Annotated in this window: 46 protein-coding genes (2 of these 46 running past the window's edge); 22 read left to right on the plus strand and 24 right to left on the minus strand. The window is 69.1% G+C overall.

Annotated features, from left to right (window positions below; translation table 11 throughout):
* On the minus strand, positions 1-205 hold the 5' portion of the coding sequence (gene dinB / locus ABIC63_RS11390) for a DNA polymerase IV (RefSeq protein WP_354319983.1). 995 nt of this gene lie to the left of the window's left edge; 205 of the gene's 1,200 nt are visible here — the first part of the coding sequence; the start codon lies at positions 203-205; the stop codon falls past the left edge of the window.
* A gap of 207 nt (positions 206-412) precedes the next feature.
* Entirely contained in the window at positions 413-1,297 is an 885-nt protein-coding gene (locus ABIC63_RS11395; protein ID WP_294368975.1) for a LysR substrate-binding domain-containing protein, read from the minus strand.
* 160 nt (positions 1,298-1,457) lie between these two features.
* Here ABIC63_RS11395 and ABIC63_RS11400 point away from each other — a divergent pair, with 160 nt between their 5' ends.
* From ABIC63_RS11400 to ABIC63_RS11425, 6 genes are all read left to right on the plus strand, one after another.
* Positions 1,458-2,207 (plus strand): SDR family NAD(P)-dependent oxidoreductase, encoded by a 750-nt coding sequence (locus tag ABIC63_RS11400; RefSeq protein ID WP_354319837.1) that lies wholly within the window; start codon positions 1,458-1,460, stop codon positions 2,205-2,207.
* Positions 2,208-2,253: 46 nt separating this feature from the next.
* A complete protein-coding gene (locus ABIC63_RS11405) occupies positions 2,254-3,285 on the plus strand; it encodes a TRAP transporter substrate-binding protein (protein WP_294368968.1) in 1,032 nt (343 codons plus the stop codon).
* A 5-nt stretch (positions 3,286-3,290) separates the two neighbouring features.
* The gene (locus ABIC63_RS11410; RefSeq protein ID WP_502935866.1) at positions 3,291-5,147 is read left to right on the plus strand and encodes a TRAP transporter large permease; all 1,857 of its coding nucleotides are present in this window, start codon (positions 3,291-3,293) and stop codon (positions 5,145-5,147) included.
* Between the two features lie 37 nt (positions 5,148-5,184).
* A complete protein-coding gene (locus ABIC63_RS11415; protein WP_354319839.1) occupies positions 5,185-6,042 on the plus strand; it encodes a transketolase in 858 nt (285 codons plus the stop codon).
* Complete coding sequence (locus tag ABIC63_RS11420) at positions 6,039-7,049, plus strand: transketolase family protein (RefSeq protein ID WP_354319840.1); 1,011 nt, start codon at positions 6,039-6,041, stop codon at positions 7,047-7,049. The genes ABIC63_RS11415 and ABIC63_RS11420 overlap by 4 nt, the downstream gene beginning before the upstream one ends.
* Before the next feature lie 221 nt (positions 7,050-7,270).
* Positions 7,271-8,005, plus strand: coding sequence for an SDR family NAD(P)-dependent oxidoreductase (locus ABIC63_RS11425; RefSeq protein WP_354319841.1), 735 nt, complete (start codon positions 7,271-7,273; stop codon positions 8,003-8,005).
* Here ABIC63_RS11425 and ABIC63_RS11430 read toward each other — a convergent pair.
* Positions 7,987-8,934 (minus strand): LysR family transcriptional regulator, encoded by a 948-nt coding sequence (locus ABIC63_RS11430; protein WP_294368956.1) that lies wholly within the window; start codon positions 8,932-8,934, stop codon positions 7,987-7,989. The two genes, ABIC63_RS11425 and ABIC63_RS11430, sit on opposite strands and share 19 nt — an antisense overlap.
* 105 nt (positions 8,935-9,039) lie before the next feature.
* On the opposite strand from ABIC63_RS11430, the gene ABIC63_RS11435 reads away from it, so the two are divergent.
* From ABIC63_RS11435 to ABIC63_RS11445, 3 genes are read left to right on the plus strand one after another with little or no spacing between them, the layout of a single operon-like run.
* The gene (locus tag ABIC63_RS11435; RefSeq protein ID WP_354319842.1) at positions 9,040-9,645 is read left to right on the plus strand and encodes an FMN-dependent NADH-azoreductase; all 606 of its coding nucleotides are present in this window, start codon (positions 9,040-9,042) and stop codon (positions 9,643-9,645) included.
* 50 nt (positions 9,646-9,695) lie between these two features.
* The gene (locus tag ABIC63_RS11440; protein ID WP_294368952.1) at positions 9,696-10,574 is read left to right on the plus strand and encodes a pirin family protein; all 879 of its coding nucleotides are present in this window, start codon (positions 9,696-9,698) and stop codon (positions 10,572-10,574) included.
* Between the two features lie 12 nt (positions 10,575-10,586).
* Positions 10,587-10,886, plus strand: coding sequence for a 4Fe-4S dicluster domain-containing protein (locus ABIC63_RS11445; protein WP_294368948.1), 300 nt, complete (start codon positions 10,587-10,589; stop codon positions 10,884-10,886).
* Positions 10,887-10,956: 70 nt separating this feature from the next.
* On the opposite strand, the gene ABIC63_RS11450 is transcribed toward ABIC63_RS11445, so the two are convergent.
* Positions 10,957-11,961, minus strand: coding sequence for a helix-turn-helix domain-containing protein (locus ABIC63_RS11450; protein WP_294368946.1), 1,005 nt, complete (start codon positions 11,959-11,961; stop codon positions 10,957-10,959).
* 280 nt (positions 11,962-12,241) lie between these two features.
* Between ABIC63_RS11450 and ABIC63_RS11455 the strand changes: the two genes are divergently transcribed.
* Positions 12,242-15,529, plus strand: a complete 3,288-nt coding sequence (locus tag ABIC63_RS11455) for an autotransporter domain-containing protein (RefSeq protein ID WP_354319843.1) — start codon at positions 12,242-12,244, stop codon at positions 15,527-15,529.
* Positions 15,530-15,570: 41 nt separating this feature from the next.
* Here the strand turns inward: ABIC63_RS11455 and ABIC63_RS11460 are convergent, their stop codons facing one another.
* Genes ABIC63_RS11460 through ABIC63_RS11470 form a run of 3 tightly spaced genes read right to left on the minus strand, consistent with a single transcriptional unit; the run spans position 15,571 to position 21,388 of the window.
* Positions 15,571-17,028: an efflux transporter outer membrane subunit gene (locus tag ABIC63_RS11460; protein WP_354319844.1), complete on the minus strand. Its 1,458-nt coding sequence runs from the start codon at positions 17,026-17,028 to the stop codon at positions 15,571-15,573.
* Position 17,029: 1 nt separating this feature from the next.
* On the minus strand, positions 17,030-20,191 hold the full coding sequence (locus ABIC63_RS11465; protein ID WP_354319845.1) for an efflux RND transporter permease subunit: 3,162 nt from the start codon (positions 20,189-20,191) through the stop codon (positions 17,030-17,032).
* 15 nt (positions 20,192-20,206) lie between these two features.
* Positions 20,207-21,388: an efflux RND transporter periplasmic adaptor subunit gene (locus ABIC63_RS11470; RefSeq protein ID WP_354319846.1), complete on the minus strand. Its 1,182-nt coding sequence runs from the start codon at positions 21,386-21,388 to the stop codon at positions 20,207-20,209.
* 175 nt (positions 21,389-21,563) lie between these two features.
* Between ABIC63_RS11470 and ABIC63_RS11475 the strand changes: the two genes are divergently transcribed.
* Positions 21,564-22,244 carry a TetR/AcrR family transcriptional regulator gene (locus tag ABIC63_RS11475; RefSeq protein ID WP_294368931.1) on the plus strand — a complete coding sequence of 227 codons (681 nt, stop codon included), beginning with the start codon at positions 21,564-21,566 and terminating at the stop codon, positions 22,242-22,244.
* A gap of 30 nt (positions 22,245-22,274) precedes the next feature.
* Here the strand turns inward: ABIC63_RS11475 and ABIC63_RS11480 are convergent, their stop codons facing one another.
* Complete coding sequence (locus tag ABIC63_RS11480) at positions 22,275-23,348, minus strand: Bug family tripartite tricarboxylate transporter substrate binding protein (protein ID WP_354319847.1); 1,074 nt, start codon at positions 23,346-23,348, stop codon at positions 22,275-22,277.
* The gene (locus ABIC63_RS11485; RefSeq protein WP_354319848.1) at positions 23,345-24,319 is read right to left on the minus strand and encodes a LysR substrate-binding domain-containing protein; all 975 of its coding nucleotides are present in this window, start codon (positions 24,317-24,319) and stop codon (positions 23,345-23,347) included. Before ABIC63_RS11485 ends, ABIC63_RS11480 begins: the two co-directional genes overlap by 4 nt.
* Positions 24,320-24,443: 124 nt before the next feature.
* On the opposite strand from ABIC63_RS11485, the gene ABIC63_RS11490 reads away from it, so the two are divergent.
* From ABIC63_RS11490 to ABIC63_RS11500, 3 genes are read left to right on the plus strand one after another with little or no spacing between them, the layout of a single operon-like run.
* Positions 24,444-27,188 carry a tannase/feruloyl esterase family alpha/beta hydrolase gene (locus tag ABIC63_RS11490; protein WP_354319849.1) on the plus strand — a complete coding sequence of 915 codons (2,745 nt, stop codon included), beginning with the start codon at positions 24,444-24,446 and terminating at the stop codon, positions 27,186-27,188.
* Positions 27,188-28,582 carry an alpha/beta hydrolase family protein gene (locus tag ABIC63_RS11495; RefSeq protein ID WP_354319850.1) on the plus strand — a complete coding sequence of 465 codons (1,395 nt, stop codon included), beginning with the start codon at positions 27,188-27,190 and terminating at the stop codon, positions 28,580-28,582. Before ABIC63_RS11490 ends, ABIC63_RS11495 begins: the two co-directional genes overlap by 1 nt.
* A gap of 57 nt (positions 28,583-28,639) precedes the next feature.
* Positions 28,640-29,623: a tripartite tricarboxylate transporter substrate-binding protein gene (locus ABIC63_RS11500; RefSeq protein WP_354319851.1), complete on the plus strand. Its 984-nt coding sequence runs from the start codon at positions 28,640-28,642 to the stop codon at positions 29,621-29,623.
* Between the two features lie 90 nt (positions 29,624-29,713).
* Here ABIC63_RS11500 and ABIC63_RS11505 read toward each other — a convergent pair whose 3' ends face one another.
* Positions 29,714-31,054 (minus strand): MFS family transporter, encoded by a 1,341-nt coding sequence (locus tag ABIC63_RS11505; RefSeq protein ID WP_354319852.1) that lies wholly within the window; start codon positions 31,052-31,054, stop codon positions 29,714-29,716.
* A gap of 362 nt (positions 31,055-31,416) precedes the next feature.
* Here ABIC63_RS11505 and ABIC63_RS11510 point away from each other — a divergent pair, with 362 nt between their 5' ends.
* The 3 genes from ABIC63_RS11510 to ABIC63_RS11520 all read left to right on the plus strand — a co-directional run bounded on the left by ABIC63_RS11510 (position 31,417) and on the right by ABIC63_RS11520 (position 36,546).
* Positions 31,417-33,141 carry an ABC transporter permease gene (locus tag ABIC63_RS11510; RefSeq protein WP_354319853.1) on the plus strand — a complete coding sequence of 575 codons (1,725 nt, stop codon included), beginning with the start codon at positions 31,417-31,419 and terminating at the stop codon, positions 33,139-33,141.
* A 142-nt stretch (positions 33,142-33,283) separates the two neighbouring features.
* Positions 33,284-34,600 (plus strand): ABC transporter ATP-binding protein, encoded by a 1,317-nt coding sequence (locus ABIC63_RS11515; RefSeq protein WP_114803460.1) that lies wholly within the window; start codon positions 33,284-33,286, stop codon positions 34,598-34,600.
* 272 nt (positions 34,601-34,872) lie between these two features.
* Complete coding sequence (locus ABIC63_RS11520; RefSeq protein WP_354319854.1) at positions 34,873-36,546, plus strand: Ig-like domain-containing domain; 1,674 nt, start codon at positions 34,873-34,875, stop codon at positions 36,544-36,546.
* A 7-nt stretch (positions 36,547-36,553) separates the two neighbouring features.
* Here ABIC63_RS11520 and ABIC63_RS11525 read toward each other — a convergent pair whose 3' ends face one another.
* Entirely contained in the window at positions 36,554-37,372 is an 819-nt protein-coding gene (locus ABIC63_RS11525) for an SIR2 family NAD-dependent protein deacylase (protein ID WP_354319855.1), read from the minus strand.
* A gap of 16 nt (positions 37,373-37,388) precedes the next feature.
* Between ABIC63_RS11525 and ABIC63_RS11530 the strand changes: the two genes are divergently transcribed.
* Positions 37,389-37,922 carry a DinB family protein gene (locus tag ABIC63_RS11530; RefSeq protein WP_354319856.1) on the plus strand — a complete coding sequence of 178 codons (534 nt, stop codon included), beginning with the start codon at positions 37,389-37,391 and terminating at the stop codon, positions 37,920-37,922.
* Between the two features lie 55 nt (positions 37,923-37,977).
* Here the strand turns inward: ABIC63_RS11530 and ABIC63_RS11535 are convergent, their stop codons facing one another.
* The 5 genes from ABIC63_RS11535 to ABIC63_RS11555 form a co-directional block, all read right to left on the minus strand.
* A complete protein-coding gene (locus tag ABIC63_RS11535) occupies positions 37,978-39,390 on the minus strand; it encodes a serine hydrolase domain-containing protein (protein ID WP_354319857.1) in 1,413 nt (470 codons plus the stop codon).
* A 365-nt stretch (positions 39,391-39,755) separates the two neighbouring features.
* Positions 39,756-40,127, minus strand: coding sequence for a hypothetical protein (locus tag ABIC63_RS11540; protein WP_354319858.1), 372 nt, complete (start codon positions 40,125-40,127; stop codon positions 39,756-39,758).
* Positions 40,128-40,158: 31 nt separating this feature from the next.
* Entirely contained in the window at positions 40,159-40,572 is a 414-nt protein-coding gene (locus ABIC63_RS11545; protein ID WP_354319859.1) for a hypothetical protein, read from the minus strand.
* A gap of 276 nt (positions 40,573-40,848) precedes the next feature.
* Positions 40,849-43,992, minus strand: a complete 3,144-nt coding sequence (locus ABIC63_RS11550) for an efflux RND transporter permease subunit (RefSeq protein ID WP_354319860.1) — start codon at positions 43,990-43,992, stop codon at positions 40,849-40,851.
* Positions 43,989-45,302 (minus strand): efflux RND transporter periplasmic adaptor subunit, encoded by a 1,314-nt coding sequence (locus ABIC63_RS11555; protein ID WP_354319861.1) that lies wholly within the window; start codon positions 45,300-45,302, stop codon positions 43,989-43,991. Before ABIC63_RS11555 ends, ABIC63_RS11550 begins: the two co-directional genes overlap by 4 nt.
* Positions 45,303-45,511: 209 nt before the next feature.
* Here ABIC63_RS11555 and ABIC63_RS11560 point away from each other — a divergent pair, with 209 nt between their 5' ends.
* A complete protein-coding gene (locus tag ABIC63_RS11560; protein WP_294368897.1) occupies positions 45,512-46,621 on the plus strand; it encodes a PA0069 family radical SAM protein in 1,110 nt (369 codons plus the stop codon).
* Between the two features lie 24 nt (positions 46,622-46,645).
* On the opposite strand, the gene ABIC63_RS11565 is transcribed toward ABIC63_RS11560, so the two are convergent.
* Both ABIC63_RS11565 and ABIC63_RS11570 read right to left on the minus strand, forming a co-directional pair.
* Positions 46,646-47,095, minus strand: a complete 450-nt coding sequence (locus tag ABIC63_RS11565; RefSeq protein ID WP_354319862.1) for a TfoX/Sxy family protein — start codon at positions 47,093-47,095, stop codon at positions 46,646-46,648.
* The gene (locus ABIC63_RS11570) at positions 47,092-47,682 is read right to left on the minus strand and encodes a DM13 domain-containing protein (RefSeq protein WP_294368891.1); all 591 of its coding nucleotides are present in this window, start codon (positions 47,680-47,682) and stop codon (positions 47,092-47,094) included. Before ABIC63_RS11570 ends, ABIC63_RS11565 begins: the two co-directional genes overlap by 4 nt.
* 194 nt (positions 47,683-47,876) lie before the next feature.
* Here ABIC63_RS11570 and ABIC63_RS11575 point away from each other — a divergent pair, with 194 nt between their 5' ends.
* Both ABIC63_RS11575 and aroQ read left to right on the plus strand, forming a co-directional pair.
* Entirely contained in the window at positions 47,877-48,278 is a 402-nt protein-coding gene (locus ABIC63_RS11575) for a PaaI family thioesterase (protein WP_294368888.1), read from the plus strand.
* Between the two features lie 111 nt (positions 48,279-48,389).
* Positions 48,390-48,839 (plus strand): type II 3-dehydroquinate dehydratase, encoded by a 450-nt coding sequence (gene aroQ / locus ABIC63_RS11580; protein ID WP_294368886.1) that lies wholly within the window; start codon positions 48,390-48,392, stop codon positions 48,837-48,839.
* A 49-nt stretch (positions 48,840-48,888) separates the two neighbouring features.
* Here aroQ and ABIC63_RS11585 read toward each other — a convergent pair whose 3' ends face one another.
* The 5 genes from ABIC63_RS11585 to ABIC63_RS11605 all read right to left on the minus strand — a co-directional run bounded on the left by ABIC63_RS11585 (position 48,889) and on the right by ABIC63_RS11605 (position 56,516).
* The gene (locus ABIC63_RS11585; RefSeq protein WP_294368883.1) at positions 48,889-50,163 is read right to left on the minus strand and encodes a multidrug effflux MFS transporter; all 1,275 of its coding nucleotides are present in this window, start codon (positions 50,161-50,163) and stop codon (positions 48,889-48,891) included.
* Positions 50,164-50,304: 141 nt separating this feature from the next.
* The gene (rpoD, locus tag ABIC63_RS11590; protein ID WP_294368881.1) at positions 50,305-52,707 is read right to left on the minus strand and encodes an RNA polymerase sigma factor RpoD; all 2,403 of its coding nucleotides are present in this window, start codon (positions 52,705-52,707) and stop codon (positions 50,305-50,307) included.
* Positions 52,708-53,050: 343 nt separating this feature from the next.
* Positions 53,051-54,964, minus strand: coding sequence for a DNA primase (dnaG, locus tag ABIC63_RS11595; RefSeq protein ID WP_354319863.1), 1,914 nt, complete (start codon positions 54,962-54,964; stop codon positions 53,051-53,053).
* Positions 54,965-55,064: 100 nt separating this feature from the next.
* The gene (locus ABIC63_RS11600) at positions 55,065-55,823 is read right to left on the minus strand and encodes a 3-hydroxyacyl-CoA dehydrogenase (RefSeq protein ID WP_234192601.1); all 759 of its coding nucleotides are present in this window, start codon (positions 55,821-55,823) and stop codon (positions 55,065-55,067) included.
* Positions 55,824-55,958: 135 nt separating this feature from the next.
* Positions 55,959-56,516, minus strand: coding sequence for a phasin family protein (locus tag ABIC63_RS11605; protein ID WP_017760046.1), 558 nt, complete (start codon positions 56,514-56,516; stop codon positions 55,959-55,961).
* Positions 56,517-56,678: 162 nt separating this feature from the next.
* Here ABIC63_RS11605 and ABIC63_RS11610 point away from each other — a divergent pair, with 162 nt between their 5' ends.
* Complete coding sequence (locus ABIC63_RS11610) at positions 56,679-57,116, plus strand: acyl-CoA thioesterase (RefSeq protein ID WP_354319864.1); 438 nt, start codon at positions 56,679-56,681, stop codon at positions 57,114-57,116.
* Positions 57,117-57,223: 107 nt separating this feature from the next.
* Here the strand turns inward: ABIC63_RS11610 and ABIC63_RS11615 are convergent, their stop codons facing one another.
* Positions 57,224-57,287 carry the 3' end of a hypothetical protein gene (locus ABIC63_RS11615; protein WP_294368873.1) on the minus strand. Its footprint extends 347 nt past the window's final position, so only the last 64 of its 411 coding nucleotides appear in the window; its start codon lies beyond the right edge, outside the window; it ends in the stop codon at positions 57,224-57,226.

Genomic DNA, 57,287 nt, shown 5'->3' on the forward strand with positions numbered 1-57,287 from the left:
GATAGGTGGCGGTGGTGATGACGCCCCGGCCCACGTAGTCGGCCAGGCGCGGAAAGGCGGCGATGGGAATGCGGTCCAGCGGCGTGTCGGGCGGCAGGCCGCCGATGACCTCTTCCAGCCGCCGCCGACCGCCGCCCACCACCACCGGCAGGCCCTTGAGCTGCGGATAGCGCAGCAGCTCGACGGAGGCGAAGAAGGCGTCCATGTCGAGGTGGGCGATGCGGCGGATGGGGGCGGAACTCACCCTTGGATTGTCCGCAAGGCGGGGCGCCTTCGCCGACCGAGGCGAGCTCAACCCCCAGGGTCCGAAGGCGGCCAGGCTTCGCCGCACCGTCGGCCGCCTTCTTCGGGCTGCATCGGAGGCCGCGGGGCCGCTCGGGCGGCCGGCTGCATCGAGGGCGGCTTGCCCGCCTCAGGCGCGTGCCGCCTCGCCGTGGATCCAGGAGAGGAAGGCCTCGACGGCCGGCCGGTTGGCGTGCCGTGCGGGATAGACCAGGAAATGGGCCTTGACCTTGATCGCCATGTCGAGCCCGAAGATGGGCTTGAGACGGCCCTCGGCCAGATGGCCGGCGGCATTGGTGGCGCTTTCCAGGGCCACGCCCAGGCCCTGCGTGGCCGCGTCGAGCGACATCTGCGCACGGTCGAAGCGCAGCGCGAAACGGTCGGGCGGACGCTGGTCCGAGAAGGCCTGGAGCCAGTCGGACCACTGCACCACGCTCACGTTGCTCTGGATCAGCGGCACCTCCAGCAACTGCGCGACGCGTCGCAGCCGGTGCTCGCGGATGAAGGCCGGGCTGGCCAGGGGCACGATCCGCTCCTCGAACAGGGGCTCGACCACCAGGTCGCCCCATTGCGGCACGCCGTAGCGCAGGTCGATGTCCGCCTGGCCGAGCGCAAAGTCGCTGTGCGTGTGGGCGGCCGACAGGTTCAGCGAGATGTCCGGATGGGCCTGCGCGAATCCCCGCAGCCGGGGCATCAGCCAGAGGCTGGCGATGCTGGGTGCCGAGTGCACGTACAGGCTGTTGTCCATGCCCTGGCGAAGGTCGTCGGTCGCCGTGGCGATGGCGGTGAGCGCGCCGCCCACGCGTTCGATGTAGCGCCCCCCGGCCTCGCTCAGGCGCACGCCATGTGCACTGCGCTCGAACAGTCGTACGCCCAGGTCGGCCTCCAGGCGTGCCACCTGGTGGCTGATGGCCGACGGCGTGAGATGCAGTTCGGCGGCGGCCAGCGCAAAGCTGCGGCGGCGGGCGACTGCTTCGAAGGCCAGCAGGCTGGCGACGGCAGGCAGGGCGGCCATAGGGTTCCCCCGGTCATTGGATGAATGAGTGTCATCTTAGCCTGAGGAAATATCGTTTGCCTTCATCTTTGGGCAGCGGGAACATGCGCGCCATCCCAACCCCAGGCCGTCTTCACGGCCCCCACGGGCCCGCGGGCCCACCTCGAAGGAGACGAGAAACATGCTGCTCAAGGACAAGGTCGCGCTCATCACCGGTGGTGCCGGCATCAATGGACTGGGCTTTGCCACCGCGCGCGAAATGGCCGCCCAGGGCGCCCGCGTCGTCATCATGGACCTGGCGCGCGCCGAGCCCGGGTCCGCCGCGGCCCGGCTGGGTGGCGCCCATGTCGGCGTGGTCGGCGACGTGACCGACAAGGCGGACTGCGGGGCCGCTGCCGCCGCCGCGCTGCAGGCCTTCGGCCGCATCGACATCCTCGTCAACAACGCCGGCATCACCCAGCCGGTCAAGACGCTGGACATCACGGGTGCCGACTACGACCGCATCCTGGACGTGAGCCTGCGCGGCACGATGTATATGTCCCAGGCCGTGCTGCCGGCCATGCGCCAGCAGAGGAGCGGCTCCATCGTGTGCATCTCCTCCGTGTCGGCTCAGCGCGGCGGCGGCATCTTCGGCGGGCCTCACTACTCGGCCGCCAAGGCCGGCGTGCTCGGCCTGGCCCGCGCCATGGCGCGCGAGTTCGGCATCGAGGGCATCCGCGTCAACTGCATCACCCCGGGCCTCATCGAGACCGACATCACCCAGGGCAAGCTCAGCCCCGAGCGGAAGAAGGAGATCGAGGACACGATTCCGCTCGCGCGCCTGGGCCGTGCGATGGACGTGGCCGGCGCCTGCGTCTTCCTCGGCAGCGATCTGTCGGCCTATTGCACTGGCATCACGCTCGACGTCAACGGCGGCATGCTCATTCACTGAGCCCGCCGGCTTCGCGTCACATCTTTCCAAAACCCAGGAGACATCCATGACAACGTCTAACAAAGGATTTCCTCGAATCGCCCGCCGGCGATTGCTCGGCGCCTCGGCAGCGCTGCCGCTGTTCTCCATCGCGAGTCGGCCGGCCCATGCGGCCGAGTTCAACTACAAGTTCGCGACAGGCCAGGACCCGTCGCATCCGGTCAACAAGCGCGCCCAGGAGGCGATCGATCGCATCCGCAACGCGACGGGTGGACGCCTGGACATCAAGCTGTTCCCGGCCAACCAGCTGGGCTCCGACACCGACCTGCTGTCGCAGGTGCGCTCCGGCGGCGTCGAGTTCTTCAATCAGGCCAGCGTGGTGCTGTCCACCCTGGTGCCCGCCGCGGGTATCGTCAATACCGGCTTCGCCTTCCACAGCTACGACGAGGTCTGGAAGGCGATGGACGGCCCGCTGGGCACCTATGTCCGCGCGCAGATCGAGAAGGTCGGTCTGCTGACCATGTCCCGCGCCTGGGACAACGGCTTCCGCAACGTGACGACCTCCACCCGGCCCGTGAAGGCGCCCGAGGACCTCAAGGGCATGAAGCTGCGCGTGCCGGCGGCGCCCATGCTGTCCTCGCTTTTCACCGCCCTGGGTGCCAGCCCGACGCCGATCAACTTCAACGAGGTCTATTCGGCCTTGCAGACGAAGCTGGTGGAAGGCCAGGAGAACCCGCTGGCCATCATCGCGACGGCGCGTCTGTACGAAGTGCAGAAGTACTGCAGCATGACCGGCCACGTCTGGGATGCCTACTGGATCCTCGGCAACCGCCGTGCCATGGAGCGCCTGCCCAAGGACATTCAGGAAGTCGTGCGCCGCGAACTCGACAAGGCCGCGCTGGACGAGCGCGCCGATATCGCTGCGCTCAACGGCTCGCTGCGCGATGAGCTGGCGGGCAAGGGCGTGCAGGTCATCGAGCCGGACAAGAACGCATTCAAGGCCGCGCTGGCCAAAGGCACCTTCTACAAGGATCTGCGCGCCAAGTTCGGCGATGAAGCCTGGAAGCTGCTGGACGGCAGCGTCGGGGGACTGGGATGAGCGCGATGCTGCTGGACGTCACGCCCGTTCGGGTGTCGGAGGGCGGATGGCTGGCACGTGCGGACGCCTGGCTCGGCCACCTGGTCGAGGCGCCGGCCGCCGTGCTCGTGGTGGCGGAGGTGCTGGTCCTGCTGGCGGGTGTGATCTCGCGCTTCGTCTTCGACAGCCCCATTCCGTGGACCGACGAGCTCGCGTCGATCCTTTTCCTCTGGCTGGCCAACCTCGGGGCCGCCGTGGCACTGCGGCGCGGCACGCACATGCGCACCACTGCACTCGTCTCGCGCTGGAGCGAACGGGCCCAGGCCCGCGCCGAGGTGCTGGCCATCGCGCTGCCCTGCCTGTGGCTGCTGATGCTCATCGTGCCGATGGCCGAATACGCCCAGGACGAATGGGTGGTGCAGACGCCGGCGCTGTCCTGGCCCAACACCGTGCGTGCCGCGGCGGTGCCGGTGGGCTGCGTCTTCATGATCGGCATGTGCGTGCTGCGGCTGGCGCGCCGAAGTCTGGCGGACGTGCTGGCCGTCTCGGCCGCCATCGCTGCGATGGCCGTCGCGCTGTGGCTGGGGGCCGACTGGCTGCAGTCCATCGGCAACTGGAACCTGGTGATCTTCTTCGCCGTGCTGCTCGGCGGCGGGGTGCTGTTGGGCGTGCCCATTGCGTTCTGCTTCGGCATGGCCACGGTGGCCTTCCTGCTGACCGTCACGTCGACGCCGCTGTCGGTGGTGGCCGGACGCATCGACGAGGGCATGAGTTCGCTCATCCTGCTGGCGGTGCCGCTGTTCATCCTGCTGGGGCACCTGGTCGAGATGACGGGCATGGCCAAGGCGATGGTGGACTTTCTCGCCTCGCTGCTGGGGCATGTGCGCGGGGGTCTCAGCTACGTGCTGCTGGGCGCCATGCTGCTGGTGTCGGGCATCTCGGGTGCCAAGACGGCCGACATGGCCGCCGTTGCACCGGTGCTGCTGCCCGAGATGAAGAAGCGCGGCAACCACGAAGGCGAGCTGATCTCGCTGCTGGCTGCCTCCGGCGCGATGGCCGAGACCATCCCGCCTTCGCTGGTGTTGATCACCATCGGCTCGGTAGCCGGCGTTTCGATCAGCGCGCTGTTCACGGGCGGCATCCTGCCCGGCGTGGTGCTCGCCGTGCTGCTGGCCCTGCTGGCGCGCCTGCGCAGCGCCGAGATTGCCCACGGTCTCCAGCGGGCGCCCATCGGCGTGGTTGGCCGCACGCTGCTGGTGGCGCTGCCAGCGCTGCTGCTGCCCGTGCTCATTCGCACGGCAGTCGTGGAGGGCGTGGCGACGGCCACCGAGGTGTCGACCATCGGCATCGCCTATGCGGTGGTGGCCGGCCTTCTGATCTACCGCCGCTTCGACTGGCGTCGGCTCTATCCGATGCTGGTCGATACCGCCGCGCTGTCAGGCGCCATCCTGTTCATCATCGGCACGGCCACGGGCATGTCCTGGGCGCTCACGCAGTCCGGCTTCTCGCATGGCCTGGCGGCCATGATGAGCAGCGTGCCGGGCGGCAAGTACGGCTTCCTGCTGGTTTCTATCGCGGCCTTCGTGGTGCTCGGCAGCGTGCTGGAGGGCATTCCGGCCATGGTGCTGTTCGCCCCGCTGCTGTTTCCGGTGGCCAAGGCCATCGGCGTGCACGAGGTGCACTACGCCATGGTGATCATCCTGGCCATGGGCATCGGCCTTTTCGCCCCGCCTTTTGGCCTGGGCTACTACGCGGCCTGCACCATCGGCCGCGTGAACCCCGATGTGGCCGTGCGCCGCATCTGGCCCTACCTGGGGGCTCTGCTTGCCGGTCTGCTGATCGTCGCCTTTGTGCCCTGGTTTTCCATCGGGCTGCTGGGCTGATTGCCCGCAGCCGTCCTTTTCATCCTTGAGAACTCTCATGTCTGACCTGACGAACAACTTGCGCGAGCGGGCCTACCGCATCCGCCGCTACGCCCTGCGCATGGGCGAGGTGCAGGGCCAGGGCTACATCGGCCAGGCCCTGGGCTGGGCCGATGTGCTGGCCGTGGCCTACTGCCATGCCATGAAGCAGCGCCCCGGCGAGCCCGAGTGGGAGGGCCGCGACCGCTTCCTGCTCTCGCATGGCCACTACGCCATCGCCCACTACGCCGCCCTCATCGAGGCCGGCGTCATCGACGAGGCCGAACTCGAGACCTACGGCAGCGACGACAGCCGCCTGCCCATGTCCGGCATGGCCACGTACACGCCCGGCATGGAGATCTCCGGCGGCTCGCTCGGCCAGGGCTTGGTCATCGGCGTGGGCATGGCCCTGGGCCTGAAGCACAAGCGCAACCCCGCCTTCGTCTACAACAGCATGAGCGACGGCGAACTCGACGAGGGCTCCACCTGGGAGGCCGCCATGGCCGCCGCCCACCACCGCCTGGACAACCTCATCTGCCTGGTCGACATCAACAACCAGCAGGCGGATGGCCCCTCCAGCAAGGTGCTGGGCTTCGAGCCCCTGGCCGACAAGTGGGCTGCTTTCGGTTGGCATGTGCAGCGCGTCAACGGCAACGACCTGCCCGCCGTGCTCGCCGCCTTCGACGCCGCGCGGGACTTGGCCGAAGCCAAGCCGCGCGTCATCCTCTTCGACACCCTCATGGGCAAGGGCGTGCCCTTCCTGGAGCAGCGCGAGAAGAACCACTTCATCCGCGTCGATCCCCCCGAATGGCAACAGGCGCTGGCCATCCTGGACGCCGGCCGTCCCACCCCCGCCACCCAAGGAGCCGCAGCATGAGCCAGGCCGTCGCAGAAAAGAAGCCCCGGCTGACCACGTCGGCCATGATCGCCTCCATCGCCTCGGAGGGGCAGCGCACCAAGGCGGCGCCCTTCGGCAAGGCGCTGGTCGAGTACGCCGCCAGCCGACCCGAGGTGTTGGGCCTGACGGCCGATCTGGCCAAGTACACCGACCTGCATCTGTTCGCCCAGGCCTACCCGGAGCGCTTCTTCCAGATGGGCATGGCCGAGCAGCTGCTGATGGGTGCGGCCGGCGGCATGGCCAAGGAGGGCTGCGTGCCCTTCGCCACCACCTATGCGGTGTTCGGCACGCGCCGGGCCTACGACTTCATCCATCAGGTAATCGCCGAGGAGAACCTGAACGTCAAGATCTGCTGCGCGCTGCCGGGCCTGACCACCGGCTACGGCCCGAGCCACCAGGCCACCGAGGACCTGGCGATGATGCGCGGCGTGCCCGGGCTGACCATCGTGGATCCGTGCGATGCGCTGGACATCGAGCAGGCGGTGCCGCAGATCGCCGAGCATCCGGGCCCGGTGTACATGCGGCTGCTGCGCGGGCAGGTGCCGCTGGTGCTCGACGAGATCGAGGGCTACCGCTTCGAGTTGGGCAAGGCCAGGATGCTGCGCGAGGGGGCTGACGTGCTGGTGATCTCCAGCGGCATCATGACCATGCGCGCCCTGGAAGTGGCGGTCGATCTGCAGCGCGACAACGTGGGGGTGGCGGTGTTGCACAGCCCGACGATCAAGCCGCTGGACGAGGCGAGCATCGTGGCGGCGGTGGGCGCGAAGCCGCGGCTGGTGGTGGTGGCCGAGAACCACTCGGTGGTGGGCGGGCTGGGCGAGGCGGTGGCCTCGGCGCTGCTGCGCCACCGGGTGCAGCCGGCGGGCTTCCAGCTGGCGGGGTTGCCCGATGCCTTCCTGGACGCCGGTGCGCTGCCCACGCTGCACGACCGCTACGGCATCAGCCGCGAGGCCCTGGGCGCGCGCATCAAGGGCTGGCTCGGCTGAGCTTCCTGCGCCGCCGCGCGGCCTGGTGCCGCGTGCGATTGCGCGGTCGACAGGGGCCGTCCGGGGCACTGGACGGCCCCTTCCATCTTCCAGGCCGATGGTCGCCATCGAAAGATATGGGCTGCCGCAGCGCCCGCCTTCTTCCTACATTCTTGCCGCCGCCCCGCCCGCGAAAGGCGTTGCCTGTCGCCAGCGGGGCCGGCTGACCAAAGGCAAACACCATGAATGAATCGAAGCAATGCGTGGCCATCCTGGGTGCAGGACCCGGCCTCGGCCAGGCGCTGGCCCGCGAATACGGAATAAGAGGCCATGCCGTCGCGCTCGTCGCACGCCGGATCGAGCCGCTGCAGGCGCTCTGTGCGGATCTCGCCCAGGAAGGCATCGAGGCGGCCGCGTTTTCGGCGGACTTCCGCCCCTCGGCTGACAACATGCAGCGCCTGTTCGCGGCGATCCGCGGACGCTTCGGCGAGGTCCATGCGCTGTACTACGGCCCCAACGCGCCCGAGGCCTTCACCGCCGCGGCCACGCTGACCGTGGCCGACGTGCAGGACAAGATGGACCTGTTCCTCTACGGGCTGATGGATGCCGTGGCCCAGGTGCTGCCGGACATGCGCCGACGGCAGGCGGGCAGCATCCTGGTGGGCCTGGGCGGCTCGGCCATCCACGGCATGCCGTACATGAGCGGGCCCGGTCCCGCGCTGGCCGCGGCGCGCAACTACCTGCACTCGCTGCATGGCGAAATGGCGCGCGAAGGCATCCATGTCGGCATGCTGGTGCTTTCTGCCGTGATCCGCCAGAGTGGCTGGCATACCGCCATGGCGTCGGGTGCCGTCCGCTTCGACCTGCCGCCGGGTTTCTCGATTCCCGAGATCGAACCCCACGAACTCGCCGCGCGGTTGCTGGCCTTCGCCGACGCACGGCAGGCGGCCGAACTGATCTACCCGCCCATGCCCTGAGGAGTGGCTCCGGGCGCTGCCGGGTCCGCATCCACCGCCTTGGCGCTGCGCTTGAATTCGTCCAGCAGCCAGCGGCCCGCCGGGCCCGGCGGCGAGTCGGTGCGGTAGAAGGCGGCCAGCGACATGCTGACGTTGGCGCGCGATTCCTCGAACTCCAGCGCGACCAGACGCCCGGCCTGCAGGTCCGCCTGGATCACCGGCAGCGGCATGCCGCCCCAGCCCAGGCCGGCCTTCAGGAAGGCATGCTTGGCGCCAAGGTCCGAGGTGCGCCAGGTCAGGGGCGAGATGACGCCTGCATCCACCTGGTTCGGGAGGCGCGAGCGGTCGCTCAGCACCAGTTGCACATGTTCCTGGAGCAGCCGCGTAGGCAGTGGCTGTGGGTGCTGCGCCAGCGGATGCGAGGGGGCAGCCACCATCAGGTAGGGCACGGCCATCAGGTGCTCGCTCGTCAACTCCGGATGCGGCGACAGCAGTGGCGCGCGGATGCCGAAGGAACTGCGCCCCTCGATCACCGGTTCGATCACGGCGCCCATGCCTTCCACCGAGATGGTCAGCGGCGTGCGCGGGAACTGCCGGTGGAATGCGGCCACGGCCCGGGTCAGCACTTCGGTGGGCAGAAAGACATGCGCCACGATGTTCAGCGCCGGCTCCAGCCCGGCCTCCATCTCCTTGGCCCGAGCCTTGAGTCGGTCCATGTCGCTGGCCACCAGCCGTGCATCCACCAGCAGCGCGCGCCCGGCGAGCGTCAGGGTGGGGCGGCGGTGCGTGCGGTCGAAGAGCCGGACGTTCAATTGGCCCTCCAGGTTGGCCAGGGTCTGGCTGACCACCGACTGGGCGCGTCCCAACTGACGGCCGGCGGCCGAGAAGCTGCCGGTGTCGGCCGCCGCAATGAAGGTGCGCAGTTGGTCAAGGGTGACGGCGTCCAACATATCGTTCGATGCGATGGTATTTATCGAAAAATATAGTCTACACAGATCAATCGGCGTTTCTTATCGTCCAGCTCATCCTCAACTCCCACCAGCTTGGACCCCGACATGAATCTGCTGCACATCGACTCCAGCATCCTTGGCGACCACTCGGTCAGTCGTGAGCTTTCCGCCAAGGTCGTGGCGCATCTCAAGGCCGCCAACCAGGACATCCAGGTCACGCGTCTGGATCTGGGCGAGACGCCTTTGGCCCACCTGGGCAAGGCCCACATCGCTGCCCAGCACGGCGGCCCGGTCTCCGCCGAGCTGCAGGCCGACCTGGCCGCTGGCACGCGCGCGCTCGACACCTTCCTCGACGCCGACCTCGTGGTCATCGGCGTGCCCATGTACAACCTGGGCATCCCCTCGCAGCTGAAGGCCTGGTTCGACCGCATCTGCGTGGCGGGCAAGACCTTCCAGTACAGCGACAAGGGTCCCGCCGGCCTCTGTGGCGGCAAGAAGGTGATCATTGCCTCGGCCCGCGGCGGCATCTTCAGCGAAGGCACGCCGATGGCGTCGTTCGATCACCAGGAAACCTACCTGCGCACGATCTTTGGCTTCCTGGGCGTGCAGGACATCCGCTTTGTCCGCGCCGAAGGCGTGGCCATGGGCGAAGCGTTCAAGAGCCAGGCGTTCGACAGCGCCGGACAGGACATCGCGCGGCTGGCAGCCTGAGCGCGCGACCGCCGCCCGAGACCCCCCTTACTTGCCCCAAGGACGTGTCCATGACCACGGAAATCCTGTTCCTGGGGGAGGGCCGCCGCATGGCCTCCCCAGGTTTCTCGGTGCAGAGCTTCGTCTTGCACGAACGCGGACTCGCTTCGTCGCCGATCCTGAACTTCGACGACTTCCGTGTCGGTGAGCGCGCCTTCGGTCCGCATCCGCACGCGGGCTTCTCGGCGGTGACCTACCTGTTCGAGGACTCCGAGGGCGCGGCGCGCTCCCGGGACTCGCTGGGCAACGACATCGTGGTCGGACCGGGCGGCATCGTCTGGACCCAGGCAGGCCGCGGCGTGATGCACCACGAGCTGCCGGCCGATCCGGCCCGGTCGCTGCATGGCGCGCAGATCTTCGTGAACCTGAGCGCCGCCCGCAAGACCATCGTGCCGTCCGTGATGTGGCTCGACGGCAAGGACGTGCCCAGGTGGCAGAACGGCCGGGGCGACCAGATCCGGGTGGTGGTCGGCCGCTACGGCGAGGTGGCCTCCGCGCTAGTGCCTGCCGAGCCGTTCACGCTGCTCGACGTGGCGCTTCGCAAGGGCGTGGACATTCCGCTGATGGCCGGGCAGTTCGGCCTGTTCTATGCGCAGTCGGGCGAGGTAGGCCTGCGTGCCGACGGCGGCGATGCCGTCGTCGAACTGCAGGCGGGCGAGGCTGCGGCCGTGCGTGGCGGCGGCATCGTGCAGCTGCAGGGCCGTCCCGGTGGTCGGGTGCTGGTGCTGGCCGCCAAGGAGATCCACGAGCCGGTTGTGGCCCGCGGCCCCTTCATCATGAACAACGCCGATCAGATCGTTGCCGCGGTCCGGCGCTTCGAGGCGGGCGAGATGGGCCGGCTCGCCTCGCCCGTGCCGCTCCAGGCGGATGTCCCACCATTGATTCTTTGAGGAGAAGCCGTCATGCCACGCCAGAAAGAAGCCGCCGATTGCAAGGCCAGTCCCGGGACGATCGTGCCGGTCGTCGATGCCCGCCGATGCGAAGGCAAGGGCGACTGCGTCACCGTGTGCCCCTTCGACGTGTTCGAGGTCGGGCGCCTGCCGGACGACGTGTTTGCCCAGATGCCGGCGCTCATCAAGTTCAAGCTCTGGGCGCATGGGCGGCGCACCGCGTTCACGCCCAATGCCGACGCCTGCCAGGCCTGTGGGGCCTGCGTGGCCGCCTGCCCGGAAAAGGCCATCACGCTCAAGCGCGCAGCCTAGGGATGCGCTTCACGAAGCGATCGACAACCTTCGCAGATGCCCAAAGTGTCCGCATTCGCGAGGAGCATCCCTAGGACTGGCCGGACTGGCCCCGGCCCCGCGCCCGGCAATCGCCTGGCGAGCAATCGAAATGCGCCTTGAAGCGGGTTGAGAAGTTGCAGGCGTGCCTGTAGCCGACGGCCGTGGCAATGCTGGAGATCGACATGTCGGTGTCGACGAGAAGGCGGTGGGCCTCGTCCATGCGTTGCCCGTGCATGAACGCGGTGACGGACATGCCGTACATCTGCTTGAAGCCGTAGAAAAGCTTGGTCCGATTGATGCCCACGCGCCGGCTGAGCCTGGGGATGTCGGGTGCAGCGGCGATGGATCGGGTCAGTATTTCCCTGGCCGACCGGATGGCGGCGCGATCGCGTTCGCTCATGCGGCCAGGACGCTGCTGTGGGGCACTGACCAGATCGCCCAGGGCGAGAATGAGCATCTCCTGGGCCTTGATGGCGACGAATGCGGATCGCAACTCCCAGGGGAGCCGTCGAGCGATCAATTCGCTGGCCGTCTGTCGCAATTCGGGCCCATACCGGACGGGATGATGGTGTGCGCCCGGTGTGTGCGCCGCCTCCTCCCATCGAAGCTGATCCGGCAGCTGAACACCGAACTGAGCGGGGAGCCATTCCGGCCGAACGGCAATGCTGATGAAGCTCTGGCGCTTCTGTGCCGCGATGCACTCCTGCATCACCTGATCCGGGCGTGCGATCAACACACCAGCGGGGCTGTCCGCGATGTCACCGAACGGATCATCTCGCAGCCAGGTCTGAACGGACAGCTCGCTTCCGAAATGAAAGCGGATGAACCCGTCGTCGGCGATCTCATAACGCCTGCCCGTTCCGAATGTGCAGTGGGAGACGACGACGCGCATGTCGGGCGTGTGCAGGTATTCGAGGGTGCCCTGGCCTGCGTCGGCCCCCAGATCCAGCGTGCCGAACTCGGCATTGCGCCGGCGATCCACGACTACGCCGGTTTCGTTCAGACCGAGCACCTCGGCCAACTGCGAGAAGCGTCCCCAGGTGAAGCGGGCCATGTTGCCTGGTCTCGCGTTTCCTGCCGCGTGACCTGGGGCCGTGGCCCCCGCCTTGCGTTGCGATGTGGGAGGCGCTGTCAGTGGTTCCGTCATAAATGTCAAAGACAAAGTTTTCCCTGCGGACGCAAAAGAAAGTGCTTCCGCGGCGTGCGTATTCTGCGGGCCACTCATCTTCGGACGTGTGGTTTCGGACAGCCGCAACAAGACAGCACAGCCGGGCTTCCATCCCGAGTCCACGCCACGCTTCCGGACTCTTCAGCATCGAGAACAGGAAGCGGGCATGTCGAACAGGATCATCGTCAAGAGGTCGAATTTCCAGCGCGGCGGTCGCCCGCCATTTCAGGCATCGGCCAGTTGCATTGCATTGGCTGTCTGGGGTGCGCTGCTGGGGCAGGCCGCGCATGCGGACAGCGTCTACTGGAATGGTCCCGCCAGCGGCAATTGGTTTCTCGACAGCAACTGGGTGTGGGACAACCATCACCCCGGGTCCGCCGATTCGGCGCGTATCGATTCGGCTGGCCCGCAGATCCAGTCCGGTGAAACGGGGACGGTCGACGCGCTCCTGATCGGCATTGTCAACACCGGCAACCTGAACGTCGCTGGCACCTTGAACTCCGGGTCCGTCACGCTGGGCTACAACGCCGGTGCTTCGGGGTCGATCCGGGTCTCCGGCGGAAGCTGGACGAACACCGGCGCACTTTTCATCGGCGAAGGCGGAACCGGCCTCGTGAACATCACGGCGGCAGGAACCGTGACCAGCGCGTCGGCGCAAGTCGGCCATGCCAGCGGCAGTTCGGGCACCGTCGTCGTCGATGGCCCCGGATCCCGCTGGCAACTGGGTTCGGGCAATCTGGACATCGGCGTCGGCGGCACCGGGTCGCTGTCGATCCTCAACGGTGGTTCGGTGACATCGGGCAATACGACGATCGGCACCGACGCCACCGGCACTGGCCAGGCGCTGGTTTCCGGAGCCGGCAGCAGTTGGGCCAGCACAGGCAACCTCTATGTCGGCAATGCCGGACAGGGCACGCTCACGATCAAGGATGGCGGCAGCGTCAGCGCCGTCGGCGGCTATGTGGCGACATTGGACGGATCCAATTCGCGTCTCGAAGTCACGGGCGCGGGATCTGCGCTGGCTCTGTCCGGCTCGTTCATCGCCGGCTATGAAGCGGGCTCGACCGCCACCGTCGATCTCGGCGAGGGCGGCCGTATCCGGGCGCTGCAGGGGACGCTGGGCGACCTGGCCGGCTCCACTGGATCGATGAGCGTTTCCGGAGCAGGCTCGGACTGGTCGGCGGTCGTCGACGACAGCATCGCCTATTCCGGCTACATGAATGTCGGTCGACTCGGCCGCGGCACCCTCAGCGTGACCGACGGCGGCTCCGTGACCGGCTATCGGCTTTACATCGGCAACGAAGCCGGATCCGAGGGCAAGGTGACGCTCAGCGGCAGCGGCTCGCAGATCCGGATGGACAGCAATCTCTACGTCGGGGCAGAAGGCAAGGGCGAACTGACGCTGTCCGACGGCGCGCAGATCCATGCCGCGGCGGTGAAGGTGGGCTACCTGGCGGGTTCGACGGGCGTGCTCAACATCGGCGCGGCCGCGGGCGAGGCCGCTGCGGCCGCCGGCACCATCGACGCCGCCCAGATCGTGCTCGGTGACGGCGACAGCCGGCTGGTGCTGAATCACACCACGGCCGGCTACGTCCTTGCGCCGGACATCGTCGGCAATGGGCAGGTGATCGTGTCGAGCGGCGAGAACACCTTCACCGGCAACAACACCTACGCCGGCGGCACCACCCTCTCGGGTGGAACGCTGACCGGGACGGCGACCAGCTTCGGCACCGGGGCCATCGTCGACAACGCCGCGCTGGTGCTCGACCAGGCGGCGAATGCGACCTTCGGCAATGTCATCTCCGGCAACGGCACGCTGACGAAGACAGGGGCCGGCACATTGGACCTGACCAGCGACTCGTCCTCCTTCAGCGGTGCGACGATCATTGCCGCCGGCGAGCTCAAGGTGAACGGGTCGATCGCGGCTTCGGCCGTGCAGGTGCAGCCGGGTGCCCGGCTCTCGGGTTCCGGCACCGTGGGGAGCCTGACAGCGCTTTCCGGCTCGACCATCGCCCCGGGCAACAGCCCTGGAACCCTCTCGGTTGCAGGCAACTACCACCAGGCCGGCGGCGCGACGTACGACGCCGAGGTGATCCCCGGCAGCGCGACGTCCGACCGCATCGCGATCAACGGCACGGCTGCAATCGACAACGGGGCGATCCTCAACGTGCGGAAATACGGGTCGTCCGGCGCCTACGCGCTCGATGATCGATACACGGTGCTGACCGCCAACGGCGGGGTGACCGGCACCTACACGCTGACCGGCGACACGGCGATTTCCGCCTTCTACGCACTGGCGGCCGACTATGACGCCAATCACGTCTATCTCGAAGCGAAGCAGACCCGCACCTTCGCAAGCGCCGCTGCGACTGCAAACCAGGCAGCAACCGCGGCGGGTCTGCAGAGCCTGCCGACGCACGGCGCCCTTCGAGCGGCCATCGGGAATCTCCAGACCGACGCGGAAGCGCGCGTGGCCTTCGATCAGCTTTCTGGCGATCTTTATTCGACCATCAAGGGCGCGATGATCGAGGACAGCCGACTGGTGCGGCTCGCGGCCATCGAGCGTTTGTCCTCGGCTTTCGGCGGCGTCGCCCCACAGGCGGGACCGACCGCCGCCACCGGGGGCGCCAACGGGCTCACCGTGTGGGCGAACAGCCATGGCAGCTGGGGTCATGCCGACGGCAATGGCAATGCGGCATCGCTCACCCATGACACCAGTGGCTTCGTCATCGGCGGGGATGTACGCATCCTGGATGGCGCCCGCTTCGGTCTGCTGGCGGGTTACAGCCGCGCCACCTACGACACGGACGGTCGCAATGCCACCGGCTCATCCGACAACTACACCCTGGGCAGCTACGGCGGCACGCAGCTCGGCGCGCTCGGCATCCGCGTCGGGACCACGTACACCTGGAGCGACGTCAGCACCCAGCGGAACGTTGCCTTCACCGGCTTCGCCGATCGGCTCTCGGGCGCGTACCACGCCGGTGTCTTGCAGGCCTTTGGCGATGTGGGCTATCGCATCGATGTCGGTTCGGCCCAGGTGGAGCCCTTCGCCGGCCTTGCCTATATGAGGGTACATAGCGAAGGTTTTACCGAAAGGGGCGGACTTTCCGCGCTGACGGCGAGCAGCGGCCATGATGATGTGACCTACTCGGCCCTGGGCCTGCGTGGCGCGAACGACTTCACCCTCGGCAATCGCACGCTGACGGTCAGCGGCTCGGTCGCGTGGCGGCATGCGTGGGGCGATACCGACCTGGGAAGCACGTTGAACTTCGCGGGTTCCAACGCATTCGGCATCTCCGGCCTGCCGATCGTCAAGGATGCTGCAGTGATCGAGGCGGGACTGTCCACGAAGGTCCAGACAAATGTCTCGCTCCGCCTCGCCTACACCGGTCAGCTTGCCAGCCGCGCCAGGAGCAATGGCGTGCGCGCGACCCTCAACGTGGCGTTCTGAGGCGAGCGGCACGCCACGGGCCGGGGCGACGGCACCCGGCTTCAGCGCGGCGCCTGCGCCACCACGGGCTCGGAGCGCTCCGACCAGCCACCCCCCAGCGTGCGGTAGAAGGTCACCAGGTTCGTCATCTGCGACAGCTGCGTGCCGATGAGGTTCTGCTGTGCGGCGTAGAGCGACAGCTGCGAGCTCAGCACGGTCAGGTGGCTGTCCACGCCGGCCTTGAACCTGGCCTGCGAGAGGCGGTAGCTGTCGGCGTTGGCCTCCACCAGCGCGCGCTGGGCGTCGAGCTGGCGCGACAGCGCGCCGCGCTGCACGAGTGCATCCGACACCTCGCGGAAGGCGGTCTGGATCGCCTTCTCGTACTGGGCCTGGGCGATGTCGCGGCTTGCCTTGGCCGCGGCCAGATTGGCGCGGTTGGTGCCTGCATCGAAGATGGGCACGCTGATCTGGGGCGCGAAGGTCCAGGCGCCCGAGCCGGCCTTGAACAGGTGCGACAGTTCGCTGCTGGCCGTGCCGGCCGAGGCCGTCAGGCTGATGCGCGGGTAGAAGGCCGCACGGGCGGCACCGATGTACGCATTGGCGGCCTTGAGGTCGTGCTCGGCCTCCACGATGTCGGGCCGGCGCTGCAGCAACTGCGAGGGCAGGCCGGGCGGGATGGTCGCGAGCTGCCCTTCGGTCAGGTCGGCCGCAGCCAGGAGCGAATCGGGCAGCAGCGCGTCGGGCACCGGCGCGCCGATCAGCAACACCAGCGCGTTGCGGTCCTGCGCCACCTGCGAGGTGTAGCTTTCGACGTCGACGCGGGCGGTCTCCACGCTGGTGCGTGCCTGGCTGACGGTGAGCGCGGAGGCCTGGCCGAGGTCCTGCAGGCGCCGTTGCAGGGCGAGCGCCTCGCTCTGGTCCGCCAGGGTCTGGCGTGCCAGGGTCAGCCGGTCCTGGTCGGCGGCGAGCGTCAGATAGGCGGTGGCCACCTCGGACACCAGCGTCACCTGCGTGGCGCGCCGGGCCTCGCTGGTCGACAGGAACTCCTGCAGTGCCTGTGCGCTCAGGCTGCGCACGCGGCCGAACAGGTCCAGCTCGTAGGCGCTGATGCCCAGCGATGCGCTGGACTGGTGGGCGATCAGCACATCGCCCGTCGAGGACAGGTCGGCCGGCGTGCGGCTGCCGGTGCCGCTGGCCGTCGCGCTGACCGTGGGCAGACGCGCCGCATCCTGCACCTGGTACTGGGCGCGGGCCTTCTCGATGTTGAGCACCGCGACGCGCAGGTCGCGGTTGTTGGCCAGGCTCATGGCGATGAGCTGCTGCAATTGCGGCGAGCGGAACACGTCGCGCCAGCCGATGTCGGCCACGGCCTGGTCGGCAGCAGTGCCGGCGGCGCCGGCGTCCCCGGCGTAGGCGTCCTGCACGGGCAGGGCGGGCCGCTCGTAGGCCGGCATCAGGCTGCAGCCGGCCAGGGCCGCGGCCAACGCCACGGGGGCGAGGGTGAAGGCGATGCGGCGCATCTCAGGTTCCTTCGGCCGGCAGGGCACCGGCAACGGGTTGAGGGGACGGATGACGTGGGCCACGGCGTTCCACCGTGCCCAGCACCACCACGAAGAACAGCGGCACGAAGAGGATCGCGAGCACGGTGCCCGAGACCATGCCGCCCACCACTGCAGTGCCCAGCGCGTTCTGCGCGCCGGCGCCGGCACCGTGGCCGAACACCAGCGGCAGCACGCCCAGGATGAAGGCCAGCGAGGTCATCAGGATCGGCCGCAGGCGCAGCCGTGCGCCTTCGAGGGCGGCGTCGACCAGACTGGCGCCACGGGCATGCAGGTCCTTGGCGAATTCCACGATCAGGATGGCGTTCTTCGACGCCAGGCCGATGGTGGTGAGCAGGCCGACCTGGAAGTACACGTCGTTCATCTTCCAGGTGAGCAGGGCGGCCGCCAGCGTTCCCAGCAGCCCCAGCGGCACCACCATGATCACGGACAGCGGGATCGCCCAGCTCTCGTACAGCGCTGCCAGGCACAGGAAGACGAAGAGGATCGACAGCCCGTACAGCAGCCCGGTCTGGCCGCTCGACGCCTTCTCCTGGCGTGAGATGCCGGTCCATTCGAAGCCGAAGCCCGGCGGCAGTTTGGCCACGGCCTGCTCGACGATGGCCAGCGCCTCGCCGCTGGACGCGGTGCCCGGCAGCGCCATGCCCAGGATCTCGCTCGACGGGAAGCCGTTGTAGCGCTCCAGCCGTGGCGAGCCGCTGGTCCAGCGTGCCGTGGCGAAGGCAGAGAAGGGCACCATGGCGCCGCTGGCGTTGCGCACGTACCAGCGGTCGATGTCGCCGGGCTGCATGCGGTAGGGGGCATCGGCCTGCAGCATCACCTTCTTCACACGGCCACGGTCGAGGAAGTCGTTGACGTAGCTGCTGCCCCAGGCGGTGGACAGCGTGCTGTTGATGTCGGCGATGGACAGGCCCAGGGCCTGGGCCTTGTGCGGATCGATGTCGAGCCGCAGCTCCGGCGCGTCCTCCTGCCCGTTGGGCCGCACCGCCACCAGGCGCTTGTCGGCGGACAGTTCGCCCAGCAACTGGTTGCGCGCCTTCATCAGGGCGTCGTGGCCGAGGTTGGCTCGGTCCTGCAGCATCAGGTCGAAGCCGGTGGCGTTGCCCAGCTCGGCCACGGCGGGCGGCGAGAAGGCGAAGACCCGTGCGCCACGCAGCGTGTTGAAGTACATCGTCGCCTTGGTCGTCACGGCCGAGACGCTCAGCGCCTCGCCCTGGCGTTCGTCCCATGGCTTGAGCTTGACGAAGGCCATGCCGGTGCTCTGGCCGCTGCCGGCAAAGCTGAAGCCGTTGACCGAGAACACGCCGTCGACCGCATCCTTCTGGTCGACGAGCAGGTGATGTTCCACCTTGCGCAGCACCTCGTCGGTCCGCGCGCTGGTGGCGCCGGGCGGCAACTGCACCAGGATGAAGGCCGAGCCCTGGTCCTCGTCCGGCAGGAAGCCCGCCGGCACCTTCAGGAACACGGCCACCACGGCCGCCGTCATCACGGCGTACAGCACCATGTAGCGCCAGCCCTTGCGCAGCACATGGCGCACCACGCCCTGATAGCCGCGCTGGCCGCGATCGAAGGTGCGGTTGAACCAGCCGAAGAAGCCCTTGGTGGCCAGCGCATGATCGCCCGCCACGGGCTTGAGCAGCGTGGCGCACAGCGCGGGCGTGAGCACCATGGCCACCAGCACCGACAGCGTCATGGCCGACACGATGGTGATGGAGAACTGGCGGTAGATCACGCCGACCGAGCCGCCGAAGAAGGCCATGGGCACGAACACCGCCGCCAGCACCAGCGCCACGCCCACCAGGGCGCCGGTGATCTGCCCCATGGACTTGCGCGCGGCCTCCTTGGGCGACAGGTGCTCCTCGCTCATGACCCGCTCGACGTTCTCGACCACCACGATGGCGTCGTCCACCAGCAGGCCGATGGCCAGCACCATCGCGAACATGGTCAGCGTGTTGATCGTGAAGCCGAAGACGGCCAGCACGCCGAAGGTGCCCAGCAGCACCACCGGCACCGCGATCGTGGGGATCAGCGTGGCGCGGAAGTTCTGCAGGAAGAGGTACATCACCAGGAACACCAGCACCACCGCCTCGACCAGCGTCTTGACCACCTCCTCGATGGAGATGCGCACGAAGGGCGTGGTGTCGTAGGGCTTCTGCACCTTCATGCCCGCCGGGAAGAACTTGGACAGCTCCGCCATGCGCGTGTCGATGGCCCGGATGGTGTCGAGTGCGTTGGCGCCGGTGGCCAGCTTGATCGCCAGGCCGGCCGCCGGCTTGCCGTTGTAGCGGGCGGTGGAGGCGTAGGACTCGCTGCCCAGTTCGATGCGGGCGACGTCGCGCAGGCGCACCTGGGCGCCGTTGGTCAGCGTGCGCAGCAGCACATCCTCGAACTCGGCGGCCGTCTTCAGGCGGGTCTGCGAGGTGATGGTGGCATTGATCTGCTGGTTGCCCGAGGCCGGCAGGCCGCCGATCTGGCCGGAGGACACCTGGGCGTTCTGCGCCTGGATGGCGGTCTGCACGTCCAGGGGCGTGAGGCCGAAGCTGGCCAGCTTGTCCGGGTTCAGCCAGACGCGCATGGCGTACTGCGAGCCGAACAGCGTGATGTCGCCCACGCCTGCCACGCGGCTGATGGCGTCCTGCACGTTGGCGGCGACATAGTCCGAGAGGTCGGAGCCGGTCATGCTGCCGTCCTCCGAGGTGAAAGCCAGCACGGTCAGGAAGTTGGTGACGGCCTTGGACACCGTCACGCCCTGCTGCTGCACTTCCTGCGGCAGCAGGGCCGTGGCCAGCGAGAGCTTGTTCTGGACCTGCACCTGGGCGGTGTCCGGGTCGGTGCCGTTCTCGAAGGTCAGCGTGATGGTGACGGCGCCCGTGGACTCGCTGGTCGAGCTCATGTAGCTCAAGCGGTCCAGGCCCTTCATCTTCTGCTCGATGACCTGGGTGACGGTGTCTTCCACCGTCTTGGCGGAGGCGCCCGGATAGTTGGCGGAAATGGAGATCGCGGGCGGCGCGATGCTCGGGTACTGCGCGATGGGCAGCGTGAAGACGGACAGCAGCCCGCCCAGCATGACCAGGATCGCCAGCACCCACGCGAAGATGGGGCGGTCGATGAAGAAGCGTGACATGGTGCTCCCCGGGGATCAGCGGGCCGAGGCCGTCTTGGCGGCGGGCGCGGGCGCAGCCGTCCACGGCGTGGTCTTGACCTCCACGCCGGGCGCGGCGCGCTGCAGCCCGTCGACCACCAGCACGTCGCCCGCCTGCAGGCCCGAGCGGACCACCCACTGGTCGCCCATCTCACGGCCGGTCTCGATCATGCGGCGCTGCAGCTTGTGCTGCTCGCCGACCACATAGACCATCGGCCGGCCGCCCCCGTCGCGCACCACCGCCTGCTGCGGCACCATCAGCGCGTCGCTCTTTACGCCCTGCTGGAGCACGGCACGCACGTACATGCCGGGCAACAGCACGCCCTGCGGGTTGGGGAAGAGGGCGCGCAGCGTGATGGCACCCGTCGAGGTGTCGACCGTGATGTCGGAGAACTCCAGCTTGCCTTCCAGCGGATAGTCGCTGCCGTCCTCCAGCAGCAGCCGCACGCGCGCGGCGCCGGCGGCGCCGGTCTGCAGGTCGCCGCGGGCCATGGCCTGGCGCAGTTGAAGCAGGTCGGCGCTGGACTGGGTGACATCCACGTAGATCGGATCGAGCTGCTGGATGGTGGCCAGCGCCGTCGACTGGTTGGCGGTGACCAGGGCGCCGGGCGTCACGGACGACTTGCCGATGCGGCCGGAGATCGGTGCCTCGATGCGCGCATAGGCCAGGTTGATGCGGCTGGTCTCGACATTGGCCTTGGCGGAGGCCACGTCGGCCTCGCCCTGTTCCAGCGCCGCGGCCGCATCGTCGTAGTCCTGCTGGCTCACCGCCTTGATGGCCACCAGTTCCTTGTAGCGCTGGGCTTTGAGCCGGGTGGTGGTCAGGCTGGCGCGCGCCTTGGCCAGCGCCGCGACGTTGGCGTCGTACTGCGCCTGGTAGGTGGCGGGGTCGATCTGGTAGAGCGTCTCGCCGGCCTTGACGTCGCCGCCCTCGCGGAACTTGCGTGCCTTGACGATGCCCGTCACCTGCGGGCGGACGTCCGCCACCAGCGAGGCGGACGTGCGGCCCGGAAGCTCGGTGGTGACGGCCAGCCGCTGCGGCTGCAGCGTGATGACGCCCACCTCCGGCATGCCGGCCGCGGGCGGTGGTCCGCCCGGCGGCTTGCCGCAGGCGACCAGGACGCAGGCGGACGCCAGCGCGACCGCGATGGTCGAGACGAATGTGAGAGAGGGACGCATTGTTTTTCCTCCATGGAAGCGCGGCACCGGCCGTGAGTTCAGTTTTCAATACCGTACCGTACGGTACCGTTAAGACCGCAATGTAGTTTGACGACCCTCGCTCGTCAACCAATAATGAACGGGTGAGTTCGGAAAAGGAATCGAATTGAGGGTCAAGACCAAAGCCAAACGAGACATGCTGCTGCTGGCTGCATCGCAGGTGTTCCGCGAGAAGGGGTTCGAGGGCGCCTCGATGGGGGACATCGCGGCGCGGGCCGCGAGTTCGAAGGCCACGCTGTACGGCTACTTCAGCTCCAAGGACGAGCTCTTCGTGGCCGTGACCATCGCCGCGGCGGAGTCGCACTTCGAGCCGATCTTCGACGCGCTCGGCAAGGAAGACGACGAGTTCGAGCCGGCGCTGCGCCGCTATGGAGAGAAGTTCCTCATCGCCGCCTGCTCGCCCGAGGCTGTCCAGGCGCTGCGCGCCGTGATTGCCGAGGCGGGCCGCAGCGATGTGGGCCGGCAGTTCTACGAGCAAGGACCGAGGAAGGGCGGGCAGGAACTGGCGGCCTTCCTGGAGCTGCACATGCAGCGCGGCAGCCTGCGCCGGTCCGATCCGCACACCGCCGCACAGCACCTGAGCGCACTGCTCGACGCGGAGACGATGCTGCCCCGGATGCTGGGCTTCGAGCAGAAGTGGACCCGGACCCAGTTGCGGACCTGTGCGCGGCGCGCCATCGATGCGTTCCTCAACGGCTATGGAAATCCCGCGCCGGGAACTCCGTCAACGCCGGCACCAGCGGCACCGGCGCCACAGGCAACGCCAGCCGAACCGCCCCCTCCACCGCGCACCACCGCCCCGGCCCGGCGCCGCTGACCGGGCGTCGCGCCCGGGTCGCTCACCTTCTTAGTCGAAGGCGGCAGGCCGTGCGGCTACCAGCGCCCGGTTGCGGCGCCGGTCGGCGGCGATCTCGCGCGCGAAGTCCTCGGCGCTGCCGCCGGCCGGCAGGTTGTGGGCCTCGCGCAGGCGGCGGCGCAGGGTGTCGTCCTGCCGCAGCAGGCGCTCGACTTCCCGGTTGATCCGCTGCACCACCGGCGCAGGCGTGTCCGCGGGCGCGAAGAGCCCGAAGAGCGAGTCGCGGTTGGCTTCCGGGTAGCCCAGCTCGGCCAGCGTGGGCACACCGGGCAGGGCGTCGATGCGCCGCGGCGCGCCGACGGCCAGGGCCTGCAGCCGGCCCTCGGCGATGTACTGCAACTGCTGCGCCGCCACATTGGTCGACAGCACCTCGAACTGGCCGCCCAGCGCATCGGTGAGCTGCGGCCCGCCGCCGTGGTAGGGCACATGCACGATGGACGCGTCGCTGACGGCGCGCACCTGGGCCAGCACCAGGTGGCCGATGGTGGCGACGCCCGAGGTCGCCCAGCGCAGCCGACCCGGGGTCTGCCGGGCCTGGGCGATCAGCGCCTCGAAGCCCCGGCCCGTGAAAGCCGGCGTGCCCACCACCAGAACCGGCGTGTGCATCACGCCGACGACCGGCGCGAAGGCGCGCAGCGGGTCGTAGGGCACGCGGCCGATCAGGGGCTGCAGCGTCAGCGGGCTGATGGCCGAGAAGGCCAGCGTGTGGCCGTCGGCCGCGGAGCGGGAGAGCAGGCCCAGCCCCACGCTGCCGCCCGCACCGGCCCGGTTGTCGACCACCACCGGCACACCCAGCGCCTGCGACAGCGGCTCGGCCAGGGCACGCGCCATGCCGTCGCTCACGCCGCCGGGTGGGTAGACGACGATCAGCCGCAGCGGACGGCGCGGCCAGTCGGGCATTTCGTCGGCGAAGGCAGCGTGACGCGGGCCGACGAGGCCCAGCGCGCAGGCGGCCAGGCCGGCGGCGACGGTGCGGCGAGGCAGGGGGTCGCTCGCGCCCGTCGAGCCGGCGTCGGTGTCGTCCGCGTTGCGCCTGCTGTGCGCAGCGGCGTGCCGGGCCCTCATGGCAGCGCCTTCTTCGTGCGGCGCGGCGACGTGCGTGCCGGAGGGGGGCTCGTTGCGGGCGGAGCCTCCTGCGCGGCCAGCGCCCGCACCAGTGCCGTGAAGCGCTGCGCGGGCAGGTTGTCCTGGTCCGCGCGGGAGACCAGGGTCAGCGGCGCGTCGAGCGCCTCGGCATCGGCCAGGGGCAGGTAGGCGATGGCATGGGCATGCACGCCTTCCATCGAGGCCGGTACCACCGACAGGCCCACGCCCGCGGCGACCAGGTTCAGGTTGCTCATCATGCGTTCCACCTCGGCCACCACCTGCGGCCGCAGCCCGCGCGCATGCGCCAGCGAGAGCAGTTCGGCATAGAGGCCGGGCGCCCCGGCCCGGCGCACCAGGATCAGCGGCTGCGCACACAGTTCGGCCAGCGACAGCTCGCGACCCGCCGTCCGCCCGGCAGCCAGCGGATGTTCGATGGGCAGGGCGGCCAGCACCGGCTCGCGCAGAAGGGTCTCGAAGACCAGCCCCGGCGGTGCCGCCACCGGCACACGCAGCAGGCCGCCATGCAGCCGGCCGGCGGCCAGCGCCTCGGTCAGCTCGGCCGCGTTGTTCTCGCTGATCTGCAGTTCGACATCAGGGTACTGCCGGCGGAATTCGCGCAGCGCCTGCGGCACGAAGCGGTGGGCCGCGGCCGAGCTGGTGAAGCCCACCGTCAGCACGCCGGCCTCGCCGCGGGCTAGCCGGGCCATGCGGGCTTCCATGGCGGCCATGTCCTGCATCAGCCGCTCGGCCTCGACCTGGAAGGCGCGGCCGGCATCGGTCAGCGCCACGCCGCGCGGATGGCGGCGGAACAGGGGCATGCCCAGCTGCCGCTCCAGCGCCTTGATCTGCACGGAAAGCGGCGGTTGCTGGATGCCCAGCTGCTCGGCCGCTCGCGTCATGTGGCCGGTCTGGGCCACGGCCAGGAAGTAGCGCAGTGCGCGTGTCTCCATATCTTTTTGGTATCGGAAGTGCCTGATTATTTTATTTGACCCTAGGTCAGGCGCTGCCTATCGTCCGCCCCGACATCGTTTTACCCAGAGCGGCCCGCAGCCGCCTTTCCGGAGACAGATCACCATGCAGCCCCAGGGCCCTCGCACCGCCATTCCCCGTGCTCCAAGTCCCCGTCCGTGGGGCGCCGTTCTGGGCCTCGGCCTGTTGCTGGCGGCCTGCGGCGGCGGTGGAGGCGGAGGTGGCGGCTTCGCCTTCCTGCCTTCGTCCCCATCGGCCGGCGCGCCGACGCCCGCGCCAGGCGACACGCCGCCGCCGGCCAGCGCACCGCCTGCGGCGCCCACGGTTGACTGCGCGGCACTCGGCGGCCGCAGCCTGCCGGCCAGCGCCATCTCGCTGCCCACCGGCGGCGCCACGGTCACGGCCGCCGTCGCCATTGCGGCCAGCGACCCTGCCAACACGCTGGGCGCCTACTGCCAGCTGCGCGGCAGCATCCAGCCGGTCGACGCCTCCGCCCAGGCCATCCAGTTCGCGGTCAACCTGCCGCTGGCCTGGAACGGCAAGACCATCCAGTTCGGCGGCGGTGGCTTCAACGGCCGGCTGATCGACGGCACCGAGCCCGTGCGCTTCGGCCCGCCAGACCAGGCCGCGCCGCTGGCCATGGGCTATGCCACCTATGGCGATGACTCCGGCCACCAGTCCAGCAGCATCACCGACGGCCGCTTCGCCACCAACGACGAGCAGCTCGCCAACTACGGCGGCCTCACGCTCAAGAAGACGCGCGACGTGGCCCAGGCGCTGGTGCTGGCCTACTACGGCCGCAAGCCGACGAAGGCCTACTTCCTCGGCACCTCGACCGGCGGGCGCGATGCGCTGGCCTACATCCAGCGCTGGCCGGCCGACTACGACGGCGTGATCGCCAACGAGCCGGCGCTCAACTACAGCGGCACGCGGCTGTCGAACGTGGCCGTGGGTCGTGCGCTCTACGCCAACGGCGGCGCGGGCTGGATGAACGTGGCCAAGACGCTGCTGGTGCAGCGCACCGTGCTGCAGGCCTGCGACCGGCTGGACGGTGCGGCCGACAGCATCGTGAGCAACGTGGAGAGCTGCCGCCAGCTCAACAGCGCCATCCTGGCCTCGCTGCGCTGCCCCGGCGGCACGGACGCGGGCGACAGCTGCCTGTCGGACGCCCAACTGGCCACGGTGCGCACGATCGAGTCGCCGCTGGACTTCAGCAGCTACGCGCTGGCCAATGGCGTGACGCGGGCCGGCGGCTACAACCTGCTCGAAGGCGCGCTGGTGGCGGGCCCGTACACCACCCGCGACCTGGGCACGCGCCCCGTGCCCGGCAACCCGGCCACCTCGGCCGACGCCAACATGTACGTCACGGGCGACCAGTGGGTGAAGTACTTCGTCACCCGCGACGCGGCCTTCGATTCGCTGACCTTCGATCCGCTGGCGCCGGGCGCATTCACCTCGCGCGTGACCACCGTGTCGGCCCTGACCGATGCGACCGACCCGAACCTGGCGCCCTTCTTCGCGCGCGGCGGCAAGCTCATCATGCTGCACGGCCTGGCCGACGAGGTGATCAGCCCCAACTCCACCATCGATTACTACAACCGCGTGGTGGCTACCGTGGGCGCGGCCTCCGCGGCGCAAAGCCTGCGCTTCTACACCGTGCCCGGCATGGGCCATGGCACGGGCGTCTTCATTCCGGGCTGGGATTCGCTCAGCGCGCTGGAGGCCTGGGTGGAGAAGGGCCTGGCGCCGGCCACGCCCGTGGCCATGGACACCGTGGCCGGCAGCTACGGGCGCACCCGGCCGCTGTGCCAGTTCCCGGCCTGGCCCAAGTACCGCGGCAGCGGCAGCCTGGACGCCGCCGTCAACTACAGCTGCGTGACCGAGGTTGGCGACCCGCTCGCATGCCAGTACCTGCCGGCCTCGGCCACCACCTACAAGGGCGGCAACATGGCCGGTGAAGAGCTGCGGGTGCAGATCGACCCGGCCACGCTGGCCTACACCGTCACCATCGACGCCAGCAGCCAGCGCGCCGCCGGCACGCAGCGCAGCGGCACGCTGGTGCCGCAGGGCCAGTGCAGTTACACGAGCGGTGAGGGCGGGGCGCTGTTCACCTTCGCGCCGGGCGGGGTGCTGTCGGGCGGTGTCACGCGAGCAGTGGGCGGTGGCTTCGCGTCGCTCGTGGCCTTCCAGACCACCTTCGACAACCGCAGCACGCCCACCGTGTTCAACCCGGTGGCCGCCATCTCCAACGCGGCGGGCGTGCAGCAGGCGGGCGCCGGCGCGGCGACGGGCTATGCGGGCGCGGTGCGGCTGCGCAATGCGGGCACCTTCCAGTACTGCCGCGACGCGACCACCGGCGGCTTCATGGTCTACGACGCCAACTGCACGCAGACCGAGAAGGGCTACCTCGCCTTCAACGGCACGCGCGGCGCCTTCGACGTCTACACCACCGCGCCGACCGGCGGTGCCACCACCACGGGCGGCACCCTGTCGGGCTCGATGGTGATCGGCCTGGTGGGTGGCGCCGCGGTGCCGCTGCACCTGGTGCGCGATGGGTCGGGCAATGTCGGCATGCGTGTGCATGCCACGCAGCAGAGTCTGATTGCCGGCACGGCAGACGGCAGCTACATCGCGGCCAGCAGCAACGGCGACAACCGCGACGCCGCCATCGCCGGCACCAGTCTGCAGCTGGGAAGCGCGAGCGCCACGCTGGTCTTCGACACGCCGGTGCCCGGCGTGGCCACGGCGGGCACCGGCCGGCCGGGCAAGCTGATCTACAACAGCGGCGTCTTCGCCTTTGTCGCCGATCCGGGCGCGAATGCGGCGCTCGAACTTGGAGTCCGTCACTGATGTCCCATTCCTTCCTCATCCGCCCGGCCCTGGTACTGGCGGCGCTCGGCACCGCGGGCCTGGTCGCTGTGGCCGCCCCCGCCGCGGCACGTCCTGCCGAGGAAGCCGCGATGCGCCCGGCCGCAGCCAACGGCCCCTCGCCGGCCACCTGCCCCAAGGCCGTGCCGCAGGATGCCCGCTGCTACACCGGCGCCGACGGCGCAGGCGCCTTCTACTGGATCGCCATCCCCAAGGACTGGAACCGCGTGCTCGTGATGCATGCGCACGGCGGCCCCGAGACCGGCCCGCCTCAGCTCTCGCGCAGCGAGGAGGACCTGACCCGCTGGGCCATCACGGTGAAGGCGGGCTATGCCTGGGCCGGCTCCACCTACCGCCGCGGCGGCTATGGCGTGACCCTGGCGGCCGAGGACACCGAGCGGCTGCGCCGCATCTTCGTGACGCGCTTCGGCCAGCCCCGCCGCACGCTGCTGCACGGGCAGAGCTACGGCGGCGGCGTGGCCTCGAAGGCGGCCGAACTCTATGCGCCCGCTGTCGGCCTCAAGAGCCCCTATGACGGCCTGGTGCTGACCAGCGGCGTGCTGGGCGGCGGCAACACCGCCTACGACTTCCGCCTGGACCTGCGGGTCGTCTACCAGTACGTCTGCCGCAACCATCCGCTGCCTTCGGAGCCGCAGTACCCGCTGTGGCAGGGGTTGCCGCTCGATTCCACACTCACGCGCCAGCAACTGGCCGAGCGCGTGCGCGACTGCACCGGCGTGGGGCTGCCCGCCGCACAGCGTACGCCCGCGCAGGCGGCCCATCTCAAGACCATCCTGACGGCGGTGAAGATCCCCGAGCGGACGCTGATCGCCCACCTCAACTGGGCGACCTGGCTGTTCCAGGACCTGACGCAGAAGCGGTTGGGCGGCCGCAATCCCTTCGGCAACATCGGCGTGCGCTATGACGCGCCGGCGGGCGAGGCCGAGGCGCTCAACGCCGGCGTGCTGCGCTATGCGGCCGACCCCCAGGCCCAGGGTGCCCTGGCGGCGGACAGCCTGCCCACCGGCCGCACTTCGCTGCCCACGGTGACGCTGCATGCCATCCACGACCCGACAGCCTTCGTCGAGCTGGAGGACGCCTACCGTCGCATCCGCACCGCCGCCGGCACCGAAGGGAACCTGGTGCAGGCCTTCGCCGACGAGCGCGAGCACAGCTACCTGAGCGATCCGGAATACCCGGCGCTGTTCGATGCGCTGCTCGCGTGGATCGACCGCGGCGACAAGCCTACGCCCGCCGGGCTGGCCGAGGCCTGTCGCCGGCTGGAGCCGCGCTACGGCACGGCCGGCAAGCCGGGCTGCCACCTGCAGCCCGACTGGCGGCCCCAGCCCGTCGAGGCGCGCGTGCCGCCGCGCTGAGGCGCGCACGGCCCGCCGCCATTCACAGCATCCGCATTCACATCAGGAGACTCGACCATGACCCCCATCTTCCGCCTGGCCGCCGCGGCCGCGGCCGCTTCGTTCGCCCTCGGCGCGCAGGCTGCCGACTTCCCCGATGGCAAGACCATCACCTTCGTCGTGCCCTTCGCAGCCGGCGGCCCGACCGACAAGGTGGCACGCGACCTGGCCGAAGCCATGCAGAAGGCCCTGGGCGCCACCATCGTGGTGGACAACACCGCCGGCGCCGGCAGCACCATCGGCAATGCCAAGGTGGCGCGCGCCAAGAACGACGGGCTGACCCTGCTGGTCACCCACGTCGGCATGGCCACCACGCCGGTGCTCTACCGCAAGCTGAGCTACAACTGGGAAACCGACTTCGAGTACCTCGGCATGATCAACGACGTGCCCATGACGCTGATCGGCAAGCCGCAGCTCGAAGCCAACAACTTCAAGGAGCTGCAGGCCTGGATCGCCAGCAACAAGGGCAAGGTCAACCTCGGCAATGCCGGCATCGGCTCGGCCTCGCACCTGTGCGGGCTGTTGTTCCAGAGCGCGCTGAAGGCCGAGATGACCACCGTGCCCTACAAGGGCACCGCGCCGGCCATCGCCGACCTGATGGGCGGGCAGATCGACCTGCTGTGCGACCAGACCACGAACACCACCGGCCAGATCGAAGCCAAGAAGGTGAAGGCCTATGGCGTGACCACGCTCAAGCGGGTGAACACGCCGGCGCTCAAGGACATCCCGACGCTGGACGAGCAGGGCCTGAAGAACTTCCAGGTGACGATCTGGCACGGCCTGTACGCGCCCAAGGGCACGCCGGCACCGGTGCTCAAGAAGCTCAACGACGCGCTCAAGACCGCGCTGAAGGACCCGGACTTCATCCGCCGCGAGGAAGCCCTGGGCGCCGTGGTGGTGAGCGACAAGCGCAGCGACCCGGCCGAACACAAGAAGTTCGTGCAGGCTGAAGTCGCCCGCTTCGGCCCCGTGATCAAGGAAGCCGGCGTGTACGCCGACTGATCACAGGCCCGCACCAACGACAAGGCCCGCCAGGGATGGCGGGCCTTGTCGTGGGCGTGGCCGGGCGCTGGAGGGCGCGCGCTCGCTTCGTCAGTGGTCGTGGTGCAGGTAGCTCGCCTGACGCGGCAGGCGCAGGCTGACCAGGAAGGCGATGACCATCATCACGGTCACGTACCAGAAGAAGCTCGATTCGATGCCCGCCGATTTGGCCCACAGCGCGGCGTACTCGGCCGAGCCGCCGAAGACGGCATTGCCCACCGCATAGGCCAGACCCACACCCAGCGCACGCACCTCGGGCGGGAACATTTCGGCCTTCACGATGCCGCTGATGGAGGTGTAGAAGCTCACGATGGCCAGCGCCGCCACGATCAGCACGAAGGCCACGTAAGGGCTGTCGGTGTGCTGCAGCGCCGTGAGGATCGGCACCGTGAACAGCGTGCCCAGCGCACCGAACAGCAGCATGTTGTTGCGCCGGCCGATGCGGTCCGACAGCATGCCGAACAGCGGCTGCATGCACATGTAGAGGAAGAGGGCGCCCGTCATCACGTAGCTGGTCGTCTTGATGGGCAGGCCCACCGTGTTGACCAGGTACTTCTGCATGTAGGTGGTGAAGGTGTAGAAGATCAGCGAGCCGCCGGCCGTGTAGCCCAGCACGGTGAAGAAGGCGGCCTTGTGGTGGCGGAACAGCCCGGCCAGCGTGCCGGCCTCCTGGTTCGTTCGCGTCTGCGCGCCCTGTGTTTCGGTGAGCGAGCGGCGCAGCAGCATGGCCACCACCGCGGCGATGGCGCCCACCACGAAGGGGATGCGCCAGGCCCAGGCGCGCAGCTCGGCCTCGGTGAAGATCGTCTCCAGGATCACGATGGTGAGCACCGCCAGCAGCTGCCCGCCGATCAGCGTGACGTACTGGAAGGACGAGAAGAAGCCGCGCTGGCCGCGCAGCGCCACCTCGCTCATGTAGGTGGCGGTGGTGCCGTACTCGCCGCCCACCGACAGCCCCTGGAACAATCGCGCGGCCAGCAGCAGCGCCGGTGCCCAGGCCCCGATCTGCGCATAGGTGGGCAGGAAGGCGATCACCAGCGAGCCGGCGCACATCATGGTGACCGAGATCAGCATCGAGGTCTTGCGACCGCGACGGTCGGCAATGCGACCGAACAGCCAGCCGCCGATGGGACGCATCAGGAAGCCGGCGGCGAACACGCCGGCCGTGTTGAGCAGCTGGACGGTTGGGTCGGACTTGGGGAAGAAGGCGCCAGCGAAGTACAGCGCCGAGAAGGCATAGACGTAGAAGTCGAACCATTCCACCAGGTTGCCCGAGGAGGCGCCGACGATGGCGAAGATGCGGCGGCGCTTTTCCTCGGCGGTGTAGGCAGGCAGTGGCGGGGCGGAGGAGGCGGGCGCGTGGCGGCCGGCCGGGTCGATGGAAGCGTTCATGGCAGGCGGTCCAGGTGTTCTGGGATGTTGTTGTGACCGGGGGCGAGCATGGCGCCGCCGCAGGCGCGGGGCTGTCAGTCGGCGGCGCGGCAGGGCGCAGGCGCGCCGCGGAGGTCGAGGCCTTTCCCCTCAAAAAAGGGCCGTCATGTTCCAGTCAAGGTCGGTGCCTAGACTCCGACCGCGCCCGCCGCCCTTGTCCGGCCGCGGCCGCCCGGCAGCCTTCGGCTGCCAACGCCGACCCGGCCTCGCGCGTTGTCGGCATGGAGGCGCCCCGCGCCTCTGCCCCCTCCGCTGCCTTGGCCCACCGCGTGGCCGCAGGCGATGTCCGTCCAACCCGCCGCCTGCCCCCGTACCGATCCGCCATGCGCCGCCGACTCCTGCCGCTCGAAGTCTCCAGCGCCGTGGGCAACCGCTGGGACTGGGCCCTGCTGCCCCTGATCCTGGCCGTGCTCTTCGGCCTGGCCTTCGCCGCCTCGCAGATGGCGCGCCCCTATGCCGTGGGCGAGCCGCTGCCGCTGAGTCTGGATCCGGCCGTGCTGCCGTACTACCTTCTTCGCACCACACTGCGCATGTTCATCGCGCTGGGGGCCTCGCTGGTCTTCGCCTGTACTTTCGCCGTGCTGGCCGCCAAGTACCGGCTGGCCGAGCGGCTGTTGGTGCCGCTGCTGGACGTGCTGCAGTCCATTCCCATCCTGGGCTTCCTGTCGATCACCGTCACCGGCTTCATCGCGCTCTTCCCCGGCAACCTGCTGGGCGTGGAGTTCGCGGCCATCTTCGCCATCTTCACCTCGCAGGCCTGGAACATGGCCTTCAGCCTCTACCAGTCGCTGCGCACGGTGCCGGCCGAACTGGGCGAGGCGGCGGCGGTGTTCCAGCTCTCGGGCTGGCAGCGCTTCTGGCGGCTGGAGCTGCCCTTCGCCATGCCCGGCCTGCTGTGGAACATGATGATGTCCATGTCCGGCGGCTGGTTCTTCGTGGTGGCTTCCGAGGCCATTTCGGTGTCGGGCCAGAACATCAAGCTGCCGGGCGTAGGCTCGTACATCGCCATGGCCATCGAGGCGCGCGACCTGCCCGCCATCGGCTGGGCCATCCTGTGCATGCTGATCGGCATCCTGCTGTACGACCAGCTCTTCTTCCGGCCGCTGGTGGCCTGGGCCGACAAGTTCCGCTTCGACGAAAGCGGCAGCGGCGAGGCCAGCCGCTCGTGGCTGCTGGACTGGCTGCGCCGCACCCACCTGACCCGCGCCACCGGCGAATGGCTGGCGTACCGTGCGGTGCGTACGCTGGCGTGGTTTCCGCGGCGCTTCGACGGCACCTCGGTGCGCGCCCGGCCGCGGCCGGCCAATCCGCTGGCCCAGCGCGCGGGGGACGCGCTGCTGTCGGGCGCGGTGCTGCTGGCCATCGTCTGGCTGCTGCGATTCATCCACAGCGAGGTGGGCTGGGGCGAGGTGGGGCATGTGTTCCTCCTGGGTCTGTACACGCTGGTTCGCGTGCTGGTGCTGATCGCCATCGCCGCGGTGGTGTGGGTGCCGGTGGGGGTGTGGATCGGCATGAACCCGCGCTGGTCCGACCGACTGCAGGCCGTGGCGCAGTTTTTGGCGGCCTTTCCGGCCAACCTGATGTTCCCGGTGGCGGTGCTGCTGATCGTGCACTGGAAGCTCAACCCCGACGTCTGGCTGTCGCCGCTGATGGTGCTGGGCACGCAGTGGTACCTGCTCTTCAACGTGATCGCCGGGGCGTCGAGCGTGCCCACCGAACTGCGCCATGCGGCGCGCAATCTGGGCCTCACCGGCTGGCTGCGCTGGAAGCGCTACCTGCTGCCGGCCGTGTTCCCGAGCTTCGTGACAGGCGCCATCACCGCCAGCGGCGGATCGTGGAACGCCAGCATCGTGGCCGAGTACGTGAGCTGGGGCGACACCACGCTGCAGGCCCATGGCCTGGGCAGCTACATCGCGCAGATGACGGCGACGGGCGACTTCCCGCGCATCGCCCTGGGCATCGGTGTGATGTGCGTGTTCGTCATGGGGCTTAACCACTTCGTGTGGCGGCGGCTGTACCAGCTCGCCGAACAAAGAATGCATTTCTGAGATCTCAGGCTCCACCCCCGTTGCTTGCTCACTTCGTGTAGCCGCCTCCCCCCTCCGGGGGCGACACCAGCGGCCCGGCGAAGCCGGTTCCGCGGTGTCTCCCGCCAACGTCGTCCAATCTGCCAGCGAAGGACCTCACCAGATGATTCAGGAACGCGACACCATCATCGACCTCCACGCCGTCGGCAAGGGCTTCCGGGCGGCGGACGGCACGGCGCGGCCCGTGCTGCAGGACGTGGACCTGCGCCTGGCCGCGGGCGAGATCGTGGCCCTGCTGGGCCCCTCGGGCTCGGGCAAGTCCACGCTGCTGCGCATCCTGGCCGGCCTGGTGCCGGCCGACCGGGGCGAGGTGCGCTACCGCGGCCAGCCGCTGCACGGGCCAGCGCGCGGCATCGCGATGGTGTTCCAGTCCTTCGCGCTCTTTCCCTGGCTGACGGTGCAGCAGAACGTGGAACTGGGGCTGGAAGCGCGAGGCGTGCCGCAGACCGAGCGGGCCCGGCGCGCGGCGGCAGCCATCGCGCTGATCGGCCTGGGCGGCTTCGAAGGCGCGCTGCCGCGCGAGCTCTCGGGCGGCATGCGCCAGCGCGTGGGCATCGCCCGCGCCCTGGTGGTCGAGCCCGACGTGCTGCTGATGGACGAGGCCTTCTCGGCCCTGGACGTGCTCACCGGCGAGCGCCTGCGCGACGACATCCTGGCGCTGTGGGAGGGCGGTCAGATGCCCACGCAGGCCATGCTGGTCGTCTCGCACAACATCGAGGAAGCAGTGCTGATGGCCGACCGCGTGCTGGTCTTCGCCGCCGACCCGGGCCGGGTGCGCGCCGAGCTGCGCATTGCGTTGCCGCGCCCGCGGGACCGTGACTCGGTGGAGGTGCGCATGCTGATCGACCAGGTCTATGCGCTGATGACGGCCGGCGCCTCCGGCACCGCCCACGGCCCCAAGCATGCGGTGTTGGCCGAGCGCCTGCCTTCGGCCGACGTGGCGCGCATGGAAGGCCTGCTGGAGCTGCTGGTGGAGGACGACTTCCAGGGCCGTGCCGACCTGCCGCGCCTGGCCGACGAGGCCGAGCTGACCGACCACGACCTGCTGCCGCTCACCCAGGGCCTCTCACTGCTGGGCCTGGCGCGGCTGGCCGAAGGCGACCTGCTGGTCACGCCGCTGGGGCGCCACTACGCCGGCAGCGCACGCGCCGGGCGCCAGCGCATGTTCGGCCAGCAACTGCTGGAGCGCGTGCCACTGGCGGCGCACATCCGCCACAGCCTGGAGCAGGACCCGCAGGGCCACATCGCGGAAGAGCACTTCCTCGACCTGCTGCGCGAGAGCCTGGAAGACTCCGAGGCCCTGCGCGTGCTGCGCCAAGCCATTGAATGGGGCCGCTACGGCGAGGTGTTCGAGTACGACTTCCGCACCGGGATGATCCATCTGCCGGCGCCGGATCCGGTGGTGGCCGCCGACGGTTGAGCGCGGCTTGCCCCAGTCGGGCGTCGATGCTTCGACCCAACGAGGTGAGGCGCGCGCGCCGTCCGTTCAGGGGAATAAACAACATCAAATTCGATAGCGCGCTTCATTAACATTCCTTGGACTCCGGGCCATTCGGCCCGAGAGCAATCCAATCAATGAGGGGAATGTGGATGAGGGTATTGGGTTACGCGATTTCCTTGGCGCTGGCTGGCGTCGTGACGGGCTGTGGAGGGGGCGGAGGCGGGGGCGGAGGAGGGGGCTTCTTTCCGGTCGTGCCTTCCGCACCCGCGCCCGCGCCTGCACCATCGCCCTCGGCGCCGCCTGTCGCCGACACGACGCGGCCGACCGTCCTGGCCTTTGTGCCCGCGGCCGGCAATGACGTACCTCGCACCACGGAGATCTCGGCGACTTTCAGCGAAGGCTTGCGCGCGTCGACGGTGACGGACAGCAATGTTCAGATTTCTCGCTCGGGCGCCGCCGTGGACGGGGTCCTGAGCTACGACGCCACGCTTCACAAAGTCTCTTTTGCGCCAGCGCAGACGCTCGACCTCTTGGCCACCTACACGGTGACGGCGGGAACCGGCCTGCAGGATCTGGCCGGCAACGGCCTGGCCGCGGAGCGATCCTGGTCGTTCCGCACGGCCGATGGGGTGTGGGAAACGCCTCGCCAACTGGATGCCGAGAGGACGGCCGTTTCTGGCAACCCGGTCACGGCGCAGGACAGCCAAGGCAACATCGTGGTCGTCTGGTCCAGCCAGGCATCCAGCGGCTGGTATGAGATTCGCAGCGCGACGCGGACGGAGAGCGGTGCGTGGGGCGGGTTCCGAACGCTCAGCGTGCCGGGGAACCGCAATGCCTTGCTTCCGCAGGTGGGTTTCGACCGCCAAGGCGATGGTTTGGCGATCTGGTCCCAATTTGACGGGTCCGGGGTCGAAATATGGTCGTCGCGCTTCCTGAAGGACGGTGGATGGCAAACGCCCGTGCGCCTCGACAGCGGCCTGGATGTCGGGGACGCCTCGCTCGCGGTTGGTGCCGACGGCAATGGTTTTGCGGTGTGGGCCAAGCAGGTCGCACCCTATGGCAATCCGGATGCCTGGGCGGCGCGATTCACGGTCGAGGGTGGCTGGCAGGCTCCGGTGCGGCTGGGCAGTTCGGCCAACAGCAGCTTTTACGACAAGGTCGAACAGCCGCAGGTGGCGATCGATGCGGCAGGCAACGCGTATGCGCTGTGGGTGCAGCGGACCAGCGACGCGCCGGTGTGGGCTGCACGCTACGAGCTGGGCACTGGTTGGCAGCCCGCTGTTTCGCTGGGCGCCACCCGGCTGGGCGATCCGTTCGCGCCCAGACTTGCGATTTCCGGCTCCGGCCAGGTCATGGCGTTGTGGAACTCCTTCGTCTATGCAGGAGGGCCCTATCGCTTCGATCTGTGGTGGAGCACGCTAGGTGCGCCTGGCGGCACATGGACCACGCCGGCCCTGCTCGAAACGGACGATGCCGGCGATGCGATGAGGCAGGTCCTGGTGGCGGACAGCACAGGCAGCTTCCATGCCGTCTGGCAGCAGTACCTTTCCGACTATCGCAGCGATCTCCTGTATCGCCGGTATACGCCAGGCTCAGGCTGGAGCACGGCCACCACGGTCAGCACGACGAACGGGACGTATTGGCAGAACCGCATGCCCAGCCTCGTGGCGGACCGCAATGGCCACCTGATGCTGATGTGGGGGGCCTACCAGTCGGGCTATGGTGGAGATCAGGAGGGCACCTTCGCCAGACGCTATGTATCTGGCGAAGGTTGGCAAGCCACCCGCCGCGTCGGGGCAGCCGGTGCCTCTGCAGCGATGTTCACCTCGCTGGCGATGCGGCCGAATGGCACCATCGCGGCGAGCTGGATGGAGCCATCGGAGCTCCGAAGCGACGGACCGGTCTCGGCCTCCGTTTTCAGGTAGCGCGGCCTCAGGGGCGGCGTTGATCCTCCTGTTCCGCTGCCGAGCAGGTTCGAAGCAGAAGGGGAAGCGCCTGTGCCGCCGTTGCCCGCCAATGCACATCGCCCGGTGCCATGCCCGCCATGGCATCGGGATTGATCACTACCACGGGGCGGCCTCGATCCCGCGCCAGATCGGCCAGGCCGGCGGCCGGCTGCACCACGCCGGAGGTGCCGACCACGAGCAGCAGGTCGGCTTCGGTCACGGCGGCCATCGCGCGGCGCCATGGGCCTTGCGGCAGCGCCTCGCCAAACCAGACGACGCCAGGACGGATGCGTCCGCCGCAACGGACGCAGCGGGGCGGCTCCAGCCGCTCCACGGGTTCAGCCGACCACGGGGCGGACTCCGCGTCCTCCATGCGATGCGGCAAGCCACAGTCGAAGCAGCGCGGCGTGAACAGGCTGCCGTGCAGGTGGACCACGTCCTCGCTGCCGGCCCGCTCGTGCAGGTCGTCCACGTTCTGCGTCACGACGCTGACCCGCTCCACGCCTGGCCGGCGCACGAGTTGGGCCAGGGCCCGATGTCCGGCGTTGGGCTGTGCCCGTGTCACCACCTGCGTGCGCCAGGCATACCAGGCCCAGACCAGCGGCGGGTCGCGCAGGAAGGCCCCGGGCGTGGCCAGCTCGGTCGGATCGAAGCGGGCCCAAAGGCCGTTGCGCGTGCCGCGGAAGGTGGGAATGCCGCTCTCGGCCGATATGCCCGCCCCGGTGAGGACGGCGATGCGGCGAGCGTTCTTGAGAAGGGTGGGCAGGCCAGGCGGCATGGACGGCATCGGGGCGGCGGTGTTCATGGCTACAGTCTGCGCCATGACCCCTGCGCTCTGCACACTGATGGCGGACTACAACCGCTGGATGAACGAACGGCTCTACGACGCGGCCGCCACGCTGCCGGAGGCGGCGCTGTTCGAGGGCCGCGGGGCCTTCTTCGGCTCGCTGTTCGCCACGCTCGGCCACATCGTGGCGGCCGACCTGATCTGGCTGAACCGCTTCGTGCAGTTGCCGGCGCTGGCAGGCCTTGGCGCGCCGCTTTCGCAATTGCCGGCACCCACGGGCCTGCGCGACCGGCTGGCCGACAGCCTGCCGATGCTGCGGGAGCGCCGGATGCAGACCGACGTCGTGATCTGCGACATGGCCCGGCGGCTGGCGCCTGCCGATTTCGATCAGGTGCTTCGCTACGGCAACACCGCCGGAGCCAGCCAGGCCAAGCGCTTCGGTCCGCTGCTGCAGCACTTCTTCAACCACCAGACGCATCACCGCGGCCAGGCCACCACGCTGCTGTTCCAGGCCGGGGTGGACGTGGGCGTGACCGACCTGAATGCGCTGATTCCCAACGAGGTCTGAGGCCGCCCGCCCGTCACTCGCCGCCGGGCGGCGTGCTGTCGCCGCTGACATCAGGTCAGTGGCCCGGCACAGCGCTCACCAGCAGCGCCAGCGCCTGATTCAGGGTCGCAGCCGCAAAGCGTTCGCCTTTCGAATAGCCGATGCGCACCACCACCAGATCGTGCGACGGCACGATCACCACGAACTGTCCGGCAGCGCCCAGCATGTAGTACGCCGAGGTCGGCGCGGCCAGCGTTCCGGTGTTGTTGAGCCAGAAGAAGCCCCCGTAGATCGGCCGCTTGTCGGCCGCCCAGGCAGGCGCCGCGCCACGCACGAACGGCACGAAGCCCTCGGGCAGGATGCGCTCGCCATTCCACACGCCCTCCTGCAGGTAGAGGTTGCCCAGGCGGACCCAGTCGCGGGCGGACATGAAGTCGTAGCCCTGGGTCAGCATGTTGCCGTAGGGGTCGGTCTCGATCGTCATCGAGCGGATGCCGATGCGGTCGAACAGGGCGCGTTGGGGGAAGGAGAGGTAGTCCTCCCCGCGCTTTTCCACCGCCAGTCGCACCAGGTAGTTGACCAGCACCGGGTCGGTGTTGCGGTAGCGGCCCACGGTGTTGGGCGGCCATTGCTGCGGCCGCGTGGCGGCGTAGTTGAAGGCGTCGATGCGGCCCGTGTAGAAGTACAGGTGGTCGGGATAGGTCCCGTTGGGGTCGAAGTCCGGATCGTCGGGTGCCTTGATGCGCAGGCCGCTGGACATGCGCAGCAGGTCGCTTATGCGGATCTTCTGGCGCCCGTCGTCCTTGGCCTGCCATTGCGGGATCGGGGCTGGCTGGTCGAGCGTGTAGGCCTTCTTCTGGATCAGCACGCCCATCAGGGCCGCCGTCACGCTCTTGCCCATGGACCAGGACTCCAGGGCCGTGCCGGTGCCCACACCGGGCTGGTAGCGTTCGGCCACGAGACGGCCCCGGTGCGTGACGACGAAGGCGGAGGTGTAGGCCTCGCTGTTGCCGAAGGCCGCATCGACCGCCTGGGCGAGCTTGCGCTGATCCACGTCGGCCGGCAGCGGTGTCGTCGGCAGCACATCGCCCATGGGCCAGGCGGTGGTGGCGGCATCGCCCAATGCACTCTTGACCGCGACAGGCTTGAAGAAGACATCGTCCCGGCCGGGCGGCAGCGTGATGCAGCCCTGGGAGCCGAAATACCGCGCCGTGAGCGTGGCCCCGCCGGGGATGCTGATCCGAACCTCCTTGCGGTCGCGGTCGACCACCGGCGTGTTCACCCGGCGCCGCTGGTCGTATGGGGCGACGAAGTAGCCCAGGCTCTCCTGCGCCGTCGCCGCATCGAGTCCGGTGATGAAGATGGCCGAGCACATCGTCTTGGCATAGCCGGAGGTGTAGTGCTCCAGCACATCGCCGGGCGGCGGCACATAGGGTGTGTTCAGTTCCAGGCAGCGGGCGCGTGCGTTGAGGGCGGTGGTCGCGGGCAATTGAGCACTGCTCGGCAATGCATCGCAGGAGGCCGGCGCCGGCTGGCTCGCGCCGCCCGAGGCGGGTGTCGTTCCAAAAACCAGGGGAACAGCGCCTCCGCCGCCGCCACCCCCGCCGCCGCACCCGGCCAACAAGGCCGACAGGGCCGACAGGGCCAACACCCCGGCACCGAGCCATCGTGCGCGCCTGGGCGAATGCTGGGTACGTCGCTCACTCCACATGGCTTTCCCCGCGAATGTCAAAACACGTGTCGGACCGTAGCAGAGTTCGCGCCGGGTCACGCTGCGGATGCCGCTCTTGCGTGCACACGCGCGGCATGCAATGCAACGCCGTGGGCGGCGCTTGCCCGACCGGCCTCGCGTGCTCAGCCGGGCACGAACAGCAACTGTCCGTCCTTCGACGGCCGGTAGCTGAACCTGCCGCGCATCACCTCCTTGCCGTCGATGCGGGCGGACCAGGTGTACTCGCCCACATGCATGCCCGCATTGCCGAAGTCGCTCGGGTAGTGCACGGTGCCGGCGCGCTCGTCGCCCATCAGGGGCGTGGCCGTCGCGGTGGTCGTCTTGCCGTTGGGCATGGTGACCGTGAACGCGACCGGCGGCTGGCGGCCGGCCGTCCTGTCGCTGACGCTCAGGGCGATGGCCGGGCGCGCGACGTACAGGACAGACTGGGCCATGGCGCTGGTGCAGGCGGCGACGGCGAGGCCGAGGGTCGTGGCGGTGCGGCGAAAGCGCATGGAAGCTCCTTGGACGAAGGATGCGGAGGATTCAGGCGTCGCATTTGACCGTCCGCAGATTGGGCAGGCCCGGGCCTTCCCAGGGCGCCGGGCCGATGACGCTGCCGGCGCCCCAGCCGTACTCGAAGCGCTCGCCGCTCGGCAGCGTGCCGAAGGCGCTGATGCGGCCCTTGCCGGAGTCGAAGCCCCAACGCTGCGTCAGGCGCTCGATGGTCACGCGAGTGCCGGGCAGAACCGTGCGCACGAGGCTTCTGCGTTGGGAGACGTCATTGCGCATATCGCGCGGATGGTCCGACAGCACCGGTACCTCGGCATCCCCGATGCGGTAGAGGCCGGTCTCCCGCTGCAGCACCACCGCGGCCGGCACGCGCAGTGGCAGGCAGCCGGTGTGGCTCAGGTCGTCCGTGCCTTGGCAGCCTGCCAGCCACAAAGTGGCAGCGGGCACCACCCCAGCGAGAAGGCGCAAGCGTGGCACATGGTTGCGCGCACGTGGGCGTAGGAGGAGGGTACGGGGGCCGCGGTCAGCCAACATGGACGCGGTTTGCCACAACGAGTGCAACTATGCGTAGGACATCGGCGCGCTATGCGCAGGGGGCCGTCGCAACCCTCGTCCGGTGGGGGCGGCGCAGGGGCGGCCCATCGGGCTTACTTTCTTTGTCGGCGAGAACGGTTCGCGAGCGGCCCCGGCGCGCTGCGAAGGCGGCCGGGGCAGGCGGGCGGTTCAGGCCGCCGCGTGCTGCGCGGCCTGCGCCTCGCGCCGCCTGCGCCCGATGGACCGCACCAGCAGATAGAACAGCGGCACATAGAAGATCGCCAGCACGGTGCCGGTGATCATGCCGCCGATCACGCCGGTGCCGATGGCGTTCTGGCTGCCCGAGCCCGCGCCGGTGGCGATGGCCAGGGGCACCACACCGGCCACGAAGGCCAGCGAGGTCATCAGGATGGGCCGCAGCCGCAGCTTGGCGCCCTGGATCACCGCGTCCCAGGTCGAGAGGCCGCGCCGCTCGCCCTCGGCCGCGAACTCCACGATCAGGATCGCGTTCTTGGCCGCCAGGCCCATGGTGGTGAGCAGGCCGACCTGGAAGAAGATGTCGTTGTCCATGCCGCGCAGGTTGGCCGCCACCAGCGCGCCCACGATGCCCAGCGGCACCACCAGCAGCACCGAGACGGGGATGGTCCAGCTTTCGTACAGCGCTGCCAGCGCCAGAAAGACCACCAGCAGCGAGATCAGGTACAGCGACAGGGCCTGGCCCGAGGCCAGCTTCTCCTGGTAGGAGAGGCCCGTCCATGCATAGCTGACGCCCTGCGGCAGTTCGGCCACCAGCTGCTCCATGCGCGTGAGCGCCGCGCCCGAGCTTTCGCCGCGCACGGCCTGGCCCTGGATGTTGAAGGAGGGCAGGCCGTTGTAACGGGTGAGCGCCATCGGGCCATAGCTCCAGCGCGGCGTGGCGACGCTGGCGAAGGGCGCCATGGCGCCGGTGCTGGTGCGCAGGCTCCAGATGCCGATGTCCTCGGGCGTCATGCGGAAGGGCGCATCGGCCTGCAGGTACACGCGCTTGACGCGGTTGCGGTCGATGAAGTCGTTGACGTAGGCGCCGCCGAAGGTGATGGACAGCAGCGAGTTCACGTCGGTCTGCGTGATGCCCAGCGAGCCGGCCTTGGCGCGGTCGATGTCCACCTGCAGCGTGGTCTGGTCCTCCTGGCCCTGGAAGCGCACCTGCGTGAGCAGCGGGTCCTGCCGGGCCTTGGCCAGCAGCTGGTCGCGGATGCCGCGGAAGCGCTCGTAGTCCATGGCGCTGGTGTTCTGCAGCTGCAGGTCGAAGCCGGCCGAGTTGCCCAGGCCCGAGACGGCCGGCGGCGCGCTCATGAAGATGCGTGCCTGCCGGTCGCCGGCGAAGGCCTTGCCGGCGCGCTCCAGCACCGCGAAGGCGGTGTTCTCGCGGCCGGGGCGCTGCTCCCAGTCCTTGAGGGCGATGAAGCCCTGGCCCTGGTTCTGACCGGCGCCGGCGCTGGTGAAGCCGGGCGACACGAACACGCCGTCGACCGTGTCCTTCTCGTTCTCGGTGAAGTAGCGGCTCACCCGCTCGGCCACCTCGCGGGTCTGATCCAGCGTAGCCCCACCGGGCAGGTTGTACTGCACGAACAGGCGCCCCTGATCCTCGTCGGGCAGGAAGCCGGTGGGCGTGCGCATGAACATCACGGCCATGCCGGCGCAGATCACCGCATAGATCGCCATGAACAGCCAGCGCCGGGGCAGCCGCTTGCGCAGGCTACCTTCGTAGGTGTCCATGCTGCGGTCGAAGAAGCGGTTGAAGGCGCCGAAGAAGCCGGTGGTGCGCTTGGGCTTGGGCGCATCGCCGGCATGCTGCTTGAGCAGCGTGGCGCACAGTGCGGGCGTGAGCACCAGCGCTACCAGCACCGACAGCACCATGGCCGAGACGATGGTGATCGAGAACTGCCGGTAGATGATGCCGGTGGCGCCGCCGAAGAAGGCCATGGGCAGGAACACCGCCGACAGCACCACGCCGATGCCGATCAGCGCGCCGGTGATCTCGCCCATGGACTTGCGCGTGGCCTCCTTGGGCGAGAGGTGCTCCTCTTCCATGATCCGTTCGACGTTCTCCACCACCACGATGGCGTCGTCCACCAGCAGGCCGATGGCCAGTACCATGCCGAACATCGTGAGCATGTTGATGGTGAAGCCCGCCACCGCCAGCACGCCGAAGGTGCCCAGCAGGACCACCGGCACGGCGATGGCCGGGATCAGCGTGGCGCGCCAGTTCTGCAGGAACAGGAACATCACCAGCACCACCAGCACGATGCCTTCGACGAGTGTCTTGATCACGTCCTTGATGGCGCGCTCGACGAAGGGCGTGGTGTCCAGCGGATAGGACACGTCCACGCCGGGCGGGAACTGGTCGCGCATCTTGTCGACGGCGGTCTTCACGCCGGCGATGGCCTCCAGCGCATTGGCCGTGGGCGCCAGGCGCACCACCACGCCCGAGGCCGGGTAGCCGTTGTAGCGGCCGGTGAAGTTGTAGTTCTCCGAGCCGATCTCCACCCGCGCCACGTCCGACAGGCGCACCAGCGAGCCGTCGCGGTTGGTGCGCAGCAGGATGTTGCGGAACTCGTCGGGCGTGCGAAAGCGCGATTGCGCCGTGAGCACGGCGCTGAAGTTCTGGCCCTCCACCGCGGGCGCCGCGCCCACCGAGCCGGCGGCCAGTTGCACGTTCTGCTGCACGATGGCCGTCTGCACGTCGCCCGGCGTCATCGAGAAGCCGCGCAGCTTGTGCGGGTCCAGCCAGATGCGCATGGCGTACTGGCCGCCGATCACCGACACCTCGCCGATGCCGTCGATGCGGCTGATCGGGTCCTGCAGGTCGCTCACCAGGAAGTCGGCGATGTCGCCGGGCGAGAGCTGGCCGGTCTTGTCGTAGAGCGTGACGATCAGGTCGGGCGCCACGCCGGCCTTGCGCACCGTGACACCCTGGTCCTGCACCTGCTGCGGCAGCCGGGGCAGGGCCTGCTGCACGCGGTTCTGCACCTGCACCTGCGCGGTGTCGGGATTGGTGCCGGGCTCGAAGCTCACGAAGATGGAGACGCGGCCCGTCGAGTCGCTGCGGGCCGACATGTAGAGGTAGCCGTCCAGGCCGGTGAGCTGTTGCTCGATGACCTGGGTGACGCTGTTCTCCACCGTCTGCGCGCTGGCGCCGGGGTAGAAGGCGTTGATGCTCACGGCCGGCGGCGCCACCACCGGGTAGCGCGTGACGGGCAGCAGGTGGATCGCCAGCGCGCCCGCCAGCATGATCGTGATGGCGATGACCCACGCGAAGATGGGCCGGTCGATGAAGAAGCGCGAGATCATGGGTTGCTGCGCGGTGCGGCGTTGGCGGCATTCGCCGTGTTCGCGGCAGCGGCAGCACTCGCCGCGTCCGGGCGGCCGCCTGCAGCGGCGGCAGCGTCGCGGCCCGGAGCCTGAGCTGCGGGGGCGGCGCCTGTGGCCGCCGATGCTGCACCGCCAGCCGGCGCCATCTTGACGCGCACCGCCGCACCGGCCTGCGCGTTCTGCGCGCCCTCCAGCACCAGCCGGTCGCCGGCCTTCAGGCCCTCGGCCACCAGCCAGCCGGTGCCCACCGGGCGGCCGGTGACGACGGGCCGCACCTCCAGCTTGTCGCCATCACCGACCACGCGCACCGTCGGGTTGCCGCGCCGGTCGCGCTGGATGGCCGAGGCCGGCACCACGATGCCCTGGGGCGTGGTGCCCTCATCGACCACCGCGCGTACGTACATGCCGGGCAGCAGCAGGCCGTCCGGGTTGGGGAACTCGGCCCGCAGCGTCACCGAGGCACTGCTTGGGTCCACCGTCACCTCGGCCAGCTTGATGCGGCCTTCCTGGGCATAGCGGCTGCCGTCCTCCAGCATCAGCGCCACCTTGCGGCTGTCGCCCTCGCGGCTGATGCGGCCGGCGGCCAGTGCCTGGCGCAGCCGCAGGATCTCGGCGCTGGACTGCGCGATGTCCACATAGATGGGGTTGAGTTGCGAGATGGTCAGCAGCGGCGTGGCCTGCGCGGCCGACACCAGCGCGCCGGGCGTGACCGCGCTGCGGCTGGTGCGTCCGCCGATGGGCGCGGTCACCCGGGTGAACTGCAGGTTGATGCGCGCGGTGTTGAGCGCGGCCGACTGCACCTTCACGTTCGCCTGCGCCTGTTCGTAGGCCGCGATGGCGTTGTCGTGCTCCTGCCGGCTCACGGCGTTCTGCGGCAGCAGCTGGCGGTAGCGCTCGGCCAGCGCCCGCGTCGAGGCGACCGTGGCCTGCGCATTGGCCAGCGCGCCTTCGGCCCGCTGCACCTCGGCCTCGAAGGGACGGGCGTCGATCTCGTAGAGCACCTGGCCGGCCTTGACCGTGCTGCCCTCGACGAAGGGGCGCGCGCGGATGATGCCGCCGACCTGGGGCCGCACCTCGGCCACCATGGAGGCGGCCGTGCGCCCGGGCAGTTCCGTGCGCAGCGGCACGGTGGTCGGCTGCACGGCCTGCACCAGCACTTCGGGCGGCGGCGGTGGCGCGGCGGCCTTCTTCTGGGCGTCGCCGTTGCGGCAGCCCACCAACAGCATGAGCGAGACGGCACAAAAGCAGGTCAGGGCGCGGCGTGCGCCCGGCGAGGGAATGCGGCTCAAGATGGGGTCCTGGCGGAGGGAGGCGGGGCGCCACCAGCGCCCGCGAAGCGCGCAAGCGTAAGCGGCTTCTGTATAGGGGATGCAAAGTTCTCACATGTCCCACGGCGGTCGAGGGAAAACCCCAGCAGGACCTGACTTTCAAAATAACTGTATAAAAATACAGTATTGATCCAGAATGATGGGCTCCTGCCGTTACCAGGCCTTGCCGCATGCCCGACGCATTGATCCCCGTTCACGCCATCAAGGGCCGCGGCGCCGCCACGCGCCTGGCCCATCGCTTCTCGCGCGACGAGCGCAGCGCCTTCGACGACGGATGGGCGGACGAGTCTCCGCCCGCCGCGGAGGGCGAGGCGGGTGCCGAAGGCGAGCGCCTCGCACCTGCCACCGAGGTCCGCTTCGAGGACGCCCGCTCCGCCCTCAGCGAGAACGACTCGCCCGACATCTCCTTCGACCGGTCGCTCAATCCCTACCGCGGCTGCGAGCACGGCTGCATCTATTGCTTCGCCCGGCCCACGCACAGCTACCTCGACCTGTCGCCGGGCCTGGATTTCGAGACCCGGCTGATCGCCAAGCGCAACATCGCGCAGGTGCTGCGCGGCGAACTGGGGCGGCGCGGCTACCGGCCCTCGCACGTCGCCATCGGTACCGCGACCGATTGCTACCAGCCCATCGAGCGTGAGCTGCGTCTGACCCGATCGGTCATCGAGGTGCTGCAGGCGGCGCGGCATCCCTTTGCGTTGGTCACCAAGTCCAGTGGCGTCGAGCGCGACCTGGACCTGATCGCCCCCATGGCGGCCCAGCGGTTGGCTGCGGTGTACGTCACCGTCACCACGCTCGATGCCGACCTGGCCCGGCGGCTGGAGCCGCGCGCCGCCTCGCCCGCGCGCCGGCTGCGCACCATCCGCACCCTGGCCGAGGCCGGCGTGCCGGTGGGGGTGAGCGTGGCGCCGCAGATCCCCTTCCTCAACGAAGACCTGGAGCAGGTGCTGGAGGCCGCCTGGGAGGCCGGCGCCCGCAGCGCCTTCTACACCGTCATCCGCCTGCCCTGGGAGGTGGCGCCGCTCTTCAAGGAATGGCTGTCGCTGCACTACCCACAGCGCGCCGCACGGGTGATGGCGCGCATCCAGGATATGCGTGGCGGCAAGGACTACGACGCCGACTTCGCCAGCCGCATGAAGGGCAGCGGCCTGTGGGCCGAACTGGTGGCGCAGCGCTTTGCCAAGGCCACGGCGCGGCTGGGCTTCAACCGCGAGCGCATCGGGATGGACACCTCGCTGTTCCGGCCGCCGGGGGCCGAGGGGCAGGGCAGCCTGTTCTGAGGGGCCGCGGGCGTCGGCGCCGCGTCAGCGCCGGGTCTTGCGGGGTGGCGGCGGCGAGGTGGGGGCCGTCACCGTCCGACGTGCGCGGGCCGGCTTGGCCTGATGGGCGCGCAGCGCCGCCTCGTAGGCGAGCCGGCCCCAGTGCAGGGCCTGTTCCGGATCGTCGAAGATCGATTCCGGCGCCTGCCGGAAGGAGGTGAGGGTGGCGGGCCGCCCCTCGCGCTGGTAGCTGAAGGCGGGCAGGCCCAGCGCGTCGAACTGGGCCTGGCTGATCGCGTCGGCCTTGAGGTAGAGCGTGTCCCGCAGCACCAGCGCCAGCATCACGCCTTCGTGGTAGAGGCCGTGGCCGCCGAACATCCGGCGGGCCTCGATGCGACCCAGCGGCGCCAGCACCTCGTGCAGGCTCTGCACGAACAGGCTGGGCGCGCGGCCCGGCGCGCCCGGTTGGCGGGAGCGGGCCGGGCGGTCGGTCATGGGGTCTGCCGGGCCGCTGGCGCGGCCGTGGCACCCGTGGCCGCAGCGGGGACAGCGGGGACAGCGTCCGGGTCGCGGTAGCGGGCGGCGCCGATGAACTTGCCGAAGGCCTCGCACCAGATCACCACCGTCGTGTGGCTGCCGATGTCCACGGTGGCCGGCAGCGTGACGATGAAGTTGTCGAAGGTGCGCACCTGGCCGACCTGCACCATCTCGCTGCGGTGCTGTTCGAATTCCTCCGCGCTCTGCACGAAGGTCGGCGACAGGTAGAGCCGGTAGTCCGGGCCCGGCGCCACCGAGCCGCGAAGGGCGATGGCCCAGGGGCCCACCGTCAGTTCGCCGTGGGCCCAGTGCAGCAGATCGTTGCCCTTCAGGTCGCCGCGCATCTCCACCTTGTAGGCGGCCTGCGCGGCCACCATGCCGACTTGCGCATCGCTGGGCGCGGGCGGTGCGATCAGGATGGGCAGCCAGTAGATGCCCAGGCCCGTGCCGAGCACCAGGCCCACAAGCAGGGCAAGGCCATGGGTCAGGAGGCGGACGGACAGGCGGCGCGCGCCGGTACGCGGCGGCGGGACGGGAGGAATCATGCAGGGAAGGCGAAGCGCGGGCGGGACGCGGCGTGGCGCCGCGCGCGGATGGCGGGCGATTCTATGCAACGCCTCCTGCGGAGCCCTGACCATCCGGCTGCGCACCCGCTCCGGCCCGCCAGGCAAGCGGGCGACATGCGGGGTCGCAGGCGGCGGCTATGCTGCGCCGCGCGCCGTTGCACTCCCTGCGATCCATGACCGACATCGAAATCCACACCCAACCGCTGCTTCGTGCCATCGGCTTCGAGCGCCTGCTCACCAGCGACCCGCAAGGCCGCGCACGGGTGCGCTTCGCGCCGCGCGCCGAGTTTGCCCACACCGAGGGCACCGTGGTTCAGGGCGGCTTCGTCACCGCCTGGCTGGACAACGCCATGGCCTTCGCCGTGTTCTCGCGCGAGCGGGGCGTGGGCCTGGCCTCGCTGGAGATCAAGACCAGCTTCCTGGAGGCCGTGCGCGTGGCGCCCGTGGAGGCCGAAGCCCGGGTGATCCGTTGGGGCGGCAGCGTGGTCTTCCTGGAGGCCGAGCTGTTCGACGAGGCCGGGCGCCTGCTGGCGCGTGCGTCGTCCACCGGCAAGCTGTTGCGGCCCCGGCACTGAGACTGCGCGGCGCAGGTGGCGTCGAGGCGGGGTGCTTGCCAAGGGGCTGGTCAGCCGTCTTATTTAAGATGCCGCTCCCTTTTCCCGCGGCGCAAAGCCCAGAGACCTCGCATGAAGAAGATCCTCGTCCTCAACGGCCCCAACCTCAACCTGCTGGGCACGCGCGAACCCGCGCAGTACGGCCATGAAACCCTGGCCGACGTGGAGCGCATGTGCGCCGAGGCGGGCGCCGCGCTGGGCGTGGAGATCGAATGCCGCCAGTCCAACCACGAAGGCGTGTTGCTGGACTGGATCCACGAAGCAGGCCGCGAAGTGGCCGCGGGCCGCATGCTCGGCGTGGTGATGAACCCGGGCGCCTACACCCACACCTCCATCGCGCTGCACGACGCCATCAAGGGCGCCAGCGTGCCGCTGATCGAGCTGCACATCTCCAACGTGCATGCGCGCGAATCCTTCCGCCACCACTCGTACATCTCGCCCGCGGCGCGCGGCATCATCGTCGGGCTGGGCGTGAAGGGCTATCCGCTGGCCATCGAGGCCCTGGTGCGCGTCAGCAGCTGATGGACTGACGGACGGGGGCGCCTGCGGCCGCCGCGCCAGTCTGCCGTCCTCAGGATTCCAGCTTCGTCGTCGCGTCGACCGGCAGCGGCGCTGCCGCGGCGGTACTGTCGCGGCCGATCTCGGGCCAACGTCGGTGCAGCCAGGTCCAGGCGACCAGCCCCACGCCCATCATCAGCAGCGACGACAGCGCCATCGCCATCGGCGAATGCATGACCAGCGGCGCGACCAGGCCCGCCACCACGCCGTTGGCGGTGGAGCCGATCACCGCCTGCAGCGACGAGGCCATGCCGCGGCGCGTGGGATGCAGATCCAGCACCAGCAGCGTCACCACCGGCACCATCAGCGCCCATCCGAAGCCGAACACCGCCAGCGGCCACAGCGCCCACCAGGCCTGCGGCACCAGCAGCGCATTGGCCACCACATTGACCACCGAGGTCAGCAGCATCACCACGAAGCCATCGCGAATCTGGCGCTTGGGCCTGGCCTTGCCCGCCATGCGACCGCTGGCCCATGCGCCGAGCATGATGCCGCCGATGTTGAGCACGAAGAACCAGAAGAACTGCGTGGGCGCCAGACCCAGGTGGTCGCCCAGGAAGGCCGGCGCCGCCAGCACGTAGAGGAAGAGCCCGTTGAAGGGCACGCCACTGGCCAGCGCCAGCAGCAGGAAGCGCGGATCGGAGCACAGCTGCCAGTAGCCGCGCATCAGGTCGCGCACGGCGAAGGGCTGGCGCTGGCTGGTGTGCAGCGTCTCCGGCAGCAGCTTCCAGTTGGCCACCAGCAGCACGATGCCCACCGCCACCAGGAACCAGAAGATGCTGTGCCAACCCGCATGCACCAGCAGGAAGCCGCCGATGATCGGCGCGATGGCCGGCGCCAGGCCGAAGTAGATGGTGATCTGCGCCATCACCTTCTGCGCGTCGGCCGGGGGGAACATGTCGCGCACCACGGCGCGCGACACCACGATGCCCGCGCCCGTCGACAGCCCTTGCAGTGCCCGGAAGAACACCAGCTGCCCGATGGTCTGCGACAGCGCGCAGCCCAGCGAGGCCAGCGTGAAGACCAGCAGGCCCCACAGCACCACCGGCCGGCGGCCGAAGCTGTCCGACAGGGCACCGTGGAACAGGTTCATGAAGGCGAAGCCGAACAGGTAGGCCGACAGCGTCTGCTGCATCTCGGTGGGCGTCGCGCCGATGGAGCGCGCGATGCCCGAGAAGGCCGGGATGTAGGTGTCGATGGAGAAGGGCCCGAGCATGCCCAGCACCGCCAGCAGGATGGCCAGGGCCCAGCGCGGCGCGCGCCAGAGTTGATTGGCGTCAGGATTCATGCGTGTCTCTTTCCTTGGGTCTGCCTGCGGGGGGGGGGCAGGCGGGCGCCGTTCGCGCAACGCGAGAGCAGCCAATGAAAACGGCGCCCCGGCCCTGGTGGGCCGCGGGCGCCGCTTCGGCGGAGCGCTCAGGGCGCGTGCTTACAGCGTGTCGATGAACGAACGCAGCTTGTCCGAGCGGCTCGGGTGCTTGAGCTTGCGCAGCGCCTTGGCCTCGATCTGACGGATGCGCTCGCGGGTCACGTCGAACTGCTTGCCCACTTCTTCCAGCGTGTGGTCGGTGGACATCTCGATGCCGAAGCGCATGCGCAGCACCTTGGCCTCGCGCGGGGTGAGCGAGTCGAGGATGTCCTTGACCACGTCGCGCAGGCCGGCCTGCATGGCGGCTTCGATGGGCGCGGTGTTGTTGGTGTCCTCGATGAAATCGCCCAGGTGCGAATCGTCGTCGTCGCCGATCGGCGTCTCCATGGAGATCGGCTCCTTGGCGATCTTCATGATCTTGCGGATCTTGTCCTCGGGAATCTCCATGCGCTCGGCCAGGATGGACGCATCGGGCTCGAAGCCGAACTCCTGCAAGTGCTGGCGCGAGATGCGGTTCATCTTGTTGATCGTCTCGATCATGTGAACCGGGATGCGGATGGTCCGCGCCTGGTCGGCGATCGAGCGGGTGATGGCCTGACGGATCCACCACGTCGCGTAGGTCGAGAACTTGTAGCCCCGGCGGTATTCGAACTTGTCGACCGCCTTCATCAGGCCGATGTTGCCTTCCTGGATCAGGTCCAGGAACTGCAGGCCGCGGTTGGTGTACTTCTTCGCGATGGAGATCACCAGGCGCAGGTTGGCCTCGATCATCTCCTTCTTGGCGTCGCGCGAGGACTTCTCGCCAGCATTCATGCGGCGGTTGATTTCCTTGAGCTCGGTCAGCGGCACCACCACGCGCGACTGGATGTCGGTCAGCTGCTGCTGCAGCTCCTGCACCGGCGGGATGTTGCGCTGCATGACGGCGCTCCAGGGCTTGCCGGCGGCCGACTGCTTCTCGATCCACTGCAGGTTCAGCAGGTTCGACTGCACGCGGTTGCCGTTCTTGTCGATGCCGCCGAAGTCGCGGATGAAGTCTTCCTGCGGATAGCCGCACTTCTCCACGATGATGCGGCGCAGCTCGCGCTCCTTCTTGCGCACGTCTTCCACCGTGCCGCGCAGCATGTCGCACAGCTTCTCGATGGTCCGCGCGGTGAAGCGGATGGTCATCAGCTGTTCCGACAGGGACTGCTGGGCCTTCTGGTAGGCCGGCGTGCCGTAGCCTTCCTTGTCGTAGATCTTGTGGATCTTTTCGAACAGCGAGGCGATGCTGTCGAAGCGCGACAGCGCCTCGTTCTTCATCTCCTCGAGCTTCTTGGTCAGCGCCTTGGAGCCGCCGTTGCCGTCGTCGTCGTCCTCGGCGTCGAACTCGTCGAAATCTTCCTCGGCCACATAGTCGTCGGCTTCGTTCGGGTTGGAGAAGCCGTCCACCACGGTGGAGATGACGACCTTGCCCTCACGGATGTCGGCGGCCATGCGCAGGATCTCGGCGATGGTGGCCGGCGAGGCGCTGATGGCGGCCATCATGTCCTGCAGGCCGCCTTCGATGCGCTTGGCGATCTCGATCTCACCCTCGCGCGTCAGCAGCTCCACGGTGCCCATCTCGCGCATGTACATGCGCACCGGGTCGGTGGTGCGGCCGAATTCGCTGTCCACGGTGGACAGGGCGGCTTCGGCTTCTTCCTCGGCCTCTTCGACGGTGGCGGCGGTGGGGGTGACGTTGTTCTGGAACAGCGTCTCGGCGTCGGGCGTCGTCTCGTACACCGCCACGCCCAGGTCGTTGAGCATGGTGACCACGACTTCCATGGTCTCGGCGTCGACCAGCTTGTCGGGCAGGTGGTCGGAGATCTCGCCTTGCGTCAGGTAGCCGCGGGTCTTGCCCAGCGTGATCAGCGTCTTCAGGCGCTGGCGGCGCTTGGCCATGTCCTCTTCGGACAGGACGGTCTCGTCCAGGCCGAATTCCTTCATCAAGGCGCGTTCCTTCGCCTTGCTGATCTTCATGCGCAGCGGCTTGGCCTTCTCGACCGTGGCCGTGGTGGTGGCCTCGGGCTCGGGCGTCTCTTCCTCGGCGAACTCGGCTTCGACGTCGGAGAAGTCCTCCTCGACGTCCTTGGCCTCGGCCGCGGCGGCCTTGGGCTTGCGGCCGCGCTTGGCGCCGGTGGTGGCGCCTTCCTTGTCGGCGGCGGCCTTGGGCGGGCGGCCCGGCTTCTTCTTGGCGGGCACGGCGATCTCGTCGGCCGTGGCGGCAGCTGCGGCCTTGGCGGTCGTCTTCTTCAGTTCTTCGGTGGCCTTCTCGGCTTTGGCAGGGGACTTCGTGGCGGGCACTGACTGGGCTTTCGTGGCGGACTTGCCGGCCGCGGTGGTGGTCGCCTTCACAGGCGCGACCACGGCGGCCGAGGTTTTGGTCTTGGCGGCGGGCTTGGCGGCGGCGGTTGTCGTCGTCTTTCCGGACTTTTGAGCAGGCATAGGACCCCAGGGCCCATGAGGACCCACAGAAAGAAAATTGAATCAACAGGCGCCGTCAGGCCGGCGCGGCGAGAGAGTGCCGGTGAGGACGCGGGGACCGCGCTACCGGCACGCCAGGCAAGATGGGGGGGCGAACATTTGGAATGCAAGCCCTTGCGGAAGAAAGGAGGCCGGTCGTGCACTTGGGCATCGGTAGGCCAGGGTCCGGAGGTGCTGCTGTCGCTCTTGCCGAGACGAGCCGTGGATTATACCTTTGTCAATCAATTCCTACGCGCACTGCGGGGGATTGACTGCGCCGTCGGCACGGCTTTGCGCTTCGGAAACAACCCGGCGCGCAGCCGGCTTAGCTGGCGCGCTGCTTCTTCTCTAGCGCCAGGCGGCGCGTGAGCAGTTCCCTGTAGCGGGCGAGTGCCTGCGGATCGCGGCCGGCGGCGGCAATGGCCTCGGTCTCCTGCGTCTTAAGGTGCTCGATCAGCATGCGGTCGAGCAGATCGCGTAGTTCGGCGTTCCACTCGGCATCGGTGGCGGTGCCGGCCGGACCGGCCATCAGGCGCACCGCCATGTCCTCGAAGGCCTGGCCGGCCATGTCGGCGCGCAGTTGCGGCCATTCCAGGGGACCGTATTCGTGCAGGCAGCTTTCCAGCCAGGCGAACAGCGGGCCGTGGGGCGGCGGCAGGCCGCAGAGCAGGGCGTGCTCCTCGCCCGAAAGATGCTCCCAGGCGCCCAGGCGTTCGAGCATCAGGCGCGCGGCATGGTCGGCGCGGCTGGCAGGCTTGGGTCGCGGGCCCGCGGGGCGGGGCGGCGCCGAAGGAAAGGGCCGCTTGCCGCGGCGCTGTGACGACCAGCGCGGCTGCGAGGGCGTGCCGTCACCCCAGGCTGGAGGCATGGATTCGCCATGGAAGTCGGGCGGCTCGTGCTCGTCGCGGGAGGCGGCGGGTGAGGGCGGTGGCGTCTGCCCGGCCCACAGGGCCTGAAGCCCTGCCGGCTCCAGATGCGCGGCCTGGGCGATTTCGGCCAGCAGCTGCTGGCGCAGCGCGCCTTCGGGAAGCGCCTGCCAAAGGGGCCGCGCCTGGCTCGCCATGCGGGCGCGGCCTTCGGCGCTGCCCAGCTCGCAGCCTTCGCGCGCCGCTTCGAGCAGAAAGCGGCTGAGCGGCACGGCCTGCGCCACGGCGCGGGCGAAGCCTTCCTCGCCGTTCTCGCGGATGAAGCTGTCGGGGTCGTGCTCCTCGGGCAGGAAGAGGAACTTGACGCTGCGCACATCGGTGGCGTGGGGCAGGGCCGCCTCCAGCGCCTTGCGGGCCGCGCGGCGGCCGGCGGCGTCGCCGTCGAAGCTGAACACCACCGAATCGGTGAAGCGGAACAGCTTGTGCACATGGTCGTCGGTGCAGGCCGTGCCCAGCGTCGCCACGGCATTCGGAAAGCCGAGCTGGGCCAGCGCCACCACGTCCATGTACCCCTCGGTGACCAGCGCGTAGCCCTGGTCGCGCAGGGCGGTGCGGGCCTCGAACAGGCCGTAGAGCTCGCGGCCCTTGCTGAAGACCGGCGTCTCCGGCGAATTGAGGTACTTGGGCTTTTCGTCGCCCAGCACACGGCCGCCGAAGCCGATGCATTCGCCCTTGACGTTGCGGATCGGGAACATCACCCGGTCGCGGAAGCGGTCGTAGCGTTTGCCATCCTCGCCTTCGTCGCTGGCGATCACCAGGCCGCTTTCGACCAGCAGCGCGTCGGCATAGTCGGGAAAGACGCTGGCCAGCGCCCGCCAGCCCTCGGGCGCGTAGCCCAGCCCGAAGCGCTTGGCGATGGCGCCCGAGACGCCGCGGCGCTTGAGGTAGTCCACGGCGCGCGGCGAATCGCGCAGCAGCCGGCGGTAGGCGTCACCGGCCTTCTCCAGCACGTCGGTGAGCGTGGCCTGCCGCTCGCGGCGGGCGGCCACCTGGGCCTTCTGCTCCGGCGAAAGCGGATCGTCGTCGGGCACCTGCAGGCCGTACTGGCCGGCCAGGTCCTGAACCGCGTCGCGAAAGCCGACGCCCGTGTGCTCCATCAGGAAGCGGATCGCGTCGCCATGGGCCCCGCAGCCGAAGCAGTGATAGAACTGCTTGGTCGGGCTGACCGAGAAGGACGGCGACTTCTCCCCGTGGAAAGGGCACAGCCCCATGAAGTTGGCGCCGCCCTTCTTGAGCTGCACATGGCGCCCGACGATCTCGACGATGTCGGTGCGGGCGAGCAGTTCCTGGATGAAGGATTCGGGGATGGCCATGCGGAAGAACCAACGAAAAAGGGGCGCCTCCGGTCGGATGGCGCCCCCTCGGGCGAGGCGGAAGTATCGGCGAAAAGCCGTCCGCCCGGCCCGTGCAGGGTCAGCGCGGCGCCAGGCGAATGGCGCCGTCCAGGCGGATCACCTCGCCGTTGAGCATGTCGTTCTCGATGATGTGCCTGGCCAGCTTCGCGTAATCCGCCGGCGTGCCCAGGCGCGAGGGGAAGGGCACGCTGGCGGCCAGCGCGTCCTGCACCTCCTGCGGCATGCCGAAGAGCATGGGCGTGCCGAAGATGCCGGGCGCGATGGTCATGTTGCGGATGCCGCTGCGCGCGAGGTCGCGGGCGATGGGCAGCGTCATGCCCACCACGCCGCCCTTGCTGGCGCTGTACGCGGCCTGGCCGATCTGGCCGTCGTAGGCGGCCACGCTGGCGGTGGAAATCAGCACGCCGCGCTCGCCGGTGGCCTCGGGCTCGTTCTTCGCCATGGCGTCGGCGGCCAGGCGGATCATGTTGAAACTGCCCAGCAGGTTGACGCGCAGCGTCTTCTCGAAGACGGCCAGAGCGTGCGGGCCGTTCTTGCCCACGGTCTTCTCGGCTGGTGCGATGCCGGCGCAGTTGACCAGGCCCACGAGCTTGCCGAGTTCCAGCGCCGCGGCCACCACAGCCTGGCCGTCGGCCTCCTGGCTCACGTCGCAGCGCACGAAGCGCCCGCCGATCTCGGCGGCGACGGCCTCACCCTTGTCCGCCTGCATGTCGGCGATGACGACCTTCGCGCCGTGCTCAGCCAGCATGCGCGCCGTGCCTTCGCCGAGGCCCGACGCGCCGCCGGTGACGATGAAAACCCTGTCCTTGATCTGCATGGATGCTGTCTCCTTGTTGCGGGCAAAACCGCCATGATAGGAGCGGGCGCGCTGGCGCCGGCGGACGAAAAAAAGCCCCGCCGAGGCGGGGCCGAATGGATCCCGTGAGGACCCAAGGAGACAACCAGCAAGAAATCAGCGCTTGGCGGTGGCCGTCTTCGTGGCGGTCTTGGCGGCGTTCATGGCCTGCGTCGAGACGGCGTTGAAGTTGGCTTCGGCCACGTCGGAGGCCTGCTTGACGGCCTTCTGCACGGATTCGAAGGCGTTGTTGGCGGCGGCCACGGCGCTCTTCATCATGGCGACGGCGGTTTCGGAGCCGGCCGGGGCGTTCTTGGCGGCGCTGTCGATCAGGCCGACCATGGCTTGTTGGGCTTCCACGGCCTTGCTCTCGAAGGCCTTGGTGAATTCGGCGCTGGTGCCCTGGGCGATGTCGTACAGGTGGCGGCTGTAGGCGGCGGTCTTCTCGGCCATCGGCTGCATCATGCTGGCTTGCAGGGCCAGCAGTTCCTGCGCGTCCTTGGCGCCCAGCACGGCGTGGGCCGTGCCAGCGGCTTCGCTCAGGGCGGCCTTGGAGGCGGTCACGTTCAGCTCGATGAGCTTTTCCATGCCTTCGAAGGCCTTGGTCGTCAGACCGAACAGCGTGTCGATGTTGGCCTTCTGGGCGGCGATGATCTGGTCGGCGGTGAGTGCCATGGTGAGCTCCTGGAGGTGGTGGAAGTGGGGTTGCCGCGTTTGCTGCGCTGCAACATGGGATGAAGTATGGCAGCGGCACGTGGCGATCTCAAGGGGTTTTGCTGCGATGCAGCATTTTTAGGTGACAGCCCCTATTCGGGGCGCCCGGCAGAATCGCCGCCCATGAGCAGCGCCCGCCCCACGCCCCAGCCGCGCGACCATTACCGCGCCTTCCGTCCGATCACCACCCGCTGGATGGACAACGACATCTACGGGCATGTCAACAACGTCGTCTACTACAGCTGGTTCGACACGGCGGTGAACGCGCTGCTGATCGAGCGCGGCGCCCTGGATATCCACCAGGGCAGCACCATCGGCTTCGTCGTCGAGACGCAGTGCAACTATTTCGCGCCGCTGGCCTTCCCTCAGGCCATCGAGGCCGGCGTGCGCGTGGCGCACGTGGGCAGCAGCAGCGTGCGCTACGAGGTCGGACTGTTCGCCGAAGGGGCGCCAACCGCTGCGGCCCAGGGCCACTTCGTGCATGTCTATGTCGACCGGGCCACGCAGCGGCCGGTGGCTTTGCCCCCGGCCTTGCTCGCGGTGCTCGACACCCTGCGCTGACGGGGGCGTCTTCAAGACGGAAAAGGCAGCCCCGCCCGGGACCGCCCATAAAAAAGCGGCACCCGAAGGTGCCGCCAAAGCGCTTCCGTCAAACGCGAGGAGACAAATTACTTCTTGGCGACCATGGCCTTGATGTCGGCCTTGGCCTTCTCATGGTCGGCCTTGGCCTGC

It is taken from the genome of Pseudacidovorax sp. 1753, from assembly GCF_040544975.1.
Taxonomy (GTDB): domain Bacteria; phylum Pseudomonadota; class Gammaproteobacteria; order Burkholderiales; family Burkholderiaceae_C; genus Xenophilus.

Coding starts and splice junctions, on each gene's coding strand:
- ABIC63_RS11395 (WP_294368975.1), bottom strand. CDS start 1,297: ATGGCCGCCCTGCCTGCCGTCGCCAGCCTGCTGGCCTTCGAAGCAGTC.
- ABIC63_RS11400 (WP_354319837.1), top strand. CDS start 1,458: ATGCTGCTCAAGGACAAGGTCGCGCTCATCACCGGTGGTGCCGGCATC.
- ABIC63_RS11405 (WP_294368968.1), top strand. CDS start 2,254: ATGACAACGTCTAACAAAGGATTTCCTCGAATCGCCCGCCGGCGATTG.
- ABIC63_RS11410 (WP_502935866.1), top strand. CDS start 3,291: ATGCTGCTGGACGTCACGCCCGTTCGGGTGTCGGAGGGCGGATGGCTG.
- ABIC63_RS11415 (WP_354319839.1), top strand. CDS start 5,185: ATGTCTGACCTGACGAACAACTTGCGCGAGCGGGCCTACCGCATCCGC.
- ABIC63_RS11420 (WP_354319840.1), top strand. CDS start 6,039: ATGAGCCAGGCCGTCGCAGAAAAGAAGCCCCGGCTGACCACGTCGGCC.
- ABIC63_RS11425 (WP_354319841.1), top strand. CDS start 7,271: ATGAATGAATCGAAGCAATGCGTGGCCATCCTGGGTGCAGGACCCGGC.
- ABIC63_RS11430 (WP_294368956.1), bottom strand. CDS start 8,934: ATGTTGGACGCCGTCACCCTTGACCAACTGCGCACCTTCATTGCGGCG.
- ABIC63_RS11435 (WP_354319842.1), top strand. CDS start 9,040: ATGAATCTGCTGCACATCGACTCCAGCATCCTTGGCGACCACTCGGTC.
- ABIC63_RS11440 (WP_294368952.1), top strand. CDS start 9,696: ATGACCACGGAAATCCTGTTCCTGGGGGAGGGCCGCCGCATGGCCTCC.
- ABIC63_RS11445 (WP_294368948.1), top strand. CDS start 10,587: ATGCCACGCCAGAAAGAAGCCGCCGATTGCAAGGCCAGTCCCGGGACG.
- ABIC63_RS11450 (WP_294368946.1), bottom strand. CDS start 11,961: ATGGCCCGCTTCACCTGGGGACGCTTCTCGCAGTTGGCCGAGGTGCTC.
- ABIC63_RS11455 (WP_354319843.1), top strand. CDS start 12,242: ATGTCGAACAGGATCATCGTCAAGAGGTCGAATTTCCAGCGCGGCGGT.
- ABIC63_RS11460 (WP_354319844.1), bottom strand. CDS start 17,028: ATGCGCCGCATCGCCTTCACCCTCGCCCCCGTGGCGTTGGCCGCGGCC.
- ABIC63_RS11465 (WP_354319845.1), bottom strand. CDS start 20,191: ATGTCACGCTTCTTCATCGACCGCCCCATCTTCGCGTGGGTGCTGGCG.
- ABIC63_RS11470 (WP_354319846.1), bottom strand. CDS start 21,388: ATGCGTCCCTCTCTCACATTCGTCTCGACCATCGCGGTCGCGCTGGCG.
- ABIC63_RS11475 (WP_294368931.1), top strand. CDS start 21,564: ATGCTGCTGCTGGCTGCATCGCAGGTGTTCCGCGAGAAGGGGTTCGAG.
- ABIC63_RS11480 (WP_354319847.1), bottom strand. CDS start 23,348: ATGAGGGCCCGGCACGCCGCTGCGCACAGCAGGCGCAACGCGGACGAC.
- ABIC63_RS11485 (WP_354319848.1), bottom strand. CDS start 24,319: ATGGAGACACGCGCACTGCGCTACTTCCTGGCCGTGGCCCAGACCGGC.
- ABIC63_RS11490 (WP_354319849.1), top strand. CDS start 24,444: ATGCAGCCCCAGGGCCCTCGCACCGCCATTCCCCGTGCTCCAAGTCCC.
- ABIC63_RS11495 (WP_354319850.1), top strand. CDS start 27,188: ATGTCCCATTCCTTCCTCATCCGCCCGGCCCTGGTACTGGCGGCGCTC.
- ABIC63_RS11500 (WP_354319851.1), top strand. CDS start 28,640: ATGACCCCCATCTTCCGCCTGGCCGCCGCGGCCGCGGCCGCTTCGTTC.
- ABIC63_RS11505 (WP_354319852.1), bottom strand. CDS start 31,054: ATGAACGCTTCCATCGACCCGGCCGGCCGCCACGCGCCCGCCTCCTCC.
- ABIC63_RS11510 (WP_354319853.1), top strand. CDS start 31,417: ATGCGCCGCCGACTCCTGCCGCTCGAAGTCTCCAGCGCCGTGGGCAAC.
- ABIC63_RS11515 (WP_114803460.1), top strand. CDS start 33,284: ATGATTCAGGAACGCGACACCATCATCGACCTCCACGCCGTCGGCAAG.
- ABIC63_RS11525 (WP_354319855.1), bottom strand. CDS start 37,372: ATGAACACCGCCGCCCCGATGCCGTCCATGCCGCCTGGCCTGCCCACC.
- ABIC63_RS11530 (WP_354319856.1), top strand. CDS start 37,389: ATGACCCCTGCGCTCTGCACACTGATGGCGGACTACAACCGCTGGATG.
- ABIC63_RS11540 (WP_354319858.1), bottom strand. CDS start 40,127: ATGCGCTTTCGCCGCACCGCCACGACCCTCGGCCTCGCCGTCGCCGCC.
- ABIC63_RS11550 (WP_354319860.1), bottom strand. CDS start 43,992: ATGATCTCGCGCTTCTTCATCGACCGGCCCATCTTCGCGTGGGTCATC.
- ABIC63_RS11560 (WP_294368897.1), top strand. CDS start 45,512: ATGCCCGACGCATTGATCCCCGTTCACGCCATCAAGGGCCGCGGCGCC.
- ABIC63_RS11565 (WP_354319862.1), bottom strand. CDS start 47,095: ATGACCGACCGCCCGGCCCGCTCCCGCCAACCGGGCGCGCCGGGCCGC.
- ABIC63_RS11570 (WP_294368891.1), bottom strand. CDS start 47,682: ATGATTCCTCCCGTCCCGCCGCCGCGTACCGGCGCGCGCCGCCTGTCC.
- ABIC63_RS11575 (WP_294368888.1), top strand. CDS start 47,877: ATGACCGACATCGAAATCCACACCCAACCGCTGCTTCGTGCCATCGGC.
- aroQ (WP_294368886.1), top strand. CDS start 48,390: ATGAAGAAGATCCTCGTCCTCAACGGCCCCAACCTCAACCTGCTGGGC.
- ABIC63_RS11585 (WP_294368883.1), bottom strand. CDS start 50,163: ATGAATCCTGACGCCAATCAACTCTGGCGCGCGCCGCGCTGGGCCCTG.
- rpoD (WP_294368881.1), bottom strand. CDS start 52,707: ATGCCTGCTCAAAAGTCCGGAAAGACGACGACAACCGCCGCCGCCAAG.
- dnaG (WP_354319863.1), bottom strand. CDS start 54,964: ATGGCCATCCCCGAATCCTTCATCCAGGAACTGCTCGCCCGCACCGAC.
- ABIC63_RS11600 (WP_234192601.1), bottom strand. CDS start 55,823: ATGCAGATCAAGGACAGGGTTTTCATCGTCACCGGCGGCGCGTCGGGC.
- ABIC63_RS11605 (WP_017760046.1), bottom strand. CDS start 56,516: ATGGCACTCACCGCCGACCAGATCATCGCCGCCCAGAAGGCCAACATC.
- ABIC63_RS11610 (WP_354319864.1), top strand. CDS start 56,679: ATGAGCAGCGCCCGCCCCACGCCCCAGCCGCGCGACCATTACCGCGCC.